Source organism: Mesorhizobium sp. LjRoot246, from assembly GCF_964254115.1.
Lineage (GTDB): Bacteria > Pseudomonadota > Alphaproteobacteria > Rhizobiales > Rhizobiaceae > Mesorhizobium.
The window spans coordinates 55,163-112,833 of the sequence record NZ_CAXUSN020000002.1 but is presented as its reverse complement, the minus strand read 5'-3'; the positions used below and the strand labels follow the sequence as shown (position 1 = coordinate 112,833).

The 57,671-nt window shown below is 60.7% G+C and carries 30 protein-coding genes and 4 pseudogenes (2 of these 34 running past the window's edge); 10 read left to right on the top strand and 24 right to left on the bottom strand.

What is annotated here, in order from left to right:
* Together ACSQ3L_RS31220 and ACSQ3L_RS31215 are read left to right on the top strand one after the other, a co-directional pair.
* Positions 1–1,306: the 3' portion of a PD-(D/E)XK nuclease family protein gene (locus ACSQ3L_RS31220; protein WP_436163653.1), read on the top strand. Its footprint begins 1,301 nt before the window's first position; the window shows 1,306 of its 2,607 coding nt (coding positions 1,302–2,607); its start codon lies off the left edge, out of view; it ends in the stop codon at positions 1,304–1,306.
* Positions 1,303–4,608 (top strand): UvrD-helicase domain-containing protein, encoded by a 3,306-nt coding sequence (locus ACSQ3L_RS31215; RefSeq protein ID WP_436163652.1) that lies wholly within the window; start codon positions 1,303–1,305, stop codon positions 4,606–4,608. Before ACSQ3L_RS31220 ends, ACSQ3L_RS31215 begins: the two co-directional genes overlap by 4 nt.
* A gap of 215 nt (positions 4,609–4,823) precedes the next feature.
* Here ACSQ3L_RS31215 and ACSQ3L_RS31210 read toward each other — a convergent pair whose 3' ends face one another.
* The 17 genes and pseudogenes from ACSQ3L_RS31210 to ACSQ3L_RS31130 form a co-directional block, all read right to left on the bottom strand.
* The gene (locus tag ACSQ3L_RS31210; protein WP_436163651.1) at positions 4,824–6,737 is read right to left on the bottom strand and encodes an ATP-dependent helicase; all 1,914 of its coding nucleotides are present in this window, start codon (positions 6,735–6,737) and stop codon (positions 4,824–4,826) included.
* A complete protein-coding gene (locus ACSQ3L_RS31205) occupies positions 6,734–8,647 on the bottom strand; it encodes an ATP-dependent nuclease (protein WP_436163650.1) in 1,914 nt (637 codons plus the stop codon). The genes ACSQ3L_RS31210 and ACSQ3L_RS31205 overlap by 4 nt, the downstream gene beginning before the upstream one ends.
* A gap of 154 nt (positions 8,648–8,801) precedes the next feature.
* Positions 8,802–9,443, bottom strand: a pseudogene (gene qatD, locus ACSQ3L_RS31200) (Qat anti-phage system TatD family nuclease QatD); the annotation flags it as partial.
* A 107-nt stretch (positions 9,444–9,550) separates the two neighbouring features.
* A pseudogene (locus ACSQ3L_RS31195) lies at positions 9,551–9,687 on the bottom strand (LysR family transcriptional regulator); the annotation flags it as partial.
* Positions 9,688–9,729: 42 nt separating this feature from the next.
* On the bottom strand, positions 9,730–11,256 hold the full coding sequence (locus ACSQ3L_RS31190) for an argonaute/piwi family protein (protein WP_436163649.1): 1,527 nt from the start codon (positions 11,254–11,256) through the stop codon (positions 9,730–9,732).
* A gap of 22 nt (positions 11,257–11,278) precedes the next feature.
* Positions 11,279–12,706, bottom strand: coding sequence for a toll/interleukin-1 receptor domain-containing protein (locus tag ACSQ3L_RS31185; RefSeq protein WP_436163648.1), 1,428 nt, complete (start codon positions 12,704–12,706; stop codon positions 11,279–11,281).
* 123 nt (positions 12,707–12,829) lie between these two features.
* On the bottom strand, positions 12,830–14,695 hold the full coding sequence (drmB, locus tag ACSQ3L_RS31180; RefSeq protein WP_436163647.1) for a DrmB family protein: 1,866 nt from the start codon (positions 14,693–14,695) through the stop codon (positions 12,830–12,832).
* Positions 14,692–18,237 (bottom strand): DISARM system helicase DrmA, encoded by a 3,546-nt coding sequence (gene drmA, locus ACSQ3L_RS31175; protein WP_436163646.1) that lies wholly within the window; start codon positions 18,235–18,237, stop codon positions 14,692–14,694. Before drmA ends, drmB begins: the two co-directional genes overlap by 4 nt.
* Positions 18,234–18,749 carry a hypothetical protein gene (locus tag ACSQ3L_RS31170; protein ID WP_436163645.1) on the bottom strand — a complete coding sequence of 172 codons (516 nt, stop codon included), beginning with the start codon at positions 18,747–18,749 and terminating at the stop codon, positions 18,234–18,236. Before ACSQ3L_RS31170 ends, drmA begins: the two co-directional genes overlap by 4 nt.
* A 6-nt stretch (positions 18,750–18,755) precedes the next feature.
* Positions 18,756–19,862: an XRE family transcriptional regulator gene (locus tag ACSQ3L_RS31165; protein ID WP_436163644.1), complete on the bottom strand. Its 1,107-nt coding sequence runs from the start codon at positions 19,860–19,862 to the stop codon at positions 18,756–18,758.
* Positions 19,863–19,961: 99 nt separating this feature from the next.
* Positions 19,962–20,771 carry a hypothetical protein gene (locus ACSQ3L_RS31160; RefSeq protein WP_436163643.1) on the bottom strand — a complete coding sequence of 270 codons (810 nt, stop codon included), beginning with the start codon at positions 20,769–20,771 and terminating at the stop codon, positions 19,962–19,964.
* Positions 20,768–24,727 (bottom strand): Eco57I restriction-modification methylase domain-containing protein, encoded by a 3,960-nt coding sequence (locus ACSQ3L_RS31155; RefSeq protein ID WP_436163642.1) that lies wholly within the window; start codon positions 24,725–24,727, stop codon positions 20,768–20,770. The genes ACSQ3L_RS31160 and ACSQ3L_RS31155 overlap by 4 nt, the downstream gene beginning before the upstream one ends.
* Positions 24,728–24,732: 5 nt before the next feature.
* Entirely contained in the window at positions 24,733–27,966 is a 3,234-nt protein-coding gene (drmD, locus tag ACSQ3L_RS31150; RefSeq protein WP_436163641.1) for a DISARM system SNF2-like helicase DrmD, read from the bottom strand.
* Positions 27,963–28,157 carry a type II toxin-antitoxin system prevent-host-death family antitoxin gene (locus ACSQ3L_RS31145; protein ID WP_436163640.1) on the bottom strand — a complete coding sequence of 65 codons (195 nt, stop codon included), beginning with the start codon at positions 28,155–28,157 and terminating at the stop codon, positions 27,963–27,965. Before ACSQ3L_RS31145 ends, drmD begins: the two co-directional genes overlap by 4 nt.
* 129 nt (positions 28,158–28,286) lie before the next feature.
* Positions 28,287–30,965, bottom strand: coding sequence for a DEAD/DEAH box helicase (locus ACSQ3L_RS31140; RefSeq protein ID WP_436163639.1), 2,679 nt, complete (start codon positions 30,963–30,965; stop codon positions 28,287–28,289).
* Positions 30,962–38,482 (bottom strand): sacsin N-terminal ATP-binding-like domain-containing protein, encoded by a 7,521-nt coding sequence (locus ACSQ3L_RS31135; protein ID WP_436163638.1) that lies wholly within the window; start codon positions 38,480–38,482, stop codon positions 30,962–30,964. The genes ACSQ3L_RS31140 and ACSQ3L_RS31135 overlap by 4 nt, the downstream gene beginning before the upstream one ends.
* A 129-nt stretch (positions 38,483–38,611) precedes the next feature.
* Positions 38,612–38,818 (bottom strand): hypothetical protein, encoded by a 207-nt coding sequence (locus tag ACSQ3L_RS31130; RefSeq protein ID WP_436163637.1) that lies wholly within the window; start codon positions 38,816–38,818, stop codon positions 38,612–38,614.
* A gap of 224 nt (positions 38,819–39,042) precedes the next feature.
* Between ACSQ3L_RS31130 and ACSQ3L_RS31125 the strand changes: the two genes are divergently transcribed.
* Complete coding sequence (locus ACSQ3L_RS31125; RefSeq protein WP_436163636.1) at positions 39,043–42,750, top strand: AAA family ATPase; 3,708 nt, start codon at positions 39,043–39,045, stop codon at positions 42,748–42,750.
* 142 nt (positions 42,751–42,892) lie between these two features.
* Here ACSQ3L_RS31125 and ACSQ3L_RS31120 read toward each other — a convergent pair.
* The 3 genes and pseudogenes from ACSQ3L_RS31120 to ACSQ3L_RS31110 form a co-directional block, all read right to left on the bottom strand.
* Positions 42,893–43,177, bottom strand: a pseudogene (locus tag ACSQ3L_RS31120) (PIN domain-containing protein); the annotation flags it as partial.
* Positions 43,178–43,266: 89 nt separating this feature from the next.
* Complete coding sequence (locus ACSQ3L_RS31115) at positions 43,267–44,562, bottom strand: glucoamylase family protein (protein WP_436163635.1); 1,296 nt, start codon at positions 44,560–44,562, stop codon at positions 43,267–43,269.
* A gap of 51 nt (positions 44,563–44,613) precedes the next feature.
* On the bottom strand, positions 44,614–45,228 hold the full coding sequence (locus ACSQ3L_RS31110) for a hypothetical protein (protein ID WP_436163634.1): 615 nt from the start codon (positions 45,226–45,228) through the stop codon (positions 44,614–44,616).
* 145 nt (positions 45,229–45,373) lie between these two features.
* Between ACSQ3L_RS31110 and ACSQ3L_RS31105 the strand changes: the two genes are divergently transcribed.
* The 5 genes and pseudogenes from ACSQ3L_RS31105 (at position 45,374) to ACSQ3L_RS31085 (ending at position 51,790) form a co-directional block, all read left to right on the top strand.
* Positions 45,374–46,132, top strand: a complete 759-nt coding sequence (locus tag ACSQ3L_RS31105; protein WP_436163633.1) for an ImuA family protein — start codon at positions 45,374–45,376, stop codon at positions 46,130–46,132.
* Positions 46,047–47,570 (top strand): Y-family DNA polymerase, encoded by a 1,524-nt coding sequence (locus tag ACSQ3L_RS31100; RefSeq protein ID WP_436163632.1) that lies wholly within the window; start codon positions 46,047–46,049, stop codon positions 47,568–47,570. The genes ACSQ3L_RS31105 and ACSQ3L_RS31100 overlap by 86 nt, the downstream gene beginning before the upstream one ends.
* The gene (locus ACSQ3L_RS31095) at positions 47,567–50,827 is read left to right on the top strand and encodes an error-prone DNA polymerase (protein ID WP_436163631.1); all 3,261 of its coding nucleotides are present in this window, start codon (positions 47,567–47,569) and stop codon (positions 50,825–50,827) included. The genes ACSQ3L_RS31100 and ACSQ3L_RS31095 overlap by 4 nt, the downstream gene beginning before the upstream one ends.
* 4 nt (positions 50,828–50,831) lie before the next feature.
* Positions 50,832–51,219: pseudogene (locus ACSQ3L_RS31090) on the top strand (DNA polymerase IV); the annotation flags it as partial.
* Between the two features lie 91 nt (positions 51,220–51,310).
* Positions 51,311–51,790, top strand: a complete 480-nt coding sequence (locus tag ACSQ3L_RS31085) for a DUF6998 domain-containing protein (protein ID WP_436163630.1) — start codon at positions 51,311–51,313, stop codon at positions 51,788–51,790.
* Here ACSQ3L_RS31085 and ACSQ3L_RS31080 read toward each other — a convergent pair.
* From ACSQ3L_RS31080 to ACSQ3L_RS31070, 3 genes are read right to left on the bottom strand one after another with little or no spacing between them, the layout of a single operon-like run.
* The gene (locus tag ACSQ3L_RS31080; RefSeq protein ID WP_436163629.1) at positions 51,787–52,515 is read right to left on the bottom strand and encodes a hypothetical protein; all 729 of its coding nucleotides are present in this window, start codon (positions 52,513–52,515) and stop codon (positions 51,787–51,789) included. The two genes, ACSQ3L_RS31085 and ACSQ3L_RS31080, sit on opposite strands and share 4 nt — an antisense overlap.
* A complete protein-coding gene (locus ACSQ3L_RS31075) occupies positions 52,512–53,291 on the bottom strand; it encodes a hypothetical protein (protein ID WP_292492145.1) in 780 nt (259 codons plus the stop codon). Before ACSQ3L_RS31075 ends, ACSQ3L_RS31080 begins: the two co-directional genes overlap by 4 nt.
* A 23-nt stretch (positions 53,292–53,314) precedes the next feature.
* Positions 53,315–54,091 carry an NYN domain-containing protein gene (locus tag ACSQ3L_RS31070; RefSeq protein WP_436163628.1) on the bottom strand — a complete coding sequence of 259 codons (777 nt, stop codon included), beginning with the start codon at positions 54,089–54,091 and terminating at the stop codon, positions 53,315–53,317.
* 203 nt (positions 54,092–54,294) lie between these two features.
* On the opposite strand from ACSQ3L_RS31070, the gene ACSQ3L_RS31065 reads away from it, so the two are divergent.
* Complete coding sequence (locus ACSQ3L_RS31065; protein WP_436163627.1) at positions 54,295–56,856, top strand: UvrD-helicase domain-containing protein; 2,562 nt, start codon at positions 54,295–54,297, stop codon at positions 56,854–56,856.
* Here the strand turns inward: ACSQ3L_RS31065 and ACSQ3L_RS31060 are convergent.
* Complete coding sequence (locus tag ACSQ3L_RS31060; RefSeq protein WP_436163626.1) at positions 56,820–57,500, bottom strand: hypothetical protein; 681 nt, start codon at positions 57,498–57,500, stop codon at positions 56,820–56,822. The two genes, ACSQ3L_RS31065 and ACSQ3L_RS31060, sit on opposite strands and share 37 nt — an antisense overlap.
* Positions 57,501–57,512: 12 nt before the next feature.
* Between ACSQ3L_RS31060 and ACSQ3L_RS31055 the strand changes: the two genes are divergently transcribed.
* Positions 57,513–57,671: the 5' end (the start) of a hypothetical protein gene (locus ACSQ3L_RS31055; RefSeq protein ID WP_436163625.1), read on the top strand. The gene runs 198 nt beyond the window's last position; only the first 159 of its 357 coding nucleotides appear in the window; the start codon lies at positions 57,513–57,515; its stop codon lies off the right edge, out of view.

Genomic DNA, 57,671 nt, shown 5'->3' with positions numbered 1-57,671 from the left:
ACGGCGGGCGATCGAAGACCCGCTGCTTACCGAGCATCTCCTCGAGGACATTCGGCTTCCATCGGCAGATATCGCCGACGACGACCGAATGATGCACGACATCATCGTGAACCAATCAGACGACTACACCCTCTCGCGCGCACACAGGAGCGCAACGGGTGCGCTGCAGGCGGCAAGCACGCTATGGCGCCGTGATCAGGAGCGGATTGTGGGCCGGAGCGCCATCCCCCGGCACGCATTCAGCGAAAGCGATCGTCTCTATGCGAGGCCGGCAGATGCGGGCAAGCATCCGCAGGTCCGGTCCAGCCGCGCCTGCTGGCGCGCCTGGCAGGACAGCGACAGCCATACCGCGCACGATGGGCTCGTTCGCGCGAACCATCCATTGATTCTCGATGCACTCGCCGAAGTGCAATCGACCACGTCGCTCCATCGCCTTCTTTGCGAACCGCTCGGATTCGTCTGGGAGTACGCACTTCACTGGCGCGAGCCGAACCTCGACCCTCAACCGTTGGCGCTCGATCATCGTTCATTCGGCGAGCTCGTCCACGCCCTTATTGGAGGAGTGCTGCGCAATGGTGCGCCGCGCAATGTCGATGAAATCGAGATCGCCCTTGCGGATGAAGCCAAGCGGCTGAGCGACGCCTGGCCGATCGCGCGGGCAGTCCCACCAGGTCTACTATGGCGCCACACTATGACTCTGGCCCGCCAACGCGCATCGCGCGGGCTGAGAGATGCTCTTGGTGAACCTCGCGGCACAAGTTGGACGGAACTCGCCTTCGGCGAGCCCATAGAGGGCCCCCATCCTTGGACCACGCTTTTGCCGGTCGACATCGGGACAGCCGGAATTGCGTTTCGCGGCCGGATCGATCGGCTTGACGAGGACGGCCCCAGGGGCTCGGCAATCATAACCGACTACAAGGCAGGAGCGGCACCGGAGCGCAAGAAGACCGTCGTCTTCGACCGAGGGACGGAACTCCAACGCGTTTTCTATGCCCTGGCCGCTAGATCGTTGCTGCCGGATGTTCGAAACGTCGAGTCTCGGCTGACCTATCTCAGGCACGAGCCCGCGCGGACATTGAGCCTGGTCCATGATGAACTGGTGACCGCAATCGAGCAGGCCGTCACCTTCACTACGGCTGGTGTCGAACTTCAGCGGAGCGGTCAGATTGCGCCGGGTCCCCAGCCGGAATTCTTCGATTCCATCTCGATCGCTCTTCCGTCAGACCTGGAGGCCTACCGCCGGATCAAGCAACGGCCCTTCGCGCAGGTGAACAACCCGCTTGCCAAGCTTTGGAGCAGCCCGTGACCCTGCCTGACCTGGACGCTCGGAGGCGCGCCCTGACCGATTTCACCTCCAACATTCTGGTCGAGGCCGCGGCCGGCACCGGGAAGACGTCCTTGATGGCGGCGCGCGTCGCGATGATGATAGCGAGCGGGATTGCGCCCTCCAAGATCGCCGCCATTACCTTTACCGAACCGGCAGCAAGCGAACTCGAAGCGCGAATTCGCTGGACAATCGGCGAGCTCCGCGCCGGCAAGGTCCCGCCGGCGCTTGCTAAAATAGTCACCCACCCGTTGGGTGCTGACGAGCTTGCCCATCTCAAGGCCGCGGCGCCACATCTCGATGAGATTACCGCCACGACAATCCACGGGTTCTGCCAAGGCATCCTTCGCTCCCACGGGCTGACCGCCGGTCTCGATCCCGGATCGCGGGTCGTCGACGAGACCATCGCCGAGGCGCTTTTCGATGAAGTCCTTTCCGAATGGCTGAAGGGCAAGCTGGCGGACGGTGCGGACGAAGACGGAGCGATCGCTATCCTGGCCAAGGACGATCCGCTTGGTGTCGTCGAGCGCATTCGCGAGCTTGCCGTGCTGCGCCGAGACCATCGTACCGCGACTGCGCCTTCACCGGCTCTTTCATCCCGGCCAGACCTGACGTTTACCGATGCCGTCGCAGCGTTTTCCCGGTGGCACGCGGCAGGGCCTGGCGAAACGGGCACAGCGGACCTGATCGATGACTTGGAGCGGCTTGCCGCCTTCTATGACGAGGCCCTGACCAATACCGAGTTCCCGGCCCTCTGGCGTTTGACCCAGCCGCCGCGCATCGGTGCGATGCGTCCAAAGTCCATCGACCTGCAGCCTTACGGTAGAAAGACCGCCTGGAAGGACGTCCTTGGTGCGGTCGAGGGCCAGCGTCGGGCCGGCGAGGCCGCTGACCAGTTCGAGCGGGTGAGCGCGGCTTATCGCGTGTTGATCGGCTCGATCGCGCAAACGCTCGTACACGAGCTGGCCGCGCTCTTGAGCGAGGTCGTTGACGCATATGACCGACGCAAACGCGATGCAGCGGTCCTGGATTTCGACGACCTGTTGAGGCAGGCGCGCATCCTCGTCTGCGAGCATCCAGGAATCCGTGACTGGCTCGCCGGCCGCTATCCGCATCTTCTCGTCGACGAGTTTCAGGACACCGATCCGCTGCAGGCTGAAATCGTCTTCTGCATCGCCGCCACCACGCAGCCCACACGATGGAACGAGGCGCAGCTTCGCCCCGGCTCGTTGTTCTTGGTCGGCGATCCGAAGCAGGCAATCTATCGCTTTCGCGGCGCCGACATCGAGGCCTACGCCCTCGCAAAGTCGATCATCGCGAAATCGGCCAATGGCTGCCTGCTTGCCGTCACTGCGAATTTCCGGTCACGCTCGGAAGTAATCGAGCACGTCAATCAGGTGTTCCAGGACGTGCTGGCAAAGCCGGGACAACCGGGCTTCGTGCCCTTGACCGCGACCGTGAACCCGCCCCCGCTGCCATTCCCTGCGGCTGCCAAACTCACGGTCGACGTTCCTCGCGATGCTCGAGCCGAGGAGCAACGCGAGGCAGAGGCGGCGGCGGTGGCGGGGCTGTGCACCCGCTTGATCGGGGCACTCACGATGACCGAGGCGAACGGCACCGAGCGGCGTCTGCGCGCCGGTGACATAGCCTTGCTGGCGCCGACTCATACCGATCTCTGGCGGTACGAGCGCGCCCTTGAAAGACAAGGAATCACGGTGGCCTCCCAGGCTGGAAACGCGCTGTTCCGCCGACAGGAGCTGCAGGACCTTCTCGCCCTGGTTCGAACCTTGGCAGACCCCTTGGACACGCTCGCATTCGGCGGCCTCATGCGTGGTCCGCTTGTGGGGCTGACTGACGAAGAGCTACTCGACATCACTGCGGCCCTCCAGCCCGATGCCGATGCGCGCCGGCGATTCCAACTTCGGACATCGGCGAACGAGGTGGTCCATCCCCTTGCACGCGATGTGCTCGTGAAGCTCCAGGGGCTTCACCGTCTCGCGGGGGAACTCACTCCCATGCAGTTGCTCGCCTATGCGATCGAGCGCCTGGACCTTCGGGTTGTGATGGCCGCACGGCACGGCCAACGCAACGCCCGCGCACTGGCGAACCTCGATGCCATCGTCGAGCTTGCACGACCGTATGGAGTTGCGGGCCTGCGCGCATTTGCTCTCGATCTCCAGCGTGGGTGGGAACGCAAGCGCCGGCACCCGGAGGGTAGGGTGGATGTTTCCGGTGACTCGGTCGAAATCGTCACCATGCACAGTGCGAAGGGTCTAGAATGGCCGGTCGTCATCACGGTGAACTCGTCCACCCGCTTCAAGCCTCAGGACCAGTTCGTCTATCGGCAGTCGGACGACACGATTCACTGGATGATCGGAGGTCTCGAACCGCCGGACCTTGCGGCAGCCCGCCAAGAGGAGGAATTTCGCGAAGCCAGGCAGCGTGAGCGGCTGTGGTATGTCGCAACCTCGCGCGCCCGCGACTTGCTGGTCATCCCCGACCTGCCAGGGGCATCCTCGCGCTCATGGTCGCGCGTGATGGATCTTGGCCAGAAGCGGCTGACCGAACTTCGAACGGACTCATTGCCGGCACCGGCGGTCAGCCCTCCCCACACCAACACCAACGAGCAGACAGACGCGATCTTTGCGGCCGAGGCCGACCGGATCGTTGCCGCCTCAACACCGATTGTCTGGGATCGTCCGAGCGAGGGTGACCCGGACCGCAGCGCCGACACGAAGGACAGCTTCGTCGTAGACATAACATCAGACGGCCAACGAATAGTCGGGGCGGGCGCACTCCGCGGCAACGTCCTGCATAAGCTCATGGAGGAGCTTCTCAATGGCGAACTCTCATCCGTTCGGGAAGAAGTAACCCAACGTGCGGCCGAACTGCTGGAGCAGCTGCAAGTTGTCGTTGATGACGAAGCCGATATAGGCAGGCCGAATCCAGTCGAGATGGCGACGACCGCATTGCGCACATTCGGACTGACCGAGCTCGCGCCTTTCATCGCGCGGATGGTGCCCGAGGTCCCACTCTGGGCTGCAAGCCCGCCGCGTTTCCTCGCCGGCCGAGCTGATGCGGCCGTGGCTGAGGATGAGCGGATCGTTCTGGTCGTCGACTGGAAATCCGACGTAAATCCGAATGCGGAGGCTCAAGGCGCGCACGCGGCACAACTCCGTGACTACCTAAGGGTGACCGAGGCCGAGCGCGGTGCGGTCGTCTACATGTCGTCTGGGTACGTCTCATGGATCGAGCCCCGTTCGCGCGATGACCAACCCGATTGAGGAAAGGCGCACCGGGCGAGGATAAGCGCCGCAAGGGCTTGGCTGAATCCATGTTCATGCCACTGAGAGTGTGCCGGCGTGATGCTTCAACGCAACCTGCGCTGTCAAACGAGGATCAATTTCCAACCAAGACACTTGTCCAGACTACCAGGTTCGGACAAGAGGACATTACGGAGCACGCCACCGGTGGGCTCAGCGGGTGGGTTAGCAGCGACTCATTTTGCCGCGTGATCAGGCAGCATCAATCCCATTTCGTTCAGAAACCTGGAAGGTCGTTTGCTCCAACCTCGGTATGAATCAGCGTATGAGAGACAAAGCCATTCGCGGGCGCGCGTAATGGCCACGAAGCAGTTCCGCCGCTCTTCTTCCATCTCCGGGCCGTTCTCATCGGCCTTCAAACTTTGGAAACTGGGAAGGATGTCCTCGGCGAGGCCAACGACATAGACGTGATCGAATTCTTTGCCCTTCGCGCCATGAATGGTCATGAGCGTGACGGTAGTGCTGCCAACCGGGGCTTCCTTAGAACGGATAGCCAGCTCTTGTAGGAACTGCTCCAGGGGGGCATCGCGACCTATTGTCTTTCCGATGTTTCGGGCCAGATCCGACCAAGCGGCGCGATCTTCGGCGATGTCGCTCGATCCGTCGTCCTGAACCGGCATTTTTGCGAGGACAGCTTCGATGAAAGGCCGGAACCGCGTGGGTTCCTTTCCAAACTTCGAGGCAAGGTCTGCGAGTTCGGTGGCCAGCCTATCCGGCAAAGCGGCTTTCACCGCTATCGCCCACTCATCAAGAAAGGAGCGTTCGGTTAGTTCGGAGGCGGTGATGATTAGATCAACCCGTGTGTCGCTGCTAAACCAGCGATTAAAGGAGCCTGTGAGGATTTCCAGTGCTCGCCGATCGAGAGGCCGAAGGGCTTGCCGCAATACTGCCGAAAGCCATAAGAATTGTGGTGATCGAAAATCGTCGCGGCGTTGGGAAATGACTGCGGTCACCTGCTTTTGGGTCAAAGCGGCTTGCAGCTTTTCGAGCAGGGAGCGCGTTCTTGCCAAAACTGCGACTTCGCCCCAGTGGCTTCTGTCGATTTTCGAAATGCCGTCTGCGATCGACGCTGCCTCTTCCTCGTCGGTGGAATAGCGCAGGACCCTTATGTGATGCTCGTTGGGATAGCGAAGAAGCGTTTTGCCTGCCTCAAGCGGGCGTTTAGCAGCGGTTCGCTGGCGGTTGTGAACGACGAGGCGGTTGGCGGCTGCAACGATTGCTGGGGGACACCTATAGTTGGTGGGAAGCTGAAGCTCCTGCGGAGAAAAATCGGCTCTGAACCGCTGTATCTGCTGGTAGCTCGCACCATTCCATTGGTAGATGATCTGGTCGTCGTCCGCGACAGCAAAGACATTTCTAAAATCATTGCCGGCAAGCGCACGGATCAGGCGGTATTGTCCGTCGGTCGTATCCTGGAACTCATCGAACATCCAGTATGCGTACGTCTTCCGATAACGCGCGGCGATGCCTGGGAAGCTCGTAACGAGACGATGAGCCTGAGCAATAAGAGAGCCGAAATCCAGAGCGTTGGCCTTAGTCAGTGCCGCCTCATAAGCCCTATAAAGCCGCTCTACGCGCGCGCCGTCTGAAGGGTCGCGAATATATTGAGCCGAGCCTTCGGGCTGTACGAGCTGGGACTTGAGTTTGTCGATCGTGGAAAGAAGCCGGATATCGTCAGCGCTCAACCCTTCCTCCTTAATCGCGTCTCGCAGGATTTCCTGACGGTCGATATCGAGGGAGTAGATCGCGAAATCGGGGCTAATGCCGACGTGTGAGCCATGCTGCTGCAACATCTGCATGCAGAAGGAATGAAAGGTCCCGATTAGCGCGCGACGTTCCTGTTCGGGCACCAGGGCTGTAACCCGTCCCGACATTTCGTCGGCCGCCTTGTTGGTGAAGGTCAAAGCAAGCACTCGGAACGAACGGTCGGGTGTGTCGGCAAGCAATTTGGCGACGCGGGTCGTCAAGACCCGTGTTTTGCCCGAGCCTGGACCGGCCAGAACAAACATGGGTCCGTCGCGCCAGTCGACTGCCACGGCCTGGGCTTCGGTCAGTTCGGACAGCGCGCCGCTGAGGGCGGATTCGGTCATGTCAGGCCTCTCAGAGACAGAATTGCGTTTCGGAACGGGGCCGGCATGCGCTGCGCCAATGCGGGGCTCTCGGCGCACTGTTTTGCAAGGACGGCGGCATAGCCGCTCTTGTCTCTCGTCAGCGTCGCAATCAATGCGGCGTCATCAAGGTTTGGTGCCGCAGCATTGCCGAGCGAAACGAGGATCGCCTTCAACTCCGCCTGCAGTCCGTCTGCGACGAGCTGCTGCTCAAGATAGCCTGCTGGGAGGGAGAAGGAGCGTCTCGCCATTTCCTGCTGGGAGAAGCTTCGACCGGCGATCTTTGCAAGATACCCCTGACCAGCGGCATCTCCATCCACTACGATCAGCCACGGATAATGTAAGGCGCGCGCAAGAACTGCGAAGATTTCTGGGTTGCCGCAATTCTGGAAGTCGATGACGGCGACGCCATTTTCGTCGAGGTCGTAGGCTAAGCCTTTGGCGATGCCATGTACCAGATGGTAGTCCGACTGCCCCTCGACCAACAGCCAACGGCGGGCGAAGAAGATTTCCCCGCGAATGCGGCGAGCGAAGGTCTCGAGCTGATCGAGTTCTGCGTCGGAAACGAATGCCTTTGATGCATCGAACACCTGGCGGAGTGCACCGTGAAGCGCTTGCGTGTCAGGCCGGCCGCCATAAGCGACGAGGAGTTGCTGATACTGGTTTTGCGGCAAGGTGCCGGAAAGCACCAGTTCGTTGAGCCCGCGGTCATACGTCATAAGGCCGCCCGATGCGGCGAGGATCGCATCAAGCGCCGGAATATGCGGAACCGCAGCCCGAAACTGGCGCGGCAGCGAACTCATCGTTGTGCCGGTTGCACCGACCCGGACCACGCGAATATCACGAAAAGGAACGTGCTGCAGAAAATATGGCGAGTGGGTGGTGACGATCTTTTGGCCGGGGAGCTCATTGATGTGGCGCCATAGGCTTCGCGCGGCCTGAGGATGAAGATGCGTTTCCGGCTCTTCGAGCGCGAGCACAGCAGAGCTCTCCGGCCGATACAGATCGCTGAGTATGAGTTCGACGAATGCCTTGAACAAGAACATGACCGAGAGGCTCTGAACCCCTTGTCCGTGCCGTGCCAAGGGCAGCCAAGGCTTGCCCCCCTCGGTTTGGTAGATGACCTCGGCTCTGGACAGGATATCCCATGTATTCAAAGGCAGGAGGCGCAAGTCGGCCTGCCCGGGAACATCAGCCGCCGCTACATGACTAATATGCGACAAGCCGGTCGCGAGATTTGCGAGAAGTGGGTCGGCAGCGAGAAGGCGCCTGTTCAACAAATCGAAAACGCGCTTCGATTTTTGCTCGAGATTTTCGGGGATCTGCACAGTCCTGAGAAGTTTTCCCCAGAATTGGCTTCGCGCCGAGAACTCGTCTGCGGCGTCGCGAAGGGCTTCGAGATAGAAGACCGGGAGGAATTGGAAGAATTCCTGCAGGTTGACCGCTCGGGCACCACGGCCTGCAAGCGGATTTCTATCGACGTTCAGAAACTCCCATCGCGGAACGTAACTCTCCTCGGCTGCGTCCCAAGAGCAGCTGACCCGCATGATGATGGAAGCCCGGCCAGAGACGGGATCAAGCTGGACGATGTCTTCCAGTTCACCATGAAGGTCTTCAGGCCACTCGTTGGCGGCCTCTTCCTGAAGCTCCACTTCAATGATTACGGGATCGCCCACTTTGGGATCAGGCCTCCCGTCGCACAAGTGGATGTCGTACTCAGTAAATCCGGTGCCCTTCTGGCCCCATCGTCGAGTGAGCGCAATTCGAATGGCCTCCAGTATTGCCGATTTGCCGGCGTTGTTTGGTCCTATAAGGACGTTTACCGGCCCAAGCTCAATATCCGCTTGCCGAATCGAACGGAAGTTAGAGATCCGTATCCGCTTGATTAGCACGTTCGTCGCCGCCCCCCGCAGTTTTGGTGCATAGTACAGGAGACGAGCTTAGCCCGACAGGGCGCCATTGTTTTCTCGTGGCCTTTGGCCTCATCAAACGCCTAGGGCGCTCGCGCATCAGGCGTATCCACTACGTTGGGCGCCGACACGCTGCTTACGCGCTCACCAGACGTCTTAGATTCTGCAGGATCGCCCCCTCCATGGACTTCACCGAACAGCTCTGCGCTTTTGCGAGTTCGGCGACCGTTTGGCCGACATCGCGCGGCCTGAGGGTCTGGCCATCGCGTTCCACAAACGGCCCGTCGGTTTCGGTCAGCAAAAGGTCGAGCGGAAGACTCCCAACCAGTTGTCGGTGCTTGGGTGAGCGCAGCATCTCTCCGTTGATCGAGAAATAGCAGCCGAGCGCGACCGCCCGACGGGCTTCGGCCGACGTGCCGGTGAACCAATGCAGGACAACGCGTCCCCGGTCCTGCGGTAGGGAGCTTTCAATATGATTCAGCACTTTGCCAACCGCGCGGACGCTATGGACGGTTAGTATCTTCCCGCCCTGTTCAGCGCAGGCGCGGAGGATGCGCTCGAACACCCGCTCCTGGGCCGGAAAACTGCGATAGAAGCGAGGGCCGGCGTCCAGGCCAATCTCGCCGACATAGCGTGCATCCGAGAGGTAGCGCTCGAAGATCGGCAACTCATTCTCGCGTTCGGCGACGAGCTGCGGATGTAGCCCCAAGGCGATCCGGACATGCGCCGACTTCGCCGCGAGCTCCCGGTTTCGCGGCCAGGCCTTCGGCGTGGTCGTGACCGCAAGCGCGTTGGGAGGTCGGGACTACAACGCGTCAGCAGATTTTTGTTGCTGCGAGATGAAGGGCGAAGCAGGGTTGAACATGTTTTGTTGGCCTTGCCGGGCTATTCTCGCCAGCGGAGCGCTTCGATCAAGAGAGCGAAGGCGGGAGAATTCTGCCGCCGACTCGGGTAGTAGAGGTGATAGCCAGGAAATGGCGGACACCAGTCTTCAAGCGCCCGCTCAACCGCCCAGCCTTGATATATGCTTGCAGCGCTTCGTCAGGCAGGCACGACGCCCATGATCAAATATAAAACTTGAATGGAAGCTTGGGCTCACTATCCATCGGCGCCGAAATGAGGACGTCGCCGACCGCGTTCGCGAATCGGATGGTGACCGGCAGCCGATCGTTGTGCAGACATGAGTTGAAGTTGATCTTCGTCAAGCCGAGCACATCGCCAAGGACCGTCGCGAGCGGGCATTCGCCGCGAAGAATTTTCACCGAGATAGGATTCGGCGTTTCCGGGCCCATGTAGGTGTCCAGCCTCGGCGCATAGCCCGAGGTCCAGAGGTAGGCATGGCGATCGCCGATCTGCAGCGCTGTTCCACGGATCACCGGATAGCTTCCAGGTCGGAAGAGCTTGATGTCGTCACGTGCGTCCGCGATTTGGACCCCGACTAAATTTGTCTCGTCGCTGGCTCCTGCGGAGAACCCGCTCCATTCCGCATCAGTGAACGCCGACTTGGCATGGATGAAGAGTTCGGCGGGGGGCTTCCCATGGAGGCGGGTATACTCGCCGACGACCATCTCAATCAGGCTCTTGGCGGCGGCGTGATCGAGGTGGAACTGCTTGGTGTCCGTTTGAAACCAGGGCCCGAGCGCCCCGCGGAAAACCACGCCTTCTCCGTCGGTCAGGAACATTTGCGCCGCGCAACAGGCATGGCGCTTGTCGCTAGTCAGTTCGCTCCGCTTATAGACAAGCCCGACATAACAAACGCCGGGCCGCACATCGGCCAGTTGCCAAGGTTTGCCGCCCGCCTTGTAGTAGGCGCCCGTGCCGAGCTTCCAGGCAATCGTTGCCGGGTCTTCGATCCGCCGGATCGGCATGCCATTGTCGCGTCGAAAATCACCCGGCGCCAGCGTTGTCTCGCGGACAATCTGAGTGACGATCCGCTCTTTCAGCAGCCTAGCCTTGAGCTGGCGCCGGAAATGGGTGGCGTACTGATAGACCTCAGCTTCTCGCTCATCGTCGCCAAACAGAGTCGGTTGCGTCTGGAGTTGGCGCGCACGCCGCTGCGAAATGGTGACTGTCCCCACCACGCGCTCAGTCTTGTGAACCGTCGACTGGGGTCGACCGAGTTCGTAGACGGATTCTGGGATCACGACGAACCAGAAGTCCGGCTCCCGTTCCAGGCGGTTGTTCTCGGCGACGAGGCGAGACACGAAGATGTCGACGGTATCACGCACCGCTTCGTGCCGATTGGCCAGTTTCAGCGTCCGCTCGATCTGCGCGGGATCGAGATTGTCGACAAGACAGGGTGGTTCGACCGGCCAAGCGGCATGGAAAGCCTCAGCGAAGCCAGGGAATGGAACGTGCTGCGGTTCGACAGCCCGCGACCGCGGCCCGGGCGGCGGCACGTCGATGAAGCCCGCCATCGTTTTCGCCCAGGCCCTGAAACGACGGACACCGTCGGGCGTACCGATCACGCCGTAGCGGATCGACGGCAAGCGCTTTGGATCGCCCACCGGCCCATAGAGAAACAATCCATCGCGTGGGTAAGCGAGGCGCTGACCATAGCGGAATTCGAGCAACGGCTCGTCGAGATGCATGAGACGAGGTTCGAAAGGGCGCCTAGAGGTCATCGGGCGAATCCCCGGCGACGCCGGCGCCGTCGTCGCGATCCAGCGTATCGACTTCGTCGTCGTCGCTGGGATCGTCCTCGTCCGGCTCGGGTGCCTCTTCTTGGACCGGCAGACTTACCGGCGCCATCCAGGAGATGGGTGGCAGAGTCAAAACGAGGCTTTCCTCTGAACTCAGAGGGACGAGAAGCGCGCTCTTGCCTTCGGCGAGCCAGTGCAGAAAAGCGAGGAGCATGTCCCGCCACCGCGCGTTGCGCCAGGTCTTGGCAAAAGAACGCCGCAACCGATGCATCTTGGCGGGGTCCTCGAATGGCTTGCGACCGTCTTCGGTGAAGACCAGCCGGCTCAAGACCCGGACGTGCCGGATAGGCGCGGTTCGCGCGGCGATGCTGACGCCGAAATGCCAGTTCATCCGCCGCTTGAGCGACACCCCTTGGATTTGCCGAAGGCCGGCAACGTCACCCCACCGAAAGCCGACCTTCGTCGTCGGCGCGACATCGATCGGTGGCCACCATGCCGTCTGCCAACCCGACAGGGCATAGCCGAGAAGGCCACGTTCACGAAATAGCTTCTCGAACGCTTGGTGGACAAGATCGCTGAAGCGGTTGCGTGCATCCCCGCGTTCGATGTCGAGCTTGGACCAGCCTTCTTCAAGAAACCCTTCAACTCGGCGCTCGGCTGCCAGCTTGAGCGGCAGGCTCTGCCCGAAATGCTCCTGCAAATCATGGAGGCGCGCGAACGAGAGGAAGCCGCGTCGGAACGGCACAAGCGGCCATGGCGCGTCATTCATCCGCGATTGTGTTTGTCGTTCGGAGACTTGGCCCTTGAAATCGTAAAAGCGGATCTTCTCGGGCAGCGTAGTGATGGAGAGCCAGTTTGATATCAGGCGCTCGGGCGTGGCACTCAGGGTCTTTCCGTGGATCAACTGGATGTCGCGCCAAATCGCATCGCCATCTCGGGCGTCTCGCGGAACGCGATAGGTCTCCTCGAGCGTCCCCAGCAATTCCGTCAAGCCGTGGGCCCAGCCACGCTGGAAGTCGATGTACTGTGCATGAGCAATCAAGAAGGGCGCTTCAAATGGTTCCATTCGGAGCGGGATGATAAATGCCGGGTCGTCGATCTTCCGGGCCACGTCGCAGGCGATCTGGATCTCGTTGCGAACCCCTTGCTTGTCGACGGCCCGCGGGTTCGCCACGAGCAGCACCTTGCGCGCGCGAAGCCTCAGCGCGTGCTCAAGTTTCCGTTGCCAGTCATCGCCGCCGTTCAAGCGGAGGACATCTGCCCAGACCTCATATCCCATCGCCGCGAGCTTGGCGCCGAGCCAGATGGTGAAGAGGTTATCCTCGGGTGCGGCATGACTGATGAAGAGCGCCTTACGCGGCTCTGCCGACGCTGCGACTGTGGTGGACGGAGCGCTCAAGAGTTCGGTCCCGTGGGTATCAAGGCATCCGTGCAAGCCTGATCAGTGAAGCACGCAAGGAAGGAGGCGCCGGTGTCGCGGGGTTCACGCGCCATCAGCAGCGATCGGTTCCACTGGCAACGCTTACTTGAAGAAACTGGAATCTCCATCGGCCATAGTCGGAATGAGCAGGCTTCGATCCAAAAACAGATTCCTCATTTCGCAACTCGTTTCAGCAATAAGCAGGCATCCGTGACAAGCAGCGCCGTGTGTTGCTCGATCGCCGCTTCTGTCGTCTGGTTCGTGATCGGCGCAAACTGGATCGTTCGAGCAAATCCTTAGACGGTCGAGGGCGCCTCGAAGGATGTGTGCAAATCTTGATGCTGTCGCGACCAGGCCCCCGAGAGTCCCTTGGGCACCAGCGCTAGCCGTGTAGATAAGAATGCCGCAGCGGTCGATATCCCCACCAGCTCGCGAGCTGGACAGCGCGTAGACACGTTCTTTCAGCGAACTGGCCGGATAGCCACAATCAAGGGCGATCTCGGCCATCAATGCATGCGAGATACTGTGGAGAAGGACGTATGGCGTCCCAGGGTAAGCAGGCGCCTTGCCGGCAAACCGCTTTTGCCAATGCCCATAACCGGCCAGAAGCTTTTGGTTGCGAGGTGCAGTAGCCTCCTTTTGAAGCCATTGGCCGATCGCTGCTTCGTCAAAATGGATGAATATGCCTTCTCCAAACTGCTCGATCGCGGGTAACCAATCCGCGTCACGGGAGATCGGTGCGCCGCGGACGCTCAACTGAATGTCTTCAATATCGCCATCAGCTCCCGTAGGCGCAGCTTCAAATCGCGTGAATCCATAGAGACAAGACACCTCTCGCAGGCGATGAACAGCGACGAGGTTCTTGATAGCAGAGAGGTCGATCTCAGCGCTGGGGTCCTCCCAAACCCCACGCGAGAGCGTTTGGGCGTAAAGCTTCGCGGTCGGGTGGTTAGAGCCGATTTCCGGGCGCCCACTTGCGAATGTGTCGAACTCGGACAGTTTTGGCGAGCGGGTGGCGTCTGACTTTGCACCATCGCGAATGCGCTGAAGTCTGTCGAAAATGTCGCCATCCAGATAGGGGCCGAGCGATGCCGATACCTTCGGGTTGAACCGCTTTGCTTGCGCGACATCCTGGACCGTTTGGACGCCCGCCAAATCCCCCGATAGCTCGTCAACAAGTTGGCTCAGTTCGTCTTCCTCGGACGGGAGCGAGATCACCGTGTGAACCTGCGGGAAATATGTATTCGTTGCCGTTCGAGTCAGCAGTTTGAGGTTGTCGCCGCATCCTTCGGGATCTCGGTCGAGCAGCCAAGGCCGCTCACCACGGCACTTGCCGAGACGGCCTGGCTGGAAGGTCTCTTGAAGCGACAGGCGACGACCGCACCCGCACACGATGCTGGTGTCGGCAGGGTCCGCGCTCGTGCCCTTTTCCTCAACCCACATTGGCTCATGGCACGCCCCCGTACCGTGGACTACCCATCGCCAGTCGATGTCTTGAAGATGGCCCTTGTCACAGGCGCAGACAAAGCGGATCGGCGTCACGTCACTCTTGCGCCCGTCATCATACTGGAATTTTCGCCGCCCCTTCGTGTCGAGATCCTGCCAACGCACCAATCGCCGACGGCGGGCCGTCTTGGCCCCCACCGCCGCTGTCTCGACCTGCTCGCAGATGAACCACGTCGGAAAGATGGGAGCGGCGACTCCACGGAGAATCCCATCCCGCGCGTCCACCGACGTGGGAGGAGTACGCAACGAAAGGGTTGCGGCGGGATCGAGGCGTCCCTGCTCCTTGAGAAGCTGCTCCAGGCGCATTGTTAGGCGCGGCTCTGGAAGCGTTGTGAACGCGTTGCCCTTCATGTCCCACTGTTCGAGGCCGCCAACTACGACGGATCGTGTCGGCAGGTCGATCATCGCACCGGGACCAAAGGTCGATATCAATTGGCTTAGCCGCTGAGCATTCTTGGTCATGCGAGATCATCCGCGTTCGCGATCGTGTTGCCGTGGGGATCCCTGACATTCAGGGCGACATTGGGTTCCACGTCGCGCATGGAACGGCCGGCTACAAAGCGGCGGTGAGGTTCCGCTAGATTGCCGATTTCCGGTTCAAGCGGCATATGCAGTAGCCGATGCGGGCTCTTTTTCCTGGCGTAAGCGAACGCATTGCCGCCAGCAGCCTGTTCGTCGGCAGTCTCGATCCAGGCATCCAAAATGTCATCGATCAGGTCCGCAAGGGCCGCCCGCCCGCCGGCGATCATTCGCTCAGGCGCTCGATCGACGATCGAGTCGCGCACCAAATTCCGTATCCCGGCATTGTTCTTCAATTCGTTGACCGCAACGTCGGGCGTCAGCGCTGCATCCACATGCCGCGCCGCCGCGACCACGACAGCAGCCAGGGCGCGATCCAACGCTCGCGCAGCCCATGGCGTGACGCTCGTCGCTTCCACAGCGCGGTAGAACGTGCGGTGGAATTGGCCGAACTGCTCGAAATGCATGCGGTCGCGGGGTTTGTGTAGATTCAGAACCGCGAGCACGAGGCCGGGTCTGGAATGGTCGCGGCCGACCCGGCTGGTTGCCTGAATGTATTCTGCGGCAGTCTTTGGCTGACCCTGAACGACCATCAGCCCGAGGCGCGTGATATCGAGACCAACCGAAATCATGTTGGTTGCGAGCGCGACATCAACGGTTTCGGCATCCCGCCCGAATGTGGCCTCGAGCCGCTGCTTGGCCTTCGCAACCTCATCCGTCGAAACGCGTGAGGTTAGTTCCATTGGCTCCTTAATGCCGCGATCGGCGAAGGGCCCATCGGCAGGATCAACACGGCGGCGCTGGGTGCCGTAGCGGGCGGCGCGATCGCGCACTTCGTCCTCGACAATCCGGCGCGCGCCACCCAATTCACGCAACGCGTTGAAATAGCAAAGCGCTGTCATGTATGGATCGGCAGGATTCCTCCCCTTGCCATCGGCCGGGATGTTGGCGTCATACGCTGCCTGCGCTGCCGCCACGAGCGTGGTCAATGAACGCAGGAAGACGAGCTTGGGACCGCGACCTTGCGCAGCGATTCCAAGATAGAGACGGGCCGCGTTTGTCGTTGACGGGACTGTGCGAGCGAAGAAGCTATCGACACGATCGATCCCTGGCGGCGGAAAAATGCTCGTGTTGCTACGGTCGAACAGGGCAGCGATTTGATCTGCGGCGCGTCTAACCGTGGCGGTCGAAGCCACGATCTTTGGGCGCACGCGGTTTTCACCGGAACCTCGGGACGCGAGCTGATCAATCGCCGCTTCGTACAGCCCGGCGACAGTTCCAAGCGGTCCCGCGATGAGATGCAGTTCGTCCTGAATGATGAGATCGGGTGGATCGAGCGACCAACCGTTGCCCAACGGTCGGCCTTCGCCTGGCTCTGCCGCACCATAAAAGCCGACACCATCTTCGAAACGGTCGACGTGCCCAAAGAATGCACCGGTCTCGCCCACCCACGGCAGGGCGGCGAACTTGTCGACGGTGGCGATCAGAAACGCCGGCAGGCGCCGGTAGATGGGCTCATCGACGGTAAGGACCGGTAGCGGCCGATTTCTGCTGAAATCACATGCGGTATTGACGCACCGAATTTCCAGATTGGTGGGTGCATGCTCGTTGGGTGTGCAAGCGAAGGACGACGGCGTGAACTCCGTTCCACACCAGGGACAAGCCTTCAGCGGCGCCGGCGCTCGTTTGTCGCGCCCATTGCGATAGCGCCGAATTCGTCCGACCGCGGTTGTCTCGTCAGACTTTCCTTTGCCGCCGAGTTTGTTCGGAGACGCATCGGAGCCGACCCAAAGGCCGATCTCGATAGGCCAGTCACCAAGGAGGCGGCGCTCTTGTTCATCAATGTTCTTCGCATCGGTGCGCATGAGCTCCAGCGCACAAACGACACCAGCGGCACGAGCGAGCTGATCGAGAGTGAGAAGGCGCAGTGTGTATCGCATGATTACGGCGACACCGGCGCCGAGCACCCTGGATCCGCCTAGCCTCCGATGCGCGATCACTAGCGCCGCGAGGCCCAGATAGGCCTCGGTCTTGCCGCCGCCGGTAGGGAAGAACAGGAGGTCGGCTGTCTCACGGTCAACGTGAGTGCGATCAATCAGGCCGGCCATATTGAGCAGCACAAAGGCAAGCTGGAACGGCCGCCATTGCGGCTCATCGAGTGCCTTCGGATCGCCGGTCGCGCCCGCGACCCGGCGTCGGGCCGCCATGGCAACGGCGAGATTCATGAAGTGGAACGCCTTACGCGCCTTGCTGTCGGACACGAGAAGGTCGATTCCATTTGCGATGCGGGCCTTTGCCGTCTCCATCTCAGCGATGAGGCGTTCACCTGTTTCTCGGCGCCGTGTTGGTAGGCCGGCGAGCTTGTTGCGCTCGGCATCGATCCAAATTCCGTAGAGGACAGGCAGATCGGCTAGGGTCGCTCCAAGTGCAGAGCCGTCCCCGTCGGCTAACTGCGCGAGGGCCTCCATGCCGAACGTGACCCGCGCTTTGAAATCAGCGTCCTCATTCGGCGCAACGCGTTCGACTTCCGCGGATGGGAGAGGATCGGTCCATACGCGCGTGATGCCGTTTCTGGCGTCTTCGGAAGCGTCCCAGCCAGCAGCCGCGTTCCGGCCCACAGCCCATTCACGCATGTCGCGATAGTGCAGATCGGCGATCCGCAGATCCCAATCCGGGGCACGATAGCCGGAAAGATCGCGCCGCGGTCGAAACCCTGTTTGGCAGACGAGTTCGAGCCGCGCCTGAAAGGCGTAGCTGACATCGGCATAGAAGCGATGGACCGTCGCCCGGCGATTGACGAGGAACACCGTGAGCGCGCGGACGCGCTCAGTCGTACCATTCGGGGTCGTGTAGCTGAACAGTCGCGAATGCGTTTCCAGTGCAAGACCGCCGCCCCGGCGTTGCTCGGCCGCGCTTTCCGGCACGACGATCGGACTGCTGCGGCCGTCCCTGATGGGCAGGGCGACGACTCGGTTCTTCGGGCTCCGCACCCAGTCAACCAAAGGCCGCTCGGTGCGCTTAGGCTTGCCATCTTCGCCAAGCTCCTCGGGCAACGGCTCCGGGAGAAGGATCGCCTCAGGCAGCGGCGGTTCCGTTCGGTAGTCACCCCAAGAGAGGCGTGCCTCGATCTCGGTGACATCCGGGTCCAGGAGAACCGTCAGTCCGACGGAGGATGGCAAGAAACGCCGGCGAGCGTTTGGCGCCTCGGGCTCCTCGTTATCGGTCGCGGCGCCGCCAGCGCCATCGGCGTCCGGCTCCTCGACATCGATTTCCATCTCTTCCTGGGCGGATGGATCGTTCTCGTCATCATCCCCATCGAGGGTGAGCGGATCCTCCGCAGGCGCGAGAAATCCGGCCAGATACCAGCGTGCCGGGCTTTCGTTCAGGCGCTCGTTGGCGAGATCGGCGTCCTGCGACCCCGGGCCGATGAGGTCGCGACGAAAGACGTCCACAATATGGGCGCGAATATCGACTGAGTTCGTCATGACCGCCCAAGTCCCTCTGAGATAAACATCTCTCCAAGGACCTTTTCGAGCCACTTGGTCGTGTAGGCCAATTTCAGGGCCTCCTTCGGTCGGTGCCCTGCATCGGCCAGAAGGGCTTCCAAAGCGATCAGCCGATCCTTGAGCCCAAGCCGAACACCGAAACGCATACTGGCCTTGTCAGGCCCGCACAGAACCCACGCATCGCTTCGTGTCAGCGCGTGCGCCCACAAAGATCGCTCACCGACGTCGAGCGCGATGTCGGGCGCTCTAACCGCCACGACGGCGCGCTGCGCATCCTCCACCGGGTGGACCGCCTTGAGCGTCGCCACGAGCTGGGTGGCATCGATCTGCAATTCCGCCCGCCGCCGCTGAAAACCGGTCTGTGTCTCGGTCACGCAATCCTCGACCGTCTCGACGCTGTAGCCGCTCGAAAGCGCGCGCCACGATCCGACCCGAAAACACTCCAGGATGGCGTTGGTATCGATAAGAACGGGACCGTGGTGGCGAGCCATAAGACCTCACAGCTCGACGGGGGATTGAACCCCATGCGTCGCGAAGAGGTCGGCAAGATCGTCGACAGTCAGGTCGAGTAGCGCCCCCGCCCGCCGCGCCGAGACGCGGCCTTCGTCAACAGCGAGGCCGATAACTTCCATGAACGGCTTCGAGAACGGCAGCGGTAAAGTCGTCGGACCAGCATCCCGTCCATTATTGCGGAGAGCCGCGTCCGAAACCGTGCGCGCGACAGCGGGCTTCAATCGATCCAGGGCGACAAGCCGCCATTTCAACGCCGAGGCCGTGACCTGAAGCTCATCCGCCACGGCATTCAATCGGCCCACGAGCTCACCCTCGGCGATCTCGGACCAGTCGCCAAACCGATCGAGCACGCTCGTGGGCATCAGAACAGCCGACGCGAAATTGTTGGCGAGCTGTTCTACGCGATTGCCGCCGGTCTCCCGCGCCTCCTCGGAATGCTCGGGCGGCATGGCGTCCCAAGTGAGGATGTGGAAGAGTTCATGCGCCAGGTCGAAATGTCGCCGGCCCACGACCTCGTGGCGATTGATCAGCACCACATCCAGTTCGGGCAGGCGGCACGCCGCGCCGGAAATGCCCTGGAACGCATCCACCATGAGCACGAGGATGCCCAGTTCGCGCTCCATAACTTCGACCAGGTGCGCCGCCGGCACGTCGCCAAGCCCGAACTCGGCGACAAAGCGCTCGCCGGCCTCCATGGCGTCTTCAAAGCGCTGATGGCGCGTGATCCCCAGGGACCGGCGCAGCAGCGGCGCGGACCGGCCGACCTGCGGTGCGATCGCGCGAAAGGCCGCGATCCACCGCCCGGCGTTCCGCTCATAGGCGTTCAGCCGCTGCGGACCCACGTCCGTTTGGCGCCAGGAGAACCGGCCCTCGCCCACGAGCAGAAACGGATCGGTGAAATAGTCCAGCGTGGCGCCGAGCTTTTCGACGGCGATAACCAGCTCCTCGGCGGTCACACGCCGCTCGCCGGTCTCGATCGCCGAAACCGTCTGGCGGTCCTTGAAGCCGAACAGACGCGCGAGGTCGTCCTGCGAGAGCCTTCGCTCCTCGCGCAATGCCTTAATCCGCGCTCCTATGAAATTCACCGTCATGACCGCCTCCACCGACCCATATAATCTTGCGGATGGTCATTTGCAAGATTTTCTTGCAATTGCGGCCTTGGGTCCGCCCCGGGCGTCCCTCGACCGGCATCATGGCTTGGGAGCTTCAGTCTCCTCTTTGTAGTCGCCGACCACCCAGATGAAGCTTTGAACGTCGATCCGGTCGCGGGGCTGCAATTCGGCCAGTTCGACAGCAGTCTTCGCCACGAGGTCGAGCAGACTGTCGTAAACGGCGATATCGAGGCGCGGCTCATAGTCGGACGCGAAGCGGTGCCCCACCCTTGCCGCGAAATCCTTCGTCACCTCGGGCTTCAGGAACATGTGGGTCTCGGGACGCCAGAGGAACGGCAGGTAGGTCACGACCGTCCATTTGGCGCTGTCATGGGGTTTGAGCGCGCGCTCCATGTCGCCGAGGGCCGCCTTCTCGCCCATCGCGAAGCGGGCGGCCGCGCGAATGAACGCATCGGCGGCGGGGCCACGCAGCGCGTCCTGGAGGCGCGTCTTTTCAAACGGCGACAGAAGGTTCGTTGCGCGAAAGACTGACAACACGCCCTCGCCGAAGCCCGATCCACTTGCCGCTTCGGCGAGCGGCACAGCCAGGTCCAGCTTGGATTTCGCAGCCACCTTGTAGTCGCGCTCCTCGCCGGCGAATCCTTCCGACTGGAAGCCGTTGGGGAAGAAACGCAGGAAGCGGGCGCGGGCGCCGTCGAATCCGAAATACTTAGGATTGGCCTTTCCGGCTTCGTCATGTAGCCGACGCCAAACATCGTCGGCGACGTCCCCTTCAATGAGCGCCTTCCGGCCGCCGTCTTGTCCGATGATCAATCCGACAAAGGCGCCATCCTTCTCAACGAGCCGCAGGACAAGTTTGTCGACATTGGCAGTGCGGATCGTCTTCATGCCTCATCCCCATCTTCGACGGGTTCCTCTTCTTCGTCAGAAGCAGCGACCACCAGACCGGCGGCGCGTTCTTGCGCCGCGCGGGCGGCGTTTAGGGCCAGCAGGCGGGCGAGGACTTCGTCCTTGAACTCAGCGGGCCAGTCGAGACGGGTCTTGGGCGTTTTGTCCTGGTCGGCGTCCAACTCGATGAATTCGGGCACGGCGCGGTCCGCCAGATCGTCCCAGCCATATGCGCGCAGGACGGCGCCATCCATCTCGGCATGGAGCGCGCGCAGGCGGGAGATGTCGGGCGCGTTCTCTCTAAGGTCGTGGAACCGATTATAGATCGTCGTCAGTCCCGCATCGCCTTCAATCATCAACGAGGAGCGATAATCGTGGTAGGTTGCACCAGCCTCCACCAGAGGAATGCAACTTTCAAACTCCAAAGGCAGTGGAAATGTACGGAACACTCGTAGCGGATTGTAGGTCAAAGCATCCGATGAACCGAACGTCGTGCCGAATGTCCTGCTCCATGACTCGTGAATGCTTGATTGAACTAAGGCAAAAAAAGCCATGCTCTGATAGGAAAAAACAATAACCTTATGGGAAAATATCTGTTTAGCGCTGACGACAGATATCATGTGATGCATTGCCGCAGCGGCACCGGTGGCGCAGACTTGATCTAGCTGCGAAATTGATCGGAAAAGAGCTGGAGTATATGTCCCGTACTGCCACCAAAAATCTCTCCGCCGCTCAGCTACGGAGTACCCACCCAACTTATCTCTATTCGGCTTAACTCTCTTTTCTACGATATCCAGCAAGTCCGGCCAATTCCGGGCGTCTCTCAAACTCAGATCTGCAAAATTTATTGCATATCGGGTGTGCTGATGCCTCGGATCATTGGACAGTTCTCTCCCCCCAATAAAAGGCCGAATGCGTTCAGAATTTCTTGGGTTCCGCGCAACAAGTGCATTCATTTCACCGATGTTGCCAGCGCTTTCTGATCCGCCAGCAACTGTAAATATGAACCCAGTTCCATATGTGTCACATCCTCTGAAACAAACGCCCTGGTTAGACACTAGGGGCATCGGCTCCATCTCTACGTTGGATGGAAGCAACATCGAATTAATCGCCACAACCTCTTTCGAGTCGATGATAGGCATCGGCGCGGATTCCGACTTCGCCAAATGTAAAACGCTTACTACAACTGCCGCGTCTCCGGGCCACCGAAGTTTACGAGTAACGCGGTAGATTGTGCCCCCAGCGGCGCAGATTTGCTTTAGACCCGCGTCCCGTGTGTCTCCTTGAGCTACGGTGTTTGTGGCGATAAGGCCAAACGCTCCGCGAGAGCGAAGAAGATCCATTGCTCGCCTCAAGAAATGCGCCACCAGATTAACGCCTTTCCCCCCTGTGTTTGCATGAGCAATCTTCAACCAATCTACATATGAGCCGCCAAAAGTCGGCCAAATTTTTGCGCCGCCCAAGAATGGCGGATTGCCGACGATGGCGTCGAATCCGCCGTTCTCGCGCGCGAAGACCTCCGGAAACTCGACCTGCCAATGGAAGGGCGTGATGCCGTGCTCGCCAGCGCGCAGCCCTGTCGCCGCTGCTTCGAGCAAATCCCAGCGCGGCGGCATGCCGGAGATGTGGCTCTCGACATCGGCGCGCGCCCTTTCCCGCGCCTTGGCCTTGTCGACAGCGAAGAAGGCTGAGACGACTGCATCGCCCATGATGCGAATTGGCGCGACCTCCGATTCAAGATTGCGATGCCGTGCCTCCTGAATGGCGCGCATCGTATCATCGGGGGCGTTCTGGATTTCAGCGCGGCCCTTCATTGCCTTTGCCACGCTTTCGCGCACCAACTGCCGGAACAGCGGCAGGCCGGGCTTTGATTCATCCCAGTTCACCGCCGCGATCTGCGCCGTGGTGAGACCCACAAGGCTGTCGCCGCATTTCAGCGCATGATCGAGGAAGGTGAACTCGTGATCTCGCGCCAGCGTCGCCAGCCAAAGCGACAACCGCGCGAGATCAACGGCGCGCGGGTTCTTGTCGACCCCATAGAGGCAGCGTTGGGCGACAAGCCGACGGGCGTGAAGCTCCTCATCCTCGTCCGCAGGAATGGTAGGCCGCGTCTCCGGCCAGCGCGCCCAGGCCGCAACCAGACGTTCACCCAAGGCGCGACACGCCTCGACCAAGAAGGCGCCCGAGCCCATGGCCGGGTCGCACACCTTCAACTCCAGCACCTGATCCGGCGTCGCGTCCGGACCCAGCCTAGCGAAGGCGGGCTCCAGCGCATATTTGACTATCGGCGCCGTCAGCGACCTTGGCGTATAATGGCTGCCGGTCCGCCGCCGCTCCCCTGTCGGCTGCAGGATCGGCGTGCCGGATGCCGCGACCCTCTTTTTGGGCGAGCCGCGCTCATCGACCATTCCATCGAGCGCCGCCGCAAGATCCTCGACGCTCTTCGCTTCCTCGACCGGCTTGCCTTGCGCCGCCGTCAGCGCCCGCCCGACATTCTCCTTCAGCTCCTTGATCCGGTCCTTGCCCTTTTTGGCGAGGAGGTCATCGAGCGCGACGAACACCGGCGTCTTGTTATTCTTGCCGGCCTTGATGGCGAGCACGCGGCTCCTGGCGGCCTCGACCGTGAAGCCCATGACGGTCTCGTAGACCGAGCCGATCTGTTCGACATCGAGCGTCCGGTAGGACAGTCGCTCGCGGTCCCCGCCGCGCAGCTTCAGCGTCATCAGCCCTTCGAGGATGCGCAGCAAACACCCGTCCGACACGGCCAGAACCCGGGCAGGCTCGTCATTCGAAGCCCGTCCTTCAAGGAATGGGAATTCGTCCGGATCGAACAGCTTGCCACCACGCGCCTGCACGAAGCCGGTCCTGTGGCCTCTGTGGATCAGGCGGAACAACGCCAACAGGCCACCCCAGCCACCGCGGCGCTCGTCCATCGTATCGGGATTGAGCGTCGCGTCTTCCGTGAGCTTCGCGTAGAGTCCGCGAACCGAATAGCTCGTCTCGTAGACTTCCCGTGCCCGGGCATCGGATCGCGACGGAAGCAGGTCCCGGTCCTCGGCGTAAAGCACGAAGACCAGGCGCATCAGGACGGTCAGCAGCCCCTCATAGAGATGATCAGGACGGCTAACCGCGAGTTCACGCACGAGCGCAGGCTCTGCGCTATCCAACCCGCGCAGCAGCTCGTGGAGCGCGCCGAGCACCTGTTCGGCGAGCGCGGTCGAAACCAACGCCTGGGCATCACGGCTATGCTTCAGGAGCGCGGGCAGGCGCCGGTCATCGGAATCTGAAAATAGCCGGAACCGATCGAGCAGCAGCTTCAGCCCGCCGAGCATTGGCCGTCCGGCGACCATCCCCATCGGCCGGATCGGAAAGCTCTGGTGGCCCGACGTCTCGCCGCGCGGCGCATAGATCAGGCGAAACTCGGGGTAGTACCGAACCTCGCCATCCTTGCGCTCGTCGCGCTCGGAAATCAGCAGGCCGGCAAAGACGCCGGTGTCGCGCAACAGCCGCTCGAACCGCTGGTGCGGCGTCGCTTCCCAGCCGTCGAGCGCATTCCGGGCGTCGGGATCAACACCAGGCGCCTCGATGCGCACGAGGAGCTGCCAGCGGCGATCTCCCTCCCCGAGTTCGGCAACTGCCCACGTCGGCCGAAGCGTGGTGCCATGCTCCGGGAGCGCCACGAGCAATTCATCGGGAATGGCCAGGCCGCCCGGCGCGCCTGCGACATGGTGCGCTTGCCAGCCAAGCACCTGTTCCACGAACGCCCAAGGATCAGTGAGCGCGGGCTTGGAGAGCTCCGAGCCAATAGTCTCGGCGACCTGGCCGGTGTCGATGGGCGTTTGCCTGAGCGGCAAAAGCCCTAATTCCTTGAGGAGGGTCGGAGCGACGACAAGGCCCACCGGCGGCACGTGGTCGAGCCATTCGAGATCGGGGTCGCGATAGATTTCCGCAGCCATCGCGCTTACCCCGATACCGGCCAGAGATAGACAAGGCCGACGGGCTCCAGGCGATGCGCGCGCACCTCATAGGAGTCGCGGAGCCGCTTTGGCTCATCACGCAATTCCCGCTCAAGGCGGGTCAAGCGCCCTTCCCAATGCCGCCGGTCGGCCTCTCGCTCGCGCCGTTCCTCAGGCACAAGATCGAGGGCGAGCTGATTGGGGTCAAATTCCTTTGCCGCCTTGGCGATACGCGATCGCTGCAGTTCGAGCAGGTCGGACAGCGAGCGCGCTTCCTCTTCGCCCCGCTTTTGGAGTTGCGCCGTAACCGTCATCAGTCGCTCGGCCGCGATCTTTTCCAAGGCCGGGACGAGGTCGGCGATGTCCTTGGCGACCAGACCCTGGATACGCGCGACAGCGGCGCCCGGCGCTTCGCGGGCGTCCCGCAGGGCCTCTTCAAGCTGGTTGAGGGTCTTCTCCTCGCCGCTTTCACCCAAAGAACGGAGCGGCTTGCGGTCGCGTTCTGATTCCGTCCAGATCGCGGTGATGGGGATGACTTCTTCGTGCAGCCTTGCGGCGCCGGCGCCAAAGACCGCCAAGCGTCCCATCAGCACGACGCGCGGCTGTGCGCCCGGCCCGTAGATGACCGATACGCGCGACAGTTTCGATTGGAAGCCCTGGCTGAGGAATCGAGAAAGAAGCCGCCGGACGAGCCGGTGCTCCAGATGCACCTGCACCACGTCCGAGGCGTCACGGCCATCGGCCAAGATCGGCGGACTGAATGCGATCGACCGAATGGGCGCGTCGCGCCGCCAGTCGCCGAGGCGCTCGCCGCGCTTTCGCGGTCGGACCCGCAGATCGTCGAAGGCATCGTCCCAGCCTGCGTCCTTCGTGAACGCTGGATCGTTGGGATTGAGCCGGTAGGTTTCCACCTTGCCGACCGCAACCCCACGGGCATCGTCGAGCACATAGCCCGCGCGTGACAACGCCACCGCGGCCACACGATGAAGAACTTCCGGGTCGACACCGACACGCTCACGCGATCGTTCGAGCGCGCGCTGAAGATCGGTCTGCTCCTTGAGCAATCGTTCGTGCCGGGCGCGTTCGTCGTCGTCCATTTCGGCACGCGCGCGGTTCAGTCGTTCGGCGTCACTTTCTTCGGCGATGGCGCGAGCGATCACCGCCGCCTGACCGCGCAAGATTCCGCCTTCGGCGAGACGTTTCGCGATGCGGTCCTCGATCACCTGACCGACCGAGCCGAGCTGTTCGCGAATGGTCTCCGTTTTCCGGACCAGCGCCTCCAACACAATGTCCGCTTCACGCTGCTCGTAACGAAAGTATCGGCAAATGACCTGCTTCGCCGGCTGGAGCTTGCGATCGATCCGGCCGTTGCGTTGCTCCAGCCGGGAGGGGTTCCACGGCAAGTCAAAATGAATCAGGTCGGAGCAGTAGCTTTGGAGATTGATGCCCTCCCTGGCCGCATCGGTGCAGATGAGGATGCGCAAAGGCTCCACGTCCGGATCGGCATTGAAGGCTCGTTTGACCTCTTCCCTTCGATCCGATCCCGTCGCGCCGGTGAAGACACCAATGCGATCATCCGCACGGTCAGTGTCCGACATTGCCTCACGAAGACGCCGTTCGAGCCAGCGGCGCGTGTCCTCGTATTCCGTGAAGATGATCAGACGCCGACGATTCCAGTTCCGACCCGTGAGAAGGTTGACTTTTACCCAATCGGTCAACCAGCGCACGCGGGCGTCGGGCCGAGAGGCGTGTCGCTCTGCGATGGCCAACATGTCGTCGACCGCAGCCAGTTCCGTGCGCAGGTCGCCTTTGGCGGCGTCGGCAACGCCAAGCGCCGAAGCTGCCTCCGCCGTGGCATCGTCATCCGCATCTATGGTCTTCTCAGCTCGCTCGTCCTCAAGCCCAAGCTCGGCACTGTCCTCGGTCGCCGGACCGCCGACGAACGCAAGCGCCGCGGCCGCGACCAGGCCGGCCTCTTCGCCGTCGAGCATTCGCTGCAAGGTCGCCCTGTGGACCTTCAACGTCCGCGCGAATGCGGCAACAGATGACAGGAGCCGTTGCTGGAGACCGACAAAGGCCAGCTTCGCCATCGACGCCTTTTGGGTCGGAAGATTGGCGATGCGCCTCATGCGCATCTCGCCGTAGGCTGCAAGCATTCGCGCGAGTTCGAGCTCAGGCGTGTCTTCCGGTAAGCCTGCGATGCGAACCGCCTCGATGATGCGCTCCGGAAACGCCTCGCCAAGGCGGCGAAGATCGGCCTTGAGCCGCCGAACCATGACGGGTTCAAGGTCTCTGGGCCGAACCTCGACCCCGCGCGTGAAACGCTGGGGATCGAGCATCTCAAGCAAAGCCGAGAAGCTGTTGGAATGCCCATTGTGGGGGGTGGCTGTCAGGAACAGGCGGTGCTCAAACCGTTCTCCAAGTTCACGAACCGCTTTCGTGAGTTGGCTTGAGATTGCGTATCGAATGCCGGCTGCCGGAGCGGCGTGATGCGCCTCGTCCAGGATGAAAAGTGCGCGCGCGCGAAACTCGCCGAGCACGTCGCGCAGGCCCGCCGCATATACCTCATCGGTGAGCAACCGGTGCGAAACGATGAACCGCGAGCCGGTCGCCCACGGATTCACGGAGAACCCGCGAAGGCGGCGCATCTCGCCGATGCGCTCCCTGTCGATAATTTCGAACGAAAGCCCGAATTTCGCTTCCAGCTCGTCCTTCCACTGGATCGTCATCGCGGGTGGGGCCGCGATGACGATGAAATCTATCCGACGGCGCAGCAGCAACTCGCGCGCGACGAGGCCTGCCTCAACGGTCTTACCGAGGCCGACGTCGTCCGCGATCAACAGATTGACACGTGGGAGCCGCAAAGCCTTGCGAAGCGGCAGAAGCTGATAGGCATCGAGGCGGATACCCGCCCGAAATGGCGCCTGCAATAGATCCCGGTCAGCGGCTGTCGCAGATCGCCATCTTATCGCACGAAGGTGGGCCGCCAATATTTCAGCCCTGTCGGGAAGCCCCGCACCGACATTTCGCCAGCCATCCTCATCGAGCACGACCGCGCCGATCTCAGCGTCCCAAAGGATTTCGAGCCGCTCGCCTTGGGCATCGTCGGAGATGCACGATAGGCTTAGGGTCTGAAGGTCGTTCGCTTCGCCCCGCAACTCTTCCACGAGCCACGGTCGCCCTCGAAGCTCGACAAAATTTCCCTGTTCGATGGTTTCCCCCACGGCCGCCGGCTTCATTTTTCTCGCTTCACGGGCGAGTCGATTCTTGTGCTCTCCCGGTTCGTTCCGATTAGGCGCTCATATTCCTCGACCGCCAGCACAACCACGACAGCGCGACCGTGCTTGTCGATCGCAACCGGTGCTGCCCGGGCGTCGTCAATCAGGCGACCAAACCTGTTCTTAGCCTCGCGCGCCGATATGTGCTGCATGGTGCCCCCGTCAATTGGGAGCTATTTTAGCTACATTTGGCAGTTTGGTAAGGGGTGTTAAGGCGCTCGCCTAGCGGTCCGGTCTTGCAAGTCGTGGAGAGACGAACGCCCTGAAATTCGGGGGTCATTTCAAGTCAATTTTGTTTCCGTCTGTATGCCTGGGATGAAGAGCATTTCAGGCCAAGAGACTGGCCGATGAAGCGTTGGGGCGTGCGCCGAAAGATCGGCGTCAAAAGCCTTCTTTAGGCGTTCAACCGTCGGCGCGGCCTCCAGGTCGACAGTTGCGCTACCAGGAGAGCTCTTGGGCAAATTGGTGTTGAGCACCTGAAGGAGTTCCCAATCGCGAAGCACCTCGGCCTTCCCCTCCTTCTCCGTTACGCCAAAGATCAATCGATGGACGAGCGCTCCTGTCCCGGTGACCTCATCCTCAACCGTGACGACTAGCAGAGGAGCGACGAGACCATCTACGCAGGCGACGCTCGATGGAAGGTTTCGGGCTTCTTCAAGAGCTATGTCGAAGAGGAGATGGCCGACCCCTAGAACACGTGATGCCGCATTGGCCCCACGGAGGTTGCGATCGAAGACGAGCCCTTCGTATTTGTCTCGGAGCGCATAGCTGCGTATTTTCCAGTCATCGGGAGTCTTAATCTCCAAACCCTCGTCGCGCCTGAAAATCCGGCGCCCGTGTCGGCCGACGGTTTGAGTGAAGAACTTTTCGAGATCTGGAAGATCAACCTTCGGCAGGTCCTTACCCACCTGTTGAAAGTCGAACCTCGAAACGTTGCCAAGGAGTTCGCGAACTGTCTCGACGACGTCGCGCCCACCGAGTGTTGCTGTCGCTTGATCAAACCATTCCCCTAGGCGCTCGTTGGAGAGTCCCTGGCCCCCTGAGAACAGTTCGTTGAAAAGCGAATTCCCGGCCATCCCGATGACTAGCTGAGAGATGTCCTCCTGCTCCTCCATCACCGAGGAAAGGGCCAGCTGAATTCGCTCAAGCTTCTCGTTCAGAAGATCCCAGATACGAGCCTCAACCGTTTGGGGATTCCGCAGAATGTAGACGGAAACCGGACGCTTCTGGCCATAGCGAGACAAGCGTCCAACCCGCTGGTGAAGGCGCATCGGATTCCAAGGCATATCTACGTGGACCAGCACGGCACAGCGTTCTTGAAGGTCGATGCCTTCGCCGCCGGCCTCCGTCGACACAAGAAAGCGCATCTTACCCGCGTTGAATGCGTCCGCGGCATGCTCACGCGGCTGGCTGATCGTCTTGGTCACCCCCGACGCCTGCTCCAGCCCATCAAGCCGCTCGTCACCGTTGATGAACGTAGCCGAACCAAAACCAAACTGCCGATGGAGAGCGTTCACGACCAATGCTTGGGTCGCCTTGTACTCCGTAAAAAGTAGGACTGGTTCTTCCGCGGCAAAATCCTCGCGAATCATCTCAAGCAGGCGCTCGATCTTCGTTTCGTTGGCGACCCCCTCACTGAGCGCGACCAGTTCATCAAGCCGCTGTATCTCATCTTCCATCAGCATGACTGCCGCCGAACTGGGAAGGGCCTCCTCTGCTTCGGCCAAGTCGTCGAACGTCACCTGTTCTTCGTCAGGTAGGGCAATCGACGCGTCGCCATTTGAACGGCTGACGGCGTCCGCCAGCATTGCCCGACGTTTACGAAGGGCGTTTCGGATAGCCGCAATCGAGCTGGCCGCCAACTTCTGGAGGGTGACGAGCACAAGCATTCGAGCGGTCTGCGCACGACCGTCAAGCGTTCCGGCATAGGCGCGACCATCCAGGATGAACTCGCTAAGCGTCCTATAGAAGAGTGTTTCTTCGGTGCTGTATCCGTACTCGCGACTGTAAACGCTGACTGGCTTGAAAAGCCGCTGGCCCTGAAGGTCAGTGACGGTCGCCTTGTTGTTTCGGATCATCACCTTCGGCAGCTGAGAGAGCTGCTCAATCTTGTCGCCATTCGGATCGAAAAGGTCGGGCCGCACAAGATGCATCAGGCCAAAAAATCCGTAGTCCTTTCCTCGATGCGGGGTTCCGGTGAAGAAAAGCAGGGAGTTGATCTTGCTTCGCTCCTCGAGGTCTGAGACGAGGCTGTAAGCTAGGGTCTCACCGGCTCGTTCGTCCACGCCTAGGTGATGAGCCTCATCGACAATGACCAAATCCCATGGGTCGGCGTCGAGGAGTCTTTGGCGAGCGCCGCGACGATCGTCCCTGAGCGTGTGGAAGGATGCGACGACCATTGAGGCAGTCGCCCAAAAGTCTCCACGCTGTGTATCTGCCTCCGTCACGTAGCGTTGGAGTCGGATATCAAACATATCCTTGAGGCGGAACTGCCACTGCGGGACGAGCTTCGCGGGGGCAAGTATCAGGACCCGACGCACTCGCCCCGAGGCGATCAATGGCATCATAACCAGACCGCACTCAATCGTCTTGCCAAGCCCCACGTCGTCTGCGACCAGCCATCGGAAGGGCCATTCTTGGTTTACCTTCCGGCAAACCCACAACTGATGAGGCAGCAACTGCACGCGTGACCGCGAGAATACTCCCCACTGATCGTTGACCGACCCGATGGCGAGTGCCTGCGCTCGAATGACTGCATCGGTAGGGTCGCTGAGAGAGCCATTTCGAAGCGCTGAATGAAGTGACGGGACCTCGATGATTTCATTGGCGAGAACTTGTTGGACCGCTCCTCCAAACCGAACGATAACCGTTGGCCCGATATCCACCACTACGCGACCGTTTCCATGCCGCGGATGGGTGACGGGAGTGCCGGGATCCAGTTGCTGATTATTGTTCGTCATTTCCCGCCCATCTCAGAAGTGAATTCGTCTCCATTGTCGTCGTCTGATTCTTCGAAAGTCGGAGGATCGCGGTCGGCTGCTGCAAAGCATTGGGTCAGTGCCGGCTTATGCGTCCCTCGGGTGATCAGTTGGAGAGGTAAATCAAAATCGCCGGCAAATCGGGCGTGATCCACGCCGACGTGTTTGACAATGAATTCGTATATCGAACGGCTGGCCTCCTTGTCCGCCCGCTCCCCGAGGTCTGCGCCAAGTTCGTTTAACAATGTGCGGACCCGCTGAGATGCCGCCCAACAGTACGGCGCCATCAGGCCCTCATCGCGCAAGTCGTACACGCCGTAGCGCAACATCTCACGGATCATCCAGTTCATGCCGATTCCGAGTGAACGATTTATCGGCGCAGCATCGATGCAAAGACGCATTGCCGGGGCCCAGTAGCTGGGCTGCAACGCGCCATTCAGAGAGATCACACCGTGGTCCTCAATAATTCTAGGCAGTTTGACGGCAATTTCCCTATATTCATCTAGCCAACGGGCAACCGCATACAATTCGACGAAGCTACGTCTCCACAGAAGGTATCGCTGATCGAATTGTTGCGGCGCGCTCCAACGTTCAAGGCGTTCAAGCCATGATTGTACGTCGTCAGGAGGGCGCGATTCGGCGAGCTCTGGCCACCAACCTTCGCGGCGTCCAGATTCAATGAAGCTGCGGTGTTGCCCGTCCTGCGTGCGGCCGAATGACTGAAAGCAGCCCAGAGCGAACATGGTGAACCACACCGAACGATCGCTCGCGTCCCGTAGTTGCGAAGGTGAGAAGGAGTCCGGATACGTCCGGAGCGAATACGAGGCCCGAAGATCAGCAGCTTCAGAAGCCCACCACGTATAGATCGCTCGCAGAACCGTCTCAGGCTCAGGTTTCGGAGGCGGGAGCACCTGTGCAGGTTCGAATGCTCCGCGGCCTTGCAGAGCATAGAGGAGATCGTCCTTCTCCTTCTCAGTCCAGCGCGATAGCAGTTCGCTGTCCCGCAGTCGTGAAGTGGGCCAGGGAAGCCAACTGGGCCGACTGCGCCGAATCTCCTCACTTAATTCCCGACCTTGGCGTCCCTCTATGACGTATCGGAGCGCCGCTGTTTGTCGGTCGTGGTCCTCGGCAGAGATTTCCGCCGCCCAGGATCCGAGATCGCGCGCTTGAGGACCGAAACCCGATCGTTCGCGGGCAACCCGAAAAAACTCAAGTGCCGGACCGGTATAACGCTCGTCGAGTAGATGCTTCGCAGGCGCGAAAGCGCATAGCCTGCGCTCTTCGTCGTCGCCCGCCGCATCAGGAAAGGGAAGCTGCGCTATCCGCCATGTTCCGTCTTGCGCTAGGAACAATGCCTGCCTGGCGATGTCCAGAATCTCATGGAGTTCGCCGTCGAGAGGCGTTTCCCGAATCGATTGAGGGGTAACGGCACGGCTAAGGGTTTGGGCCAGCTCAGGATTGACACGCTTTTCTTCACCGATCTGACGACGAAGAAGGGTCGAAAAGCGAAGCGGACGGGCGCTCCCGAAGCCGAGCTTTCTCAGTTGTCCGGCAACGTCGGACGCGATGATGCGGTTTTGAAGATCGGTCAAGGTAGGCCAATCCCGCACCTTGCTGAGAGTGACGGAGTCTGACAACGCTCCATCGGTGTAATGTTCCGCTTCAGCTGCCCGCACCAATGAAGCGAATGGGGCTGGCAAGTGTGTCGGTATGACTTGGCGCTGCCCGGCGAGGTTCCCGTATCCGCGACCATCCGCATGCAAGTATCCGCCCAAGTTGCCGTCGAAATCCGGCACGAGGACGTCAAACAGATGGGACCAGAAGATGTCCCAAGCCGTTGTCCGAGAAGTATCAAGGTCCAGACCCTCCGCGAACCGACACCAGTCGGCGTCCGCCAGATCGTGCAATTTCAGGAGGCGGTCTCCGAGCGTCTGCCCTAGCGTTCGAAATTTTTCCTGCCGGTCGTTAATCGAGCCGGCCAGCCCTGTGCGCCCGGGGTCGACCGCGAAAGGACCATTGAGCAGCCAGCCGGAACGCACCTCTTCCTCAAGCGGTGCGAGGTTCCAGAGGCGCCTGAGGTCGTCGGGGAATGCGCGGGGACCCGCGGCGTCGATGCGGAGCAGAAGGCCGTATCCGCCGGAGAGATCGAAGCGCAGGGCTCGCTCCCTGTTCGAGCCAGAAATGGAAACGATGTCGATCGCGCTCTCGTTGAGGAGCGGAGAGAAGCCGCAATCGATGCTCACTGGAGCGCTACCCTCGATCTCGACACGTCGGATGGTGCGCGCGAAGGCGGGCAACCAAGTCATGGCTGCTCTAAACGCTGCGACCGCCTCGGCGCCTTTATCTGCCGTCTCCGTCGAGAACGGGACGTCGATTACCGTTGCCTTTCGGCCATCGGACCTCTTTCGGCTCTCTCCTATTTCCGCGCCTTCCGGCCAAGGTGCCGGTAGGAAGCCGCCAACCGTCCGCACTCGATTCCAGCCGCTCGCTATGCCAACGCTCTCCGACAACACATGGACGCTCTTGAAACCCAGGCCAAACTTTCCGGTCAAATCGTCTCCGGGCCGCTTCTCGGAGAAGTTCATCAGGAGCATATTCAGCAGGTCACGGTCGTGACCGAGACGGCGTCCCTCTTCCGCGTCACGTCCCATGTGGTTGATAGGACGACCCCAATGGACGACGCGAAATCCGCCTGGGTCGTCCGGCAGCTCGACACGAAAACAGGCGTCCGTCGCAGCTCCATCGTACTGCCGGTACGCGTCGTCGGCGTTCTGGAAAAGTTCGAAGAGAACCCGGCTGGCCGAATATCCAAAATCCCCGATCTTGCCGCGAACAGCTGACAGAAGTTCGGCGGCCAGTGCGCCATCGCATATCTTTCGCCAAAGTTCTGCCTTCAGTTCTTCCATCTTCTGCGCTGGTGCGGAAAGATGATGGAGGCGGCTTTCCTCAGCCTGATATTCGCGCAGCGCCTTCTGTGAGCGATATTCGGTGGGAAGCTTCAGTTCGGCGAGAATTGTGGGCAATCGGTCTTGAAGCAGGCGTTCGGTTTCCTCGATCGTCGATTGATCGACTTTGACCGCCTTGTCCAATATCCCCTGCAACGCCGTACGTTGGCGTTCCATACCGAGCCATAGGCAGTCCACCGCGATCGTCTCGACGAACCGGCGGAAGATCCCGCTGGCTTCCCTCTGGCTGTATTCACTCGGATCGACCTGCCTGACTGGCAGCGTGATCAATGACCGCACCTTGCCGCCGGCAACGCGGATTCCTTCGTGCGTCCTGTGCAGGTTCCCGATGAGGATTCCTTTGTCGGGACCGCCCAACGGCGCGTCAAACGGATCACCCGACATTGCGATGGCTTGTACTCGATCGCCCGCGACTGGCTCGACGAGGAAACGGCGTTGGTCGACCTCAGCCGCCAGCGTATTCGGGTACAGGATTTCTCTGGGGAAGTGGTTATCGAGGTCGGCCCAAAGTGTATCGAACTTGGCTGTCGCGTCGGTTGCCCACTCGTTCGCGAGGCGCCTGAAGGGCTCGCTGCGACCAATGAGCCCGAGATAGACGATCACCAGGTCGGAGGGCACGCACCCCTTCCATGCATCGAGGAACGAGCGCTGCTGATCAGCAGACTGGGCTTCCAACGCGACCAGATCGACGTCTCTTATCTCTCCTTGGCAAAGATTGGCCGCAAACAGGTCGACGGAGGCATCTTCAGCGTCGGGAACCCCCGCGTGCTGCAGCTCACGTCTTCCGAGTATGGACGTATAGTCCCGCGCCAATATGTGCCTTGGGTCGAGGCCATCACCGTCCTGGACGACCTCCCGGGCACTGCGCCAACTCCCGGCCTCGGTGAGAACACGCGTTCCACCAAATACCTGGCGGCGCGCATCTTCCGGCCACCATGCGACAACACTAAACCCGTGACGAAAAGCTCTGCGTGCGGCATCGCCTTTTTGCCCTTTTTCCGCCGCCGTCGCCAAGCTGTCGAGATGAGTTCCCGCCAGCTTTGCGTTGGATGCGTCAAGGTCAGCGAAGGCCGCGACGATCTTTGTGACGTCGTCGCGACTATCTCCAGATGAGGATAGGACCGCCGCCAGTAAGGGCCAGCCCGGCAATCCGAGGTCTCCGCCGTCGCTGGCTAACGTCGAGAAATCGTCGACCGGATAGCCGTTCGCCGCTCCGAGGCGTCCGATGATCCTTGCATCCTCGATCATCAATGCCAGCGCGTTGAAGGAGGAGCGCCTATCCGGCAGAACCCATTTCTGAAGATGATCGAACCCCTGATGCCCGCGCACATCGATGGCCAACTTCGCAACAGGTAGGAATGGAGGTGCCTCTCCCCTCTTCAGAAGGAGCGCTCGCGCGGCTTCGTCTACCGTTGGCGGAAGGGCGAGCACATCCTGCGGCCCCACAGGCTGTTCGTCCGCAAGAAGCCACGGCTTGGCGCGAAGCGTTTCAAGCAAACGCTCCTCGGGCTGAGATGTCAGCTTTGCCAGGGCATCAAGTACCTCACCGCGAAAGCGATGGGGCTTCGCCTGAGCCAATGCCACCTGGATCTGCCTTTGCGGCGACCAAACCTCAATGAGCTGCTCCTGCCGTTCACGTGCCTTCCGGCTACGGCACGGCTGGACTATGGAGACGACAGCCTGCAGCGTTCCAGGAACAGGCCATTCGTCGATCGCGCGAAAGACGCCCCTTCCGTCCCCAAGTGTTCCATCCTGTCGTTCGTGGACGGGTAAACGGATCAGCAGATCATTAGTCAGATCAGTCTCAAGAATCGCTTCTCGTTCTGAGAGGGTGGGCGCGACCTGTTCGATGGCGGCGATGTTCTTGTCGAACAGCGTTTCTAAGTTGGCGGTGTCCAGTACCGCTATCCGCAAATGGTTTCGTTGTGTTCGAGCAAGTCCATCGGCAATGCTGGCTGGAACGAGAAACTCGTTTTGGCTCCTTTCGATGAAAGCGGTGGCGATTCGTTCGATCCGTTGGTGGTTCGTATCGAGTGTCCAAAGCTTCGCGGCTGAGTATCCCGCTTCAGGGAAGCCAGCGCAGAGACGCCGCGCCGGTGCCGGATCGTCCTTAGTGTCCGTTCCGAGCTCCGTGATTAGCCGTTGGCGGGCGCTCTCCGATCCAAAGCTCATGGCTTTGTTGATCAGCGCGGAAGCGGAATCTTTGCCGGCTGACTGGAGCACGGGCGTTGCCCCGTCCATATCACGCAGAAGCTGCACTGTGCTGCCTTCCACGATAAGCGGGGACACGTCCCGCAATGCGTCCACCAGCAGCGGCAGCCACGAGTTAGCTTGAGGCGAGTTTGCGAACAGAAGTCCCGCCTGGGACCGCTCGACGAGCGTTTGGAGTGACAGCACAATAGGGCTGCGGAGACGGACATCCCGCGCCCGAAGAACCTTGATGGGCGCGAATTCGGGATCGCGCGCCAGTTCGGAGATGTTCCGTTCACCCTGAGCGAGCAGCGCTAACGCGGCAGTCGCCGCCTGGTCTGCATGGTCACCGCCGATCAGCGGTTCAAGTGAGGCTAGCAGCGTCTTGAGGTCAGGGTTGGAAAGCCGTGGACGGCGTTGGCTTTCGTCGAGCCATTCGCTGCGAACTGGCAGGATATTGGCAGGGGCGGTGGCCAGCACTCGCAGGACTTGGCGGTTCTCGACGGATGCCGGGAGCGGGAACAGAACACCGTGCGGAACATGGCCAAGAGCCAATTTGACGAGTTCGGATGAAGCAAGCGGCTGAGTTTCGGTCATCGCCTTGCGCAGAGCCGCGACAAGGTGCGGCCTGATGGCCGAACGCTCGGCATTGCCAAGCACCGCCGTGTTAAGGAAATCGACGAGAAGCCTTGCGAGATCGCGTGATTGAAATGCGCGAGAAGACAACCCGGAAAATACTGCGTCCAGGTCCTCACTAGTCCAGCGCATCGACCGCGCGCTCAGCGCGGTGCTGTCATCGACGACAAGGCGCACACCACTCGACCCGGCCCACGTACCAATAGCGCGGAACAGTTCTTCGAGCCGTCGAGGGGCGTCCGCCACGGAGGCCGGCAGTGGGCGCAGAACGTCGCCCGATGAAACAACACGCCAAACGATACTGCCCGGCGCTTCGAGTACGCGCGCCAACGCATGTTCCCGGCAAATAGCTTCCTGGTTACTTCTAAACCACTCGTGTCGTGCGAGCGCCGACACGAGCTCCGCGAGCTCCGCTGATGTCACCATCGCAGAATCGAGCGCGTCTCTTAACAGAGTCGGCAGAAGCGGCAGCACGACGGTGTCGCGAAGCTCGGCATTCCATGCACGGCGCAACGCCGAAGCGTCGGCAGGTTCGTCATGCTCAGCAGGCGCATCTAGGCCCTCGATCCGCCGACGGCCGCTATCAAGGAAGAAGTAACCGTGGAGCAGTAGATGGAACCGGCCGAGCGCGCTCCCATCGACCGGGATGACGAAGTCGGAGGCGTCCGAGATCGGCAGGAACACTGCCCAGGAAACACGCAGCTGCGCGACCTCGGCCCGGTCAGTAGCGCCAGGCGAAGCGCGGAGCAGCGTTGTCGCTCCGTGCGGTTCTCCCTTCTCTGACACGGGCTCTGGACTGAGAACGCTGATCGTTTGCGGCCAGTGCTGCGTGCGCTTCAAGCTTGCGAGACGGCTATCCGGGATCATTGCCTCACGCCCGACGAAGGGCGCGGTTGAGTTGTCTATTGCGGACCGGATTGCACCTCCGAAGGAGCGAACACCATCGCTTGAGCGGTTCGGTCCGAGAAAGCGGCCTTGAGTATCATCGAGTTCGAGCGCGCAGCGAAGCTCGCCGCATTCCCGAATCTCGATGAACTTCAGATGGCGAAGCGCGGTCAGCAGAATGCGCAGATCGCCGGGTCTGTTGAGCCCCCCGATCGTCCCCTCTATCAACGGAATATTGGTAGAGAAGCCAACTCCTGGAGCAGGTTGGATGTCTTTTCGACGCAACGGCAGCCACAGAAGAAGGTGGCGATGCGGAAAATCTGAGGAAACCTCGCGCCTGAGCAATTCCAGGTCGGCGGGATCGAGACCACCGTCGGGCGGCTCCCACTGCCGGCTGATATTGCCACTTACGTCGACATTCAGGAACGGATTTACGATCGTGCTGAATGTTTCATCGTTTTCCGTTCGGGCGTAGACAACGAACGCATCGCAGAGATGAAACACCGCTTTCTGGCCAAAGCCAAACTTGCCGATCGTCGCACTGTCAGCAGCCTTGCCGCTTGCGCCGAATGACAGAATACCTCTCTTGTCTTCCTCGCGAAAGAAACCGTCATTGACTACCAAGAGTCCCGGCCCGCGAAGAAGCGGATTGGTCGCGGTCGACCAGCCCGGCAACCCATCGAGCCTGAACTTTCCGGCTTCCGCATCGTCTGCATTTTGTAGCAATTCCTTGAGGATCGGATAACCGGTGTCGTACCGATCTCGCAGGTTGTTCTTGATCTGATCGAGGATCGAGACCGGGGGAGTGTGAAGATCAGGCATGGAGCATCTTCGCGGGTGCTGGAACGCTCCAAAGAATGGAGTGGGCCTCCAAGCGGCCTGCCGGCCAACGGGCGTGTGGTGCGTTCTCGCCTTCCTTTCTTCCCCGTCCCATGACTTGCTCCCCTTGCATCAGCGTACTTTCGTCGTCGCCGGCGGCTTTCCAGCCTGCCTTACCGACGTGGCGCTTTGCGCCTCCAAGTAGCGGTCGACGGCTTGGCGCAAGACCCATGCGATCGATGCGTCATTCGCTTGTGCGATCTCCCGAACACGGCTGAACTGCCCTTCAGTCAAAATGACCGAGGTCCGGAACTCCTTCCTGCCCGATCTGGAGGCCATGGCCCCAGTCTCCTGCTGTTGTTGTGGCATGATATGCAAAATGCACCACCTGTGTCACGATGCTATTCCCTGGTGAGGATCACGGCAGGAATACGAGGGAGGATTTGGCAATGATCAGGGGCGCGAGACAGCTGCCGACGATGCACGTTTCCGTCCGCGTGCCATGGCACGACAGTCGTTGGGCCGGGAAGATCTGCGCCAATCCGCGGGGAAACACATCCTGCTTGATCCTGCCTAGAGTGGCGGAAACCAAGGACGACGATTTCGAGACGAGCGTCGCTGGGGCCGCGTGGGATCCCGACGGCGCTCGGCTACCGGCGTGCGCCGCAGAACGCGGAGCATTCATGGCGCCCTTCGGTTATGCCCGGAGGGTCCGCCACCCCTATAGCCACGACCCCAGATACAAACATTTCCAGGAAAGCCACTTTCACCATGCGGCCTTCTCGGCTGCGGCTGTTCCTTTCGCCTGGATGATGAAGAGCTCGGACGACGGTATCCCCGACCGGGCCAAGGCCTACAAGATCGATTTCCGACCCGAATTCGAGCCCGACCTCGAATTCGATAAGCTCTGGGTTCAGGAACGCCGGAACCAGCTTTCGATGCTCGACACATTCTTCGGCGCCATCGCACCGGAGGAGTCACTTGTCTTCTTCTACGCCAAGCGCACTCCGCTATCGGACGACGGGCGGCGGGTCATCGTCGGCATAGGTCGAGTTCTCAAGGTCGACCCTTCTGTCGAATACATCTACGAGAAGGGCGCGCCGTCGGATGCCATGCGCTGCGTCCTGTGGGAGCGCAATCTGCATCACTCGATACGGCCAGAGATCAAGGACGGCTTTCTCCTTCCCTACCACGACGTGATTGACCTGGCCGCAAAAGACCCCAGCATCGATTTGTCGAGTTTTGTGCTCCATGCGCCCGAGGAACATTGGGATGCATTCTCAATGGGCACAGAGCATGTGACGCATGACCAAACGATCACGGTTCTGCTCGCCTGCGCGTCGCTACTGGAGCGGCTCGAAAAAATGGTGCCTGGCAACTGGTCCGCCGCTCGGGGCTGGGTCGACAATCAGCTCAACCGAATCTGGCGGCTTCGGGGTGCCTTTCCCGGCCTAGGTTCAGCGCTAACAGCGTTCGGATTGACTCACGGCACCCTGGTCGCCCATGCTATTGGTCAACAGCTGCACGCCGACGGATCTCAGGAGGTGCGCGATCCTTGGCCGCTCGTTGAAAAGGTGCTTCACGAGCCGACACTGCTCGCCCCCGATTTGGCAGCGACAGTCGGTTCGACGGCGGCCAAGCTCTGGGACAGCCTGAAGCCAGAACGGCGGGCGCTGCTGAAGCTGCTTGCCAGATTCGAGATCACCGCCGATCAGGCGACCCGATGGTTTGTAACCGAGGAACGCAAGCGGGCAGCCATCACGGATTCCGACGCAGAAATTCTAGCGAACCCGTATCTTTGCTTCGAAGACGACCGCGGACGCATAGACCCGATTTCGGCAGCAGTGATCGATCGTGGGCTGTTCCCCGACGCTACGATTGCGGCAGCGGCGCCCGTACCTGATCCCTCCCGCTGTGCGGAGGCGATTGATCCCCGTCGCGGCCGCGCCTTTATGATCACCACGCTCGATCGAGCAGCTGGTGAAGGGCATACCTTGCTTCCCCAATCTTGGCTCGTGCAACGCGTCCGCGACCTCGACATCTCGCCCCAATGCGCAATCGGCGCCGATTGGATCGAGGCATTTGGCACGTTCTTGAAGGCAAGGATCGCCGTCGCCCGTATGGCGGATGGCACGCCCGCATGGCAGCTCCAGGAGTATGTAGAGTCACGCGACATCATCTCGGCTCGTGTGAAGCGGCGCCTCGCGGGCAAACGCCATGCTGGTGAGCACGATTGGCGAGCCCTCATCGACCAGCAGCTTCCGCCATTTGCCGACGCGAGCGACCCCGAAACGGAAGAGCTTGCGCGCATCGAAAAAGCCAAAGCGCTGGAGGAGATTTATCGGTCCCGGTTTTCGGTTCTGATCGGGCCTGCTGGCACGGGCAAGACGAGCCTGTTGACGGCCCTCCTGTCGTTGCCGTCGGTCGCCGCCGGGGGTGTCCTCCTGCTCGCCCCGACCGGCAAAGCGCGAGTTCAGATGCAAAAGCGGGCCAACAATGCGCAGGCCTACACACTTGCGCAATTTTTGTTGGCACTCGGACGCTATGACCCGCTGACCGGGGCCTATCGCGTTACCGATGACGCCAACCGCGAGCGCGGCTTCAAGACTGTAGTCATCGACGAGTGCTCGATGCTGACCGAAGACCAATTGGCGGCCACCCTTGACGCAATAGAGACAACGGCGGTCGAGCGATTGATTTTGGTGGGCGATCCGAGGCAGCTCCCGCCAATCGGCGCGGGTCGCCCCTTTGTCGACATCGTTCGCTATTTGAACGACGAACATGCCATCGCAAATAACGAGGCGCTCGCCGGGTATGCGGAACTTAAGATCGTGCGCCGGCAGACCGAGCAATCAGTCGCGGCGGGACAGCCGCCAGCGGCTCGTGACGACATCATCTTGTCGAGGTGGTTCGGGGGAGAGGCTCCCGATCCCGGTGCTGATGAAGCCTGGGATCGTCTAGCCAGCGGCAAGTCGATCGGCATTCGAGCTGTTCGCTGGGAAGGCGACACCGACCTCCAGACAAAGCTTCTTGCCGAAATCAAGGCAGCGACGCGGGCCATTTCGCACAAGCAAGGCTTCGACGATGAGCGAGACGACGCCACCTTCGAAATTAGCCTCGGCGGTCGTCCGTATAATAAGGCGGTCTACTTCAACCTGTCGCGTTCGGAAAAGGACGCCAAGGGCGTCGAAAGCCGTCGTGGTGGAGGCGCCGACGCTGAGGCATGGCAGATACTGTCACCGGTGCGCGCTGGCGAGACTGGCGTAGACGGTTTGAACCGGTGGCTTCAGAAGTCCTTCCGGCGGCAAGCGCGTGCTTGGGCCGAGCCCGAAAAATATTGGGAGCGAAAGACCTGCAAGCCGTTGGGCGCACAAGGGGTCCTGTACGGCGACAAAGTGATCAATGTCGCCAATGCGAGGCGGTACGACGTCTATCCAAAAATGGAGAAGGGTTATCTCGCAAACGGCGAGATCGGAATCGTTGTGGGCCAGTTCAAAGGGAGCAGTTGGAAGCCAAAGGGGCTCCCCTGGAAGATCGAGGTCGAATTCTCTTCGCAGCTCGGCTTCAAGTTTGGCTTTGGAGGGAGTGATTTCGGCGATGAAGGCGAAGCGCCTTTGGAGCTCGCTTATGCGTTGACCATCCACAAAGCCCAAGGCAGCGAATTCGGGATGACGTTCATCGTGGTCCCGAACCCCTGCCGCCTGCTTTCGCGCGAACTGCTCTACACCGCATTGACTCGTCAACGCGAAGAAGTGGTCCTCTTTCACCAGGGCGACCTTCGGGCCCTCCTTAAGCTGTCTCTATCCGAGCATTCCGAGACCGCCCGTCGGCTGACAAATCTGTTTTCCGATCCCAAGCCTGTCGAGCATGTCGGGGCCTTCCTCGAAGAAGGACTCATTCACCGCACCACCCGGGGCGAGTTAGTCCGCTCAAAATCGGAGGTGATCATTGCCAATCTGCTTCACGCCCTTGGCATCACCTACGCCTACGAACAACCCTTCACAGGGCAGGACGGCAGCGTTCGATATCCTGACTTCACGATTGAAGACGCAGAGACTGGTCGGCGCATCTTTTTGGAGCATCTTGGGCTGCTGTCCGAACCAGCATATCGACGCCGCTGGCTAGCGAAGCTGGATTGGTATCGCTCTCAAGGGGTGTTGCCGGAAGACGAGGGGGAGGGTGACGCCGGCATCTTAGTCACGACCACCGAGGGAGGTGGTATAGACTCAGTAGATATTGAGCAGAAGCTACGATCCCTTCTCGGACTTTGATAGTTAAGGCGATCAGTACGCGCCCCGGATCGCTCTGCAAGATTTCAAATATCACATCGGTTCGATCGACAGACGGCAAATGGAGACGGGAGTTTTTCGGCCGACCTGATCAGATACGGGGAGATCGTCTAGATTTTCGCTCTCATGAGCTTTCGCGCAACGGGTTGATCGTGTCGATCTCGGTGAAATGCTTCTCGTTGTCTGTGACGATCGTGCAGCCGTTGGATTCCGCAACGGCGGCAATGATTGTGTCGAGCGCGCAGCGCGGGCGACCGGCGGCTGTTCCTTCGGACATGAGCCTCGCCCAAATGAGACCTGCCTTCTCATCGAAGGGGAGAACGCGCCCGGCGAAGAGAGCTGATGGGCCTTCCGGCCCTGCGAACCACGCTTCGAGCTGATCGCGCTTGCGGCCGGTAGGCTTCTCCAGCGACGGCAAGATTCGCGGGCTTATCGAGACCTGCAGCGAACCCGAAAGGCTAGCCCCGCAGGCCCAATGCTTATTCTGAGCGCTTCGGCTCACCCTGCCTTTGCGAAATCGCGGCTGAGGTGCGGGCTGGTGAAGCCGAGCTTCGCCAGGCCAATCCGTATTTCTGGTGCGGCCATGAACAGATCCCATAAGAGCCCTGTCCGGTGGTTCTCGATCATGGCGACGATCGGCCCCTGATTGATCGCAAGATAGGTTCGGGAATACCAGTTTCGGTTTTCGCAAAACGCATCAACAAAACCGAAGCGCCCCCAGATGCGCTTTCGGGGTTTGATCAGGAAGCCTCGTAACGCGCACATGGCTTCTGTCGGCACGTAGGGGAAACTCGACAGCCCGGCGCTCGGCGTGATGACGCCCAAATCCCTATCCGGTGCATGTGCAACGTAGCCTCCGGGGCCATGGCTCGATGTCAGGCCCCAGCAATCCGGACCATATCCGACATGCCCGAGCGGATTGAGGACGCAATGCCGATGATTGATCTGGGCGTGCCGAACGTTCTGGTCCCAATAATCAGCATGGCGATCAACGAGGCCGCGCGGATCGAGCCCACAGAAAGAGTAATGGGCGAAGAAGAGCGGACCGCCGAAATTCATGCCGAGCGGCAACGAGATGCCGTGGTACGCACGCCCGTTTTGAAAGCTGGATCCGGCGACGAAGCCCTCGTGATAGATCTTCGGATCGATAGGGTGGCATGACGATCCCGCCGCCAGCACAAAACTGAGCAGGCATTCGTTCCAGCCCGTGATCGGGCTATCCATCGCCCAGCCATGGTTCCGGCTCCAGTGCCAGTGGAGCTGCTGGTCTCCGCGTACGAACCAGTCCCACTCGGTCTGGTTTAGCATCCCGTTCACACGATCGCGCAGGGTGCTTTCTTCTGCAGTGTTGGCGGCAAAATATTCGCGGGCGCAGATCAATCCCTGGAACAAGAAGGTTGTCTCGACGAGGTCCGCCCCGTCATCCCTGCGCCGGAAGGGGATGGTGTCACCTGTGCAGCCATTGATGAAATGTGGAAACATGCCGTGGTAGCGCGGCGAACGTTCCAGGAAGTCGAGCATCTGGAGCAATCGCCGCAGCGCTGCACCGCGATCGATCCAATCGCGTTCAACCGCGACGATAAGAGCCATGATGCCGAAGCCGGTGCCGCCAATCGCGACGAGATCATTGGCAGGGTCGCCGGTGGTCTTCTGCCGATCGCGAGCAAGGCCGCTGACCGGATGGGCGCCCTCCCAAAAGTATCCGACCGTCTGCCGCTGGACGATGTCCAGCAGCGCGTCGTCGTCAAGCTCGGCGGCGTGTGGTGGTAGATTGGGTGAGGCAAATGAAGGCATTATCGGCCGGACGCTGTACGATTGATCGACGTTCTTATAGCGACGTCGCACTCACGCTGCGAATAAGGTGAGCTGCCGCTCATCCGGCGACCGGCCTGACCACTCAGCGCGACGATGAGCATACTCTTCCTCAAAACGTTCACGCTCGAAAAACCACACACGCATCAGCGGATAGATCCGTTGGTCATATAGCCGCCGCTGCTCGTTGGTCAGTTGCTCGAAATCCCAATCGTCGAGCAAGAAGACGACCTCGTCTTCGGGCCGTCCGTCGTCGAAATAGCCTTCCTCGCACATCTCTTCGAGAATGCCGGCATCAGCGGTTTGGAAAAGCCACTCGCCGCGCTCTTCCTCCGACGTAAGCCTGAAATGCTGGGGTTCCCTGACGAGCTCGAGATCGGCCGAGCTTGGGATTTTGTCGACAGCCCAGCCGGCACAGCAAGCCTGAACCGCCGCTTGGTCGGCCTCGTCCCAGACGGTGCAGATCGCGAGTTCTTCCTCGGGCACTTTGCCGGCAAAGCCGCGGATGTCCCAACCTTCGACAACAAAGCGCGCCGTCGCCGCCTGATCTGGGGTGACGCCGGCCTCGTCGAACACGTCCTGTGCGGCGAGCAGGCCGCGCACGATTTCTTCCAGCTGCGCTCCTTCGACGCGGATGGTGATGGTCATCACCTGTCTCCATTGCTGTTCGGGAGCTTCGGAGCTTCGACGCCTTCGCCTTCCGCAGAGGTCATGACATCATCCCGATTGACTCTTACCCAAGACGAGAACAAATGTAGAACATATCACAGGCTTTTCGCGTTTCAAGGGTCAGATGAGTGTATCGGCGCCCCCTGCTGCCATTTCCGAGCTTCGAGAACGCATCGCGCGTCTCGAGGGCGGAAGCGCGCGCGCCCGCACGGTTTTGCCGTTCGGAGTGGCTGCCATCGACAGGGTTCTGCCGGGAGGAGGATTGGCCTTTGGCGGTCTGCACGAGGTGGCAGGCGGCGGAAATGGCGCCGTCGATGGCGCGGCCGCGGCACTGTTTGCAGCGGGAATTGCCGCGCGGACTGCCGGCAAGGTGCTGTGGTGCGTTACCCGGCCCGATCTTTTCGCGCCTGCGATCGAACAGGCCGGCCTTCCTCCGGGACGGGTAATCTATGTCGAAGCCGGCGACGAAAAATCCGCTCTCGGCTGTTTTGAGGAGGGGCTTCGTGGCGGCTTTGGCGCCGTCGTTGCCGAGATTGCCCGGCTTTCGATGACGGCCTCACGGCGTCTGCAGCTTGCCGCCGAAAGCTCCGGCGCCATCGGCATCGCCATTCGCCGCTGGCGTCGGCAGACGGAGGCAACCGATTTTTGCCAGCCAACCGCCGCCGAGACACGCTGGCGGGTGTCGGTCCTGCCGTCGACGCCATTGCCGGTACCGGGCATCGGACGGGCGCGCTGGCACGTTGAGCTGATCCGATGCCGGGCCGGAGAGAGTGCAGATTTTACAGTGGAGGCATGCGATGCCAAGGGTCGTATCGCTCTTCCTTCCGTTGTGGTTGACAGACCGCTTCAGAAGGAAATCGGGCGACGCCGCGCCTCCGCCTGAGACGCCGCTCGTACTCATCGGCCGCGACGGTCGTCGCCGTGTCGTGCTCGCCGCCGATGCGGCAGCCCACGCGGCCGGCCTGCGCATCGGCATGCCGGGGAGCAAGGCGCAGGCGCTCGTCCCGGGCCTGATTGTTCATGACGCCGAGCCCGACGCCGACGAAATCGCGCTCGAGCGGTTGGCGCTGTGGGCGTTGCGCCGCTATGCGCCTATCGTCGCCGTCGATCCCGCGGACGGCCTCGTCATCGACACGACCGGCGCCGATCATCTGCATGGCGGCGAGGCGGCAATGCTTACCGGGATGGTGGAGCGGCTTGCCGCATCCCGCATTACGGCGCGGGCGGCGGTCGCCGACACCTGGGGTGCCGCGCATGCGCTGGCCCGCTTCGGCGGGCGGCAGACCATCGTTATTCCATCCGGCGAGACGGCGCAGGCGGTCCTGCCTTTGCCGATCGCGGCGCTTCGCTTGGCCGCCAGCACGGTCGATAGCCTGAGGCGGCTCGGCTTCGAGACAATTGCGGATCTCGCCGGCACGCCGCGCGCGGCGCTCGCCTTGCGTTTCGGGCCGGAACCCGGCCGCCGCCTCGACCAGGCCTTTGCCCGGGTCAGCGAAACGATCGAGCCGATCCGGCCGGAGGAAATCGTCGAGGTGCGCCGCAATTTTGCCGAGCCGATCGGCGCGCCAGAGACGATCGCGCGCTATACCGGCAAGCTGGTGGCCGAACTTTGCGCCGAACTCGAGACGCGAGGGCAGGGCGCGCGGCGGCTCGACCTTCTGTTCTTCCGCGTCGATAACCGCATCGAGGCGATCCGTGCCGGCACTGCAACGCCGGTGCGCGATGTGAAGCGCCTGACCCGACTCCTCACCGACAAGATCGAGACGATCGATCCAGGGTTCGGAATCGAGCTGATGCGGCTTGCCGCGACGGTCGCCGAGCCGCTGCGGGCCAAGCAGATGATTTCCTCGCTCGCCGAGGCGCCGGAGCCCGACGTCTCCGATGTCATCGACATCCTCGCAAACCGTGTCGGCGAGGACCGGCTCTATCGCTTCGCCCCGGTGCAGAGCGACGTTCCCGAACGCTCGGTTCAACGCATTGCGCCGATGGCGCCCGACACCGGCGAGGGCTGGCCCGGCCATTGGCCGCGTCCGTCGCGGCTGCTGCCGCAACCCGAGCCGATCGAGACGGTCGCACTTCTTCCCGACCATCCGCCCGTGACCTTCACCTGGCGCGGCGTGCGCCGCCGCATAAAGCGGGCGGACGGCCCGGAACGCGTTTTCGGAGAATGGTGGAAGCGCGACGCCGAGCTCGCGGCGGTGCGGGATTATTTTCAGGTCGAGGACCAGAACGGCGAGCGCTACTGGGTCTACCGCGCCGGCGACGGCGAAGACGCCGCGACCGGATCGCACAAATGGTTCATGCACGGGATCTTCGGATGATCGTCGGAACTCGATATGCCGAGCTGCAGGTCACCTCGCATTTCTCGTTCCTGCGGGGTGCATCGTCCTGCGAGGAGCTGTTTGCGCAGGCCGCACTGCTCGGTATCGAGGCGCTCGCTGTCGTCGACCGCAATTCGCTTGCCGGCATCGTGCGCGCGCATGAAGCGGCAAAGACGACAGGCGTCCGGCTGATCGTCGGCTGCCGTCTCGATCTCGCCGATGGCATGTCGATCCTGATCTATCCGACCGACCGACCGGCCTATTCGCGCCTCTGCCGCCTGCTTTCGCTCGGCAAGGGCAGGGCCGGCAAGGCGAAGTGTCATCTCGATTGGGATGACGTCGTTGCCTATGGCGAGGGACTGATCGCGGTGCTCGTTCCCGACGAGGCTGATGACCTCTGTGCCGTCCGTCTGCGGCGGCTGCGCGAGGCTTTCGTGGATCGCGCCTATCTAGCGCTCACCTTGCGCAGGCGCCCGAACGATCAGCTCCGACTTTACGAACTGGCAAACGTGGCGGCAGCGATGCGCGTGCCCACCGTCGTCACCAATGACGTGCTCTTCCACGAACCGGCCCGCCGCATCATGCAGGACGTCGTCACCTGCATTCGCCACAACGTCACCATCGATGACGCCGGCTTCCAACGGGAACGTCATGCCGATCGCTATCTCAAGCCAACCGAGGAGATGGCGCGACTGTTCAGCAATTATCCTGAGGCCTTGGCGCGCACGGTCGAAATCGCCGACCGCTGCCGTTTCTCGATGGACGAGCTCGCCTACCAATACCCGGAGGAAAAGACCATGCCGGGGCTGACGGCCCAGCAAGCGTTGGAAAAGCTTACCTGGGAAGGTGCGGCCCGACGCTATCCCGAGGGTCTGCCCGATAAGGTCGTTGGCATTCTGAAACACGAACTGCGGCTGATCGAGACGCTCGAATACGCGCCGTACTTTCTCACCGTGAACTCGATCGTCCGCTTCGCCCGCAGCCAGGACATCCTTTGCCAGGGCCGCGGCTCGGCCGCCAATTCGGCCGTCTGCTATGTGCTCGGCATCACCTCCATCGATCCCGAACGCAACAAACTCCTGTTTGAGAGGTTCGTAAGCCAGGAACGGCGTGAGCCACCTGACATTGACGTCGATTTCGAGCATGAACGGCGCGAGATCGTCATGCAGTGGGTCTATGAAACCTACGGCCGCGACCACGCAGCGCTTTGCTCGACTGTCATTCGCTACAGGACGAAAGGTGCCGTTCGTGATGTTGGCAAGGCGCTCGGCCTGCCCGAGGACATGACCAAACTCCTGTCATCGCAAGTCTGGGGCCATGGCGAGGCGGTCGATGAGCAGCGCGCGCGAGAGCTCAACCTCAATCTCGGCGACCGTCGGTTGCCCCTGACCCTGGAGCTCGCGGCGCAACTTGCGGGCACACCGCGGCATCTCTCGCAGCATCCGGGCGGCTTTGTCCTGACGCATGATCGTCTTGACGACCTCGTGCCGATCGAGCCGGCGGCGATGAAGGACCGCCAGGTGGTGGAATGGGACAAGGACGATATCGACGCCCTCAAATTCATGAAAGTGGATGTCTTGGCCCTGGGCATGCTCACCTGCATGAAGAAGTCATTCGATCTCCTGTCCGAGCACAAGGGCGTCACACTCGACCTGGCGACGATCCCGGCCGAAGATCCGCGCACCTATGCGATGATCAGGAAGGCCGACACACTTGGCGTGTTCCAGATCGAATCCCGCGCGCAGATGTCGATGCTACCGCGCATGAAGCCCAGGACATTCTACGACCTGGTCATCGAGGTTGCGATCGTTCGGCCGGGGCCGATCCAGGGCGACATGGTCCATCCCTATCTTCGCCGGCGCGATGGGACGGAAGAGGTGACGTTTCCGACACCAGAGCTCGAGCGCGTTCTCGGCAAGACACTCGGCGTACCGCTGTTTCAAGAGCAGGCAATGCAGGTCTCCATGGTCTGCGCCGGCTTTTCTGCCGGCGAGGCCGACCAGTTGCGGCGCGCCATGGCCACCTTCAAGCACACCGGCGGCGTCTCGAAATTCCGCGACAAGCTGATCAACGGCATGATCGCCAACGGCTACACCTCGGAGTTTGCCGAAAAGACCTTTTCGCAACTGGAGGGTTTTGGAAGCTACGGCTTCCCTGAAAGCCACGCCGCCTCCTTCGCCCTGATCGCTTATGCCTCGAGCTGGATGAAATGCTGGCATCCGGATGTGTTCTGTGCGGCGCTCTTAAACTCGCAGCCGATGGGCTTTTATCTGCCGGCCCAGATCGTGCGTGACGCCCGCGATCATGGCGTCGAGGTGCGCCCCGTCTGCGTCAATGCCAGCCGCTGGGATTGCACGCTGGAGCCGACCGATGTCGAAGATTGCTTCGCTGTCCGGCTTGGCCTGCGCATGGTGAAGGGTCTCGCCAATGATGACGCAGCCGCGATCGTCGCGGCACGGGCCGACGAGCCCTTCGCCTCAGTTGACGATCTTTGGCGCCGCGCCGGCGTGCCAGCGGCTTCACTGGTCCAGCTCGCCGAGGCCGATGCCTTTTTGCCGGATCTGAACCTTGCCCGCCGCGATGCGCTCTGGGCGATCAAGGCGCTGCGCGATGAACCTTTGCCCCTGTTTGCGGCCGCCACGTCCCGTGAACAGAGGACCGTGCCGGAAATCCGCGAGCCTGTCATCACCCTCAGGCCAATGACGGCCGGTCGCGAGGTCGTCGAGGATTATGGCCATGTCGGGCTGACCTTGCGCAGCCACCCCGTCTCGTTCCTGCGTGCCGATCTTTGCCGGCGCCGCATCGTGACCTGTCAGGAAGCCATGCAGGCGCGAGACAGAAGCTGGCTCCAGGCCGCCGGCCTGGTGCTGGTCCGGCAGCGGCCGGGATCGGCCAAAGGCGTGATGTTCCTCACCATGGAAGATGAGACGGGCGCCGCAAACGTCGTCGTCTGGGTCAAGGTGTTCGAGAAATTCCGGCGCGTGCTTCTTTCGTCGGCCATGCTCGGCGTCCGCGGACGCATCCAGAGGGAAGGGGAGGTGGTGCATCTCGTCGCCCACGAGCTGACTGATCTGTCGGCCGAACTGGCGAGCGTCGGAAACCGCGAGGCGCCGTTTCCGTTGCCACACGGCCGCGGCGACGAGGCTCATCACGGCGGATCGGGCATCGATCCCCGTGGCATGCCGAAGGCACGCGATATCGTCGATCCCTACGAGCATATCGACCGCATCAAGGTGAAGACGCGGGATTTCCGGTAGAGGCATGGAAACGCTGGCGACAATTCTCCATGCCGATCTCGATGCCTTCTACGCATCGGTCGAGCAACTGCTGAACCCCGTCCCTGCGCGGCAAGCCGATCGCCGTCGGCGGCGGTGTCGTGCTTGCCGCCTCCTACGAGGCAAGGGCATTCGGCGTTCGCGGCGGCATGCCGGGACGGCGGGCGCGCGAGCTCTGTCCGCAGCTGATTTTCGTCGCCGGTCATTTCAAGGACTATCAGCGGCTGGGTGACGCTGCGATCGCCATCCTCGGGACTACACGCCGCTCGTCGAGCGCATCTCGATCGACGAGGCCTTTGCCGATGTCGCGGGCTTGCACCCATCTGTTCGGCTCACCGGCAGACATTGCAGCGACACTATGGCGACCCGTCAGGTGGTTGGCAACCGAAGGGTGCACTGGTCTTCAACCAGAAAGTTGTGCAAAGTCGACATTCATAAAGGGCATAACAGGGCGGGGAAAATGCGATGCCATATCGACGAGAATTCATTTTGCCACCAGTCGTCGCCGATCTGGTGGCAGCGCGTAACAAGTTGCGAGAGCACTACAAATCTGCGAGCCTCAAATTCACGCTCGACGGCAACCTGGTCGGCGACATCGGGGAAGCCGTCGCGGCGGAGATTTTCGGTATTCGACTCGTGCGCGGGAACGGGACTGGCATCGACGGTCACGCTGCCGACGGGCGTAGCGTGCAGGTGAAGGCGACGGGAACAGGACGCGGACCGGTCTTCAGATGTGTCGATACCCGAGCCGACCACTTGCTGTTTCTCGATTTCGACTTTGAGAGCCTCGGGGGAGAAATCATTTTCAACGGCCCCGAGCATGTTGCCCTCGCGAACATGCCAGAGGCCTGGATCGGCCAGCGCCCGGTGTCGAAGGTTCAGATCAGGGCGGCTGATGCCCTTGTGCCGATCGAGGATCGCTTGATGCGCGAGGACGTCGGCTAGCAGCCGCTCTCGGACTTGATCGACGAAACCAGATTCAAACCGTCAACCTGCTTTGTCGTCACAACCGACGAGCCGTTACAGACTTTGCCTTTCCGGGTTTCGAACTCGTAGCGTGCCCGATATCGGTTCCGGGATAGCTGCGTCACCTCCAGCAGTTTCAGCGGCCGTTTCAGATCCCCGTAGAAATCCGTAAGCGCCACTGCCGAAAACGGTCCCTTGCCCCGTTTTTCAGGGATCACGTTCATCGCGGCCGATGCCCCGTCCCCAGTCTCCAGATACAGGTAGAACGCTTCCACAGTTGTTTGTGCCAACGAGACGTCGGCAGGTTCCTCGTTGAGAGAGGCGGAAACCACCGTCATCAATAATGGCGCATGGTGATGGCCAGTGTGCTCGCCGAAAGGATCGTTGCCCCTCACCTCAACAGCCTCCCCGACGAGTTTCGCCAGGATGCCTTTTTGGTCGATCAGCTGTATTCGGTCGATGGTTTGGCCATCTTCGAGGAAATCATCTCCGGTCACGCAAAACGGTAAATCCAGCGTCAGAATGTATGAGGGTTCCGGCGTATCGCCCTTCCGGACATCCTCATAATTCGGCGGCCCGGCAAACATTGGGCGGCTCAGATCACCAGATGCTGAAATCTCCGGCTGCTTGGAGAGATCGAGACAAGCGGCTGCGGGCCATGAGATGGCTGCCGTGAAAACGAGTACGAGTGTCGTTTTGATCATTTCTTGCCTCCCTGCTTTCGGTCGGCCTGATCCTTCTGGATGGCCTTTTCGAACCAACCCGGAACTTCGCCGACCTGTGTGTCGAAGATGCTCTCGGGAACATTCTGCCAGAACGAAACGATGGCATCAGAGAACGCCTGCAGCTGATCGTCGCTTACCTTGAGATGCGTGTGATCACGATATTCCAGGTTTGAGAGAGCCCGCCCTGAACCCTCGAACGGATCGGGCAGATATTCCGGATATCGGCTCTTCAGATCATCGAGGGAATCGCCTTTGCCGTGTTTGTAGACATTGACCACACGGCGGCATGCATCGAGCTTGCTGAAATAATCCGTGGTTCGGACAGGCCAGCCAAGGCATTCTAATAACTCGGCGATCTGATCGAAATTGACCGACCACATTTTCGCGGCGGCAATATCACCATGATGCCAGTGCCTAATCTCGCGAGCCAGCCAACCACGTAACTGCTTGTCCCACTCATGGAACATCCCGGCGACAACGCTCAGGCGAGTGTTCTCGCGCATATCACTTAGGAGGCCGTAAAACTCGATCCGGACGTCGTTTGCCGCCTCGTAGAAGCTACCTTCGTCATGTCGATCCGGATCAAAGTACCTACCACTTTCCTCTAACCACTCCTCGGCTGCTTGGTCGGCATCTGCTTCGTTGTTGTCAAACTGCGAAAGCAAACGCTTCCGAGCTTGCTCGACATAGAACAAATGCCCCCTAATCAAGGATTGCCGAAACTGCCCCCACATCTGGAACAAGGCATAAGTCATGCCGTCACCACCCTCTTACGCCTTCAGCCCTTGGACCGAGATCCCGGAGACTTCTTCGTTGAGGGGCGACCTCCTGTGGTCGGCTTAATGCGAATTCGCATACTGCCGCCCTCGGGATGCTCCATGTCGAACGCTTTCGTCTTCCGCACTAGATCGCTCAGTTTGCGGAAACCGAACGTCCGAGGATCAAAGTCGGAAGCGAGATTGGCGAGCTGGGTGCCGACGGCTCCCAGTGAGACCCAGCCGTCTTCGCTCTCCATCTGAGCGATCACTTTCTTGATGATCGGCGTCGCGGCACTTGGGGATTTGAGGGCTTTGCTCGCAGGGGCGGAATCTTGGTTGGCGGCTTGCTCGGCCACCGACAGGTTTTCCGTGTATATGAACCGTCGACAGGCCTGACGGAAACTCTCAGGCGTCTTCTGCTCGCCGAACCCGAAGACATCGACACCCTGCTCGCGGATGCGGGCCGCAAGCCGGGTGAAATCGCTGTCAGATGATACGAGACAGAAGCCGTCGAACCGTCCGCTGTGCAGCAGGTCCATCGCATCGATTACCAGCGTGATGTCGGAGGCGTTCTTACCTGTCGTGTATGCGAACTGCTGCTGGGGAATGATGGCATGCTTCGACAGGATATCGGCCCAGCCCTTCGAACGCGCGCTGGAGAAGTCGCCATAGATGCGACGGACGCTGGCCTCGCCGATCTTGGCGATCTCCTCGAACAGGCCGTCGGCGATCTTGGCCGATGCGTTGTCGGCATCGATCAGGACGGCAAGACGAGGGGAACGGGTTTCTGACGGCATGGTGATCTCCAAAAAAATACAGTCCGCACGGCTACGCGCTGTGTCAACGCTTCAATTCCGCAGGTTCAACGGCTCGTCAGGGAACCTTGCCGAACAGGTCGCGCTAATACGGGGTCCGACAGCTCATCGCTGCCATTAACGTTGAAGTTGCCCTTCTAGGGCGATAGTCGGGGGACAGGGATGGGTTTACTGAGGCGGAAATAGTGGAATTATTTCTTTTGGTCATAGCGATTGCGGTCGGGTATTCCGTCTTGACCAAATTGGGGCTGATCAAGGACGATACCAAAACCCCGCCTGCGACCAGGAAGCCGACGGCTCCCCAGCCTCCCATCAAGGACGACTATCAACATCGCGTTCGTGACTGGCGCGCAAAATGGGAGCCGCTCGTCGATCGCACGAAGTGGATACCATCCGCGACGGCCGAGAGAATTCTCGCTCAGTTCCCAGCCCCGGCCAAGTCACACTTTTCGCTGGACAGATTGTTGCACAAAGATTCCCCGCTCGAGGAATTGAAGACGGATTTCAAAAACAACAACGACCTGTTTCGGGCCACGCAGAAAAAGCTGCTGAAACCCCTTTTCGATTCCGTTGAGAAAAATCCGCTGACTGATGAGCAGATCGACGGCTGCATCTGCATGGACAGCAGCGTGCAAATCGTGGCGGCTGCCGGATCAGGGAAAACGTCGACGATGGTCGCCAAGGCTGGTTACGCCTTGCATCAGAAATTGGCCAACGGAAGACAGATTCTTCTTCTCGCATTCAACACGAATGCGGCCCAGGAACTTAGAGATCGAGTCAAAGCACGTCTCGCGAACTTCGAGGGTGCCGATGACGTCAGGGTAGAAACATTTCACGGATTTGGCCTGCACGTGATCGCAACAGCGAGCGGTGAGAAGCCCTCGCTGGCTCCCTGGCTCGAACAGTCGGGTCAAGATGTCGAGATGATTGGCACGATCATCAAAGACCTGTCCACCCGAGACCCAAAATTTCACAACGACTGGAACATTTTCCGTCTCGTTTACGGCCGCGATATCGGTCGGCGAGGTGCCGCGCCTGAACCCGATGCCTATGATAAAGGCCGGGTTGGGCACCGAACTGCCAATGGCGACATCGTCAAGAGCAAGGAAGAACGGCTGATAGCCGACTGGCTGTTTTACCACCATGTCGCGTATGAGTACGAACGCGTTTACGAGCACAAAACCGCGACCGAAACACATCGACAATATCAGCCCGACTTCTATTACCCCGATATCCAGCTTTACCACGAGCATTTCGCTCTCGGGGCCGACGGTAAGGCTCCGGATCACTTCGACGGCGATTATGTCGAAGGCGCGAAATGGAAGAGGTCCTTGCATGCGGAGATGGGCACCGCACTCTTCGAGACCACTTCGCACGAGATTTCGACCGGTGCTGCACTATCCAAGTTGGAAGCCGAGTTAAGGAAGCGCGGACAAACAATCCGTTTTGATCCGGATCGCGAAGCGAAAGGCCTCCAGCCGATCAGCAACAAGGAACTGGCTAATACGGTTCGGGTTTTTCAGCAGCACGTGAAGAGCAATGGTCTCACGCCGCCTCAAATGAAAGAGGCGGTCGCCAAACAGCTAAATGACGGCCATGCTGCGCGCATCCTGCTGTTCATAAAGCTGTTCTATCAGATCTCCGAAGAGTGGGAACGAAGACTGAGAGAGGGCGGCTGGATCGACTTCGAGGATATGCTCATTCAGGCCGGACAGTATATCGAAGCCGGGACATATCAGAGCCCTTTCAAAATGGTTCTCGCTGACGAGTTCCAGGATTCCTCCCGCGCCCGTATTCGCCTTTTGAAGGCTTTGTCTGACGAAAAGAACGGTCAGGTCCACCTGTGCGTCGTGGGTGATGATTGGCAGGGCATCAACAGGTTCGCTGGCGCGGACATATCGGTGATGACCGAATTCGAGAAAATCTTCCCCTATGCGTCCCGGCTGACATTGGGAACGACATTTCGGTGTCCCCAATCGCTCTGCGACATCTCCAGCAGGTTTATCCAGGCGAACCCTGTCCAGATCAGAAAGTCAGTCAAAACCACGAGCACCTATTCGAATGCGTCCGTCTTGGCGTTCGGCTTCAAAGACATGGCCAATTCTCAGGGGCACGTGAGAGAACAGTTCGATCTCATGCGCCGCTATATCGAGGAAGGGAGGCTAAAGCCCAGTAGCGGGGATCGGATCACCGTCCTGCTGCTCGGACGCTATCGAAGCGACACCCCGAGCCATTTGAGGTCTTGGCAACGCAGATTCGGTGATGTCCTCGATATCTCCTTCAAAACGATCCATTCATCCAAGGGATTGGAGGCCGATTACGTAATGCTGCTGAACGTAGTCGAAGGGTTCCGCGGTTTCCCCAGCCAAATCGAAGACGACCCGCTACTGCAGATTCCGATGCCTGCCCCGGACCCGTACCCCATGGCCGAAGAGCGGCGACTTTTCTACGTGGCATTAACCCGCGCAAAGAGACAGGTTCGAATTTATACGAGTTTGGCAACTCCGTCCCGTTTCGTCACCGAACTCGTCACGAAGGGCGGCCTCAAGATCGAAGCCGTTGACGGCGAGTTGCAGGAGCCGTGCCCGAAATGCCGGATTGGGGTCCTCAAACTTCGCACCGGGAAGTTTGGAGATTTCGAGAGCTGCAGCACCTGGCCACGTTGCGACTTCAAACGGAATGTCGCCGATACTGACAAGGCGACAACAGTTCATTGGCTACAGAACGAGGACCGCTCGATCTTGTAAGTCTCCGAGGAGACCTTCGTCAGATTCCCCGATCCGATATCGTAGTAGGCACGGACGCAGGTATCGTAGTCGCCCACACTCGTGTCCATCCATTCGGCCTGCAGCAGCGTGCTGTCGATCCCGTATTTCATCTGGAGCTGATAGTTTTCCTCGCCGCCGAGCGGGAAGTCGACAACCCTGCCATCGCGGGCATCGATCAGGAACGCGAAGATGCACGATGAGCCGCAGCCGATTTCGATCAGAGTGAAATGACCGCCGAAGTTCGGCCCGGCTTTCATGCCGTTGTTGATCCGCGTCCGGAAATGGGCGACCGACCCGGTCATTTTCGGGAGGACGGACTTACCCTTGAGGTAGATTTTCGTCGGGTAGTCAGCGAAATGCGGTTCGGCGGCCGCCGAAGTCGCCGCGAGGAAGGTGGCGGCCAACACCGCCGAAATCAGTTTCTTCATGTTGCCCCAATCCCCTGAAAGGACGGTGATGCCGCCGGCTATCCGCCGTGTCAACAATATCCCGGCTACCGGGCGAGCGGCCCTATCGTATACGGGTTGACCACCCTGGGCGATGACATGAAGGCCCTGCTCGAGAATCTCTCCTGACAGTGAAAAGCCGTGCTGGGTGCTATCTTTTACATTCAGGCACAGCATCAGGAGTTCACGATGTCCAGGATCAGCCGCCGCAGGATGCTAATCGGAAGCGCCGTCCTCGGCACGACTGTTGCCGGAACTGGCATCGCGAGAGAGCAGGAGCCATCCGGCGATATGTCGGCATTGATTGAAGCACACGAGGCTGCCTACGCGGCGTTCATGTCTTCGATC

Excerpts from the sequence above, each read along its gene's own strand:
- ACSQ3L_RS31210 (WP_436163651.1), bottom strand. The coding sequence starts at position 6,737 with ATGACCGAATCCGCCCTCAGCGGCGCGCTGTCCGAACTGACCGAAGCC.
- ACSQ3L_RS31190 (WP_436163649.1), bottom strand. The coding sequence starts at position 11,256 with ATGCATCTCGACGAGCCGTTGCTCGAATTCCGCTATGGTCAGCGCCTC.
- drmB (WP_436163647.1), bottom strand. The coding sequence starts at position 14,695 with ATGACCAAGAATGCTCAGCGGCTAAGCCAATTGATATCGACCTTTGGT.
- drmA (WP_436163646.1), bottom strand. The coding sequence starts at position 18,237 with ATGACGAACTCAGTCGATATTCGCGCCCATATTGTGGACGTCTTTCGT.
- ACSQ3L_RS31170 (WP_436163645.1), bottom strand. The coding sequence starts at position 18,749 with ATGGCTCGCCACCACGGTCCCGTTCTTATCGATACCAACGCCATCCTG.
- ACSQ3L_RS31165 (WP_436163644.1), bottom strand. The coding sequence starts at position 19,862 with ATGACGGTGAATTTCATAGGAGCGCGGATTAAGGCATTGCGCGAGGAG.
- ACSQ3L_RS31160 (WP_436163643.1), bottom strand. The coding sequence starts at position 20,771 with ATGAAGACGATCCGCACTGCCAATGTCGACAAACTTGTCCTGCGGCTC.
- ACSQ3L_RS31155 (WP_436163642.1), bottom strand. The coding sequence starts at position 24,727 with ATGGCTGCGGAAATCTATCGCGACCCCGATCTCGAATGGCTCGACCAC.
- drmD (WP_436163641.1), bottom strand. The coding sequence starts at position 27,966 with ATGAAGCCGGCGGCCGTGGGGGAAACCATCGAACAGGGAAATTTTGTC.
- ACSQ3L_RS31145 (WP_436163640.1), bottom strand. The coding sequence starts at position 28,157 with ATGCAGCACATATCGGCGCGCGAGGCTAAGAACAGGTTTGGTCGCCTG.
- ACSQ3L_RS31140 (WP_436163639.1), bottom strand. The coding sequence starts at position 30,965 with ATGACGAACAATAATCAGCAACTGGATCCCGGCACTCCCGTCACCCAT.
- ACSQ3L_RS31135 (WP_436163638.1), bottom strand. The coding sequence starts at position 38,482 with ATGCCTGATCTTCACACTCCCCCGGTCTCGATCCTCGATCAGATCAAG.
- ACSQ3L_RS31130 (WP_436163637.1), bottom strand. The coding sequence starts at position 38,818 with ATGGCCTCCAGATCGGGCAGGAAGGAGTTCCGGACCTCGGTCATTTTG.
- ACSQ3L_RS31115 (WP_436163635.1), bottom strand. The coding sequence starts at position 44,562 with ATGCCTTCATTTGCCTCACCCAATCTACCACCACACGCCGCCGAGCTT.
- ACSQ3L_RS31110 (WP_436163634.1), bottom strand. The coding sequence starts at position 45,228 with ATGACCATCACCATCCGCGTCGAAGGAGCGCAGCTGGAAGAAATCGTG.
- ACSQ3L_RS31105 (WP_436163633.1), top strand. The coding sequence starts at position 45,374 with ATGAGTGTATCGGCGCCCCCTGCTGCCATTTCCGAGCTTCGAGAACGC.
- ACSQ3L_RS31100 (WP_436163632.1), top strand. The coding sequence starts at position 46,047 with ATGCCAAGGGTCGTATCGCTCTTCCTTCCGTTGTGGTTGACAGACCGC.
- ACSQ3L_RS31095 (WP_436163631.1), top strand. The coding sequence starts at position 47,567 with ATGATCGTCGGAACTCGATATGCCGAGCTGCAGGTCACCTCGCATTTC.
- ACSQ3L_RS31085 (WP_436163630.1), top strand. The coding sequence starts at position 51,311 with ATGCCATATCGACGAGAATTCATTTTGCCACCAGTCGTCGCCGATCTG.
- ACSQ3L_RS31080 (WP_436163629.1), bottom strand. The coding sequence starts at position 52,515 with ATGATCAAAACGACACTCGTACTCGTTTTCACGGCAGCCATCTCATGG.
- ACSQ3L_RS31075 (WP_292492145.1), bottom strand. The coding sequence starts at position 53,291 with ATGACTTATGCCTTGTTCCAGATGTGGGGGCAGTTTCGGCAATCCTTG.
- ACSQ3L_RS31070 (WP_436163628.1), bottom strand. The coding sequence starts at position 54,091 with ATGCCGTCAGAAACCCGTTCCCCTCGTCTTGCCGTCCTGATCGATGCC.
- ACSQ3L_RS31060 (WP_436163626.1), bottom strand. The coding sequence starts at position 57,500 with ATGCTGTGCCTGAATGTAAAAGATAGCACCCAGCACGGCTTTTCACTG.